The 57,671-nt window shown below is 37.5% G+C and carries 37 protein-coding genes (1 of these 37 only partly in view); 20 read left to right on the forward strand and 17 right to left on the reverse strand.

The window, feature by feature from the left end; translation table 11 throughout:
• Positions 1 to 475: 475 nt before the first annotated feature.
• Positions 476 to 2,878 carry a S8 family serine peptidase gene (locus B5D82_RS14835; protein ID WP_081152597.1) on the reverse strand — a complete coding sequence of 801 codons (2,403 nt, stop codon included), beginning with the start codon at positions 2,876 to 2,878 and terminating at the stop codon, positions 476 to 478.
• A 359-nt stretch (positions 2,879 to 3,237) separates the two neighbouring features.
• On the opposite strand from B5D82_RS14835, the gene B5D82_RS14840 reads away from it, so the two are divergent.
• From B5D82_RS14840 to B5D82_RS14850, 3 genes are all read left to right on the forward strand, one after another.
• Positions 3,238 to 5,070 (forward strand): S8 family serine peptidase, encoded by a 1,833-nt coding sequence (locus B5D82_RS14840; protein ID WP_081152598.1) that lies wholly within the window; start codon positions 3,238 to 3,240, stop codon positions 5,068 to 5,070.
• A 266-nt stretch (positions 5,071 to 5,336) separates the two neighbouring features.
• Entirely contained in the window at positions 5,337 to 7,028 is a 1,692-nt protein-coding gene (locus tag B5D82_RS14845; RefSeq protein ID WP_081152600.1) for a S8 family peptidase, read from the forward strand.
• A gap of 223 nt (positions 7,029 to 7,251) precedes the next feature.
• Positions 7,252 to 10,422 (forward strand): ligand-binding sensor domain-containing protein, encoded by a 3,171-nt coding sequence (locus B5D82_RS14850; RefSeq protein ID WP_081152601.1) that lies wholly within the window; start codon positions 7,252 to 7,254, stop codon positions 10,420 to 10,422.
• Here the strand turns inward: B5D82_RS14850 and B5D82_RS14855 are convergent.
• Together B5D82_RS14855 and B5D82_RS14860 are read right to left on the reverse strand one after the other, a co-directional pair.
• A complete protein-coding gene (locus B5D82_RS14855; protein ID WP_081152603.1) occupies positions 10,414 to 13,422 on the reverse strand; it encodes an ATP-binding protein in 3,009 nt (1,002 codons plus the stop codon). The genes B5D82_RS14850 and B5D82_RS14855 overlap by 9 nt on opposite strands.
• Before the next feature lie 196 nt (positions 13,423 to 13,618).
• Positions 13,619 to 14,125, reverse strand: a complete 507-nt coding sequence (locus B5D82_RS14860) for a M48 metallopeptidase family protein (RefSeq protein ID WP_081152604.1) — start codon at positions 14,123 to 14,125, stop codon at positions 13,619 to 13,621.
• Positions 14,126 to 14,355: 230 nt separating this feature from the next.
• Between B5D82_RS14860 and B5D82_RS14865 the strand changes: the two genes are divergently transcribed.
• On the forward strand, positions 14,356 to 16,278 hold the full coding sequence (locus B5D82_RS14865; RefSeq protein ID WP_081152606.1) for an alpha/beta hydrolase family protein: 1,923 nt from the start codon (positions 14,356 to 14,358) through the stop codon (positions 16,276 to 16,278).
• A gap of 81 nt (positions 16,279 to 16,359) precedes the next feature.
• Here B5D82_RS14865 and pgi read toward each other — a convergent pair whose 3' ends face one another.
• Together pgi and B5D82_RS14875 are read right to left on the reverse strand one after the other, a co-directional pair.
• Entirely contained in the window at positions 16,360 to 18,003 is a 1,644-nt protein-coding gene (pgi, locus tag B5D82_RS14870; RefSeq protein ID WP_081152608.1) for a glucose-6-phosphate isomerase, read from the reverse strand.
• A gap of 376 nt (positions 18,004 to 18,379) precedes the next feature.
• Positions 18,380 to 18,952, reverse strand: a complete 573-nt coding sequence (locus B5D82_RS14875) for a TetR/AcrR family transcriptional regulator (RefSeq protein ID WP_081152610.1) — start codon at positions 18,950 to 18,952, stop codon at positions 18,380 to 18,382.
• Between the two features lie 147 nt (positions 18,953 to 19,099).
• On the opposite strand from B5D82_RS14875, the gene B5D82_RS14880 reads away from it, so the two are divergent.
• Together B5D82_RS14880 and B5D82_RS14885 are read left to right on the forward strand one after the other, a co-directional pair.
• Complete coding sequence (locus B5D82_RS14880; protein ID WP_081152611.1) at positions 19,100 to 20,146, forward strand: efflux RND transporter periplasmic adaptor subunit; 1,047 nt, start codon at positions 19,100 to 19,102, stop codon at positions 20,144 to 20,146.
• A gap of 1 nt (position 20,147) precedes the next feature.
• On the forward strand, positions 20,148 to 23,189 hold the full coding sequence (locus B5D82_RS14885; protein ID WP_081152613.1) for an efflux RND transporter permease subunit: 3,042 nt from the start codon (positions 20,148 to 20,150) through the stop codon (positions 23,187 to 23,189).
• Between the two features lie 565 nt (positions 23,190 to 23,754).
• On the opposite strand, the gene B5D82_RS14895 is transcribed toward B5D82_RS14885, so the two are convergent.
• On the reverse strand, positions 23,755 to 25,752 hold the full coding sequence (locus B5D82_RS14895; protein ID WP_081152616.1) for a tetratricopeptide repeat-containing sulfotransferase family protein: 1,998 nt from the start codon (positions 25,750 to 25,752) through the stop codon (positions 23,755 to 23,757).
• A 123-nt stretch (positions 25,753 to 25,875) separates the two neighbouring features.
• A complete protein-coding gene (locus B5D82_RS14900) occupies positions 25,876 to 28,530 on the reverse strand; it encodes a TonB-dependent receptor (RefSeq protein ID WP_081152618.1) in 2,655 nt (884 codons plus the stop codon).
• A 253-nt stretch (positions 28,531 to 28,783) separates the two neighbouring features.
• Between B5D82_RS14900 and B5D82_RS14905 the strand changes: the two genes are divergently transcribed.
• Positions 28,784 to 30,748: a BCCT family transporter gene (locus B5D82_RS14905; RefSeq protein WP_081152619.1), complete on the forward strand. Its 1,965-nt coding sequence runs from the start codon at positions 28,784 to 28,786 to the stop codon at positions 30,746 to 30,748.
• Here the strand turns inward: B5D82_RS14905 and B5D82_RS14910 are convergent.
• Positions 30,745 to 31,248, reverse strand: coding sequence for a MarR family winged helix-turn-helix transcriptional regulator (locus B5D82_RS14910; RefSeq protein WP_081152621.1), 504 nt, complete (start codon positions 31,246 to 31,248; stop codon positions 30,745 to 30,747). The two genes, B5D82_RS14905 and B5D82_RS14910, sit on opposite strands and share 4 nt — an antisense overlap.
• A 209-nt stretch (positions 31,249 to 31,457) precedes the next feature.
• Here B5D82_RS14910 and B5D82_RS14915 point away from each other — a divergent pair, with 209 nt between their 5' ends.
• Positions 31,458 to 32,678 carry an Nramp family divalent metal transporter gene (locus B5D82_RS14915; RefSeq protein WP_081152623.1) on the forward strand — a complete coding sequence of 407 codons (1,221 nt, stop codon included), beginning with the start codon at positions 31,458 to 31,460 and terminating at the stop codon, positions 32,676 to 32,678.
• Positions 32,679 to 32,830: 152 nt separating this feature from the next.
• Here B5D82_RS14915 and B5D82_RS14920 read toward each other — a convergent pair whose 3' ends face one another.
• Complete coding sequence (locus B5D82_RS14920; RefSeq protein ID WP_081152625.1) at positions 32,831 to 33,481, reverse strand: DUF1707 SHOCT-like domain-containing protein; 651 nt, start codon at positions 33,479 to 33,481, stop codon at positions 32,831 to 32,833.
• A 293-nt stretch (positions 33,482 to 33,774) separates the two neighbouring features.
• Between B5D82_RS14920 and B5D82_RS14925 the strand changes: the two genes are divergently transcribed.
• Genes B5D82_RS14925 through B5D82_RS14935 form a run of 3 tightly spaced genes read left to right on the forward strand, consistent with a single transcriptional unit; the run spans position 33,775 to position 36,381 of the window.
• Positions 33,775 to 34,257, forward strand: coding sequence for a MarR family winged helix-turn-helix transcriptional regulator (locus tag B5D82_RS14925; protein WP_081152627.1), 483 nt, complete (start codon positions 33,775 to 33,777; stop codon positions 34,255 to 34,257).
• Positions 34,257 to 35,321 carry an HlyD family secretion protein gene (locus tag B5D82_RS14930; protein WP_081152629.1) on the forward strand — a complete coding sequence of 355 codons (1,065 nt, stop codon included), beginning with the start codon at positions 34,257 to 34,259 and terminating at the stop codon, positions 35,319 to 35,321. Before B5D82_RS14925 ends, B5D82_RS14930 begins: the two co-directional genes overlap by 1 nt.
• A gap of 10 nt (positions 35,322 to 35,331) precedes the next feature.
• Complete coding sequence (locus B5D82_RS14935; protein ID WP_081152631.1) at positions 35,332 to 36,381, forward strand: DUF2955 domain-containing protein; 1,050 nt, start codon at positions 35,332 to 35,334, stop codon at positions 36,379 to 36,381.
• Between the two features lie 805 nt (positions 36,382 to 37,186).
• Here B5D82_RS14935 and B5D82_RS20175 read toward each other — a convergent pair.
• Positions 37,187 to 38,017 carry a PEP-CTERM sorting domain-containing protein gene (locus B5D82_RS20175; protein ID WP_081152632.1) on the reverse strand — a complete coding sequence of 277 codons (831 nt, stop codon included), beginning with the start codon at positions 38,015 to 38,017 and terminating at the stop codon, positions 37,187 to 37,189.
• A gap of 820 nt (positions 38,018 to 38,837) precedes the next feature.
• Positions 38,838 to 40,682 carry a M2 family metallopeptidase gene (locus B5D82_RS14945; protein WP_081152634.1) on the reverse strand — a complete coding sequence of 615 codons (1,845 nt, stop codon included), beginning with the start codon at positions 40,680 to 40,682 and terminating at the stop codon, positions 38,838 to 38,840.
• A 624-nt stretch (positions 40,683 to 41,306) separates the two neighbouring features.
• Here B5D82_RS14945 and psrA point away from each other — a divergent pair.
• The 3 genes from psrA (at position 41,307) to B5D82_RS14960 (ending at position 44,631) form a co-directional block, all read left to right on the forward strand.
• Positions 41,307 to 41,942, forward strand: a complete 636-nt coding sequence (gene psrA / locus B5D82_RS14950) for a TetR family transcriptional repressor PsrA (protein WP_081152636.1) — start codon at positions 41,307 to 41,309, stop codon at positions 41,940 to 41,942.
• A 184-nt stretch (positions 41,943 to 42,126) separates the two neighbouring features.
• Positions 42,127 to 43,140, forward strand: a complete 1,014-nt coding sequence (gene nagZ / locus B5D82_RS14955) for a beta-N-acetylhexosaminidase (protein WP_081152637.1) — start codon at positions 42,127 to 42,129, stop codon at positions 43,138 to 43,140.
• A 114-nt stretch (positions 43,141 to 43,254) separates the two neighbouring features.
• On the forward strand, positions 43,255 to 44,631 hold the full coding sequence (locus B5D82_RS14960) for an SLC13 family permease (RefSeq protein WP_081152639.1): 1,377 nt from the start codon (positions 43,255 to 43,257) through the stop codon (positions 44,629 to 44,631).
• A 241-nt stretch (positions 44,632 to 44,872) separates the two neighbouring features.
• Here B5D82_RS14960 and dsbB read toward each other — a convergent pair whose 3' ends face one another.
• Entirely contained in the window at positions 44,873 to 45,391 is a 519-nt protein-coding gene (gene dsbB / locus B5D82_RS14965) for a disulfide bond formation protein DsbB (RefSeq protein ID WP_081152641.1), read from the reverse strand.
• Between the two features lie 138 nt (positions 45,392 to 45,529).
• On the reverse strand, positions 45,530 to 47,119 hold the full coding sequence (gene nhaB / locus B5D82_RS14970) for a sodium/proton antiporter NhaB (protein ID WP_081152643.1): 1,590 nt from the start codon (positions 47,117 to 47,119) through the stop codon (positions 45,530 to 45,532).
• 859 nt (positions 47,120 to 47,978) lie between these two features.
• Here nhaB and B5D82_RS14975 point away from each other — a divergent pair.
• The 3 genes from B5D82_RS14975 to B5D82_RS14985 all read left to right on the forward strand — a co-directional run bounded on the left by B5D82_RS14975 (position 47,979) and on the right by B5D82_RS14985 (position 50,569).
• Positions 47,979 to 48,881, forward strand: coding sequence for an HDOD domain-containing protein (locus B5D82_RS14975; protein WP_081152644.1), 903 nt, complete (start codon positions 47,979 to 47,981; stop codon positions 48,879 to 48,881).
• A 274-nt stretch (positions 48,882 to 49,155) separates the two neighbouring features.
• Positions 49,156 to 49,473 carry a hypothetical protein gene (locus tag B5D82_RS14980; RefSeq protein WP_081152646.1) on the forward strand — a complete coding sequence of 106 codons (318 nt, stop codon included), beginning with the start codon at positions 49,156 to 49,158 and terminating at the stop codon, positions 49,471 to 49,473.
• A gap of 223 nt (positions 49,474 to 49,696) precedes the next feature.
• Entirely contained in the window at positions 49,697 to 50,569 is an 873-nt protein-coding gene (locus tag B5D82_RS14985; protein ID WP_081152648.1) for a carboxylate/amino acid/amine transporter, read from the forward strand.
• 17 nt (positions 50,570 to 50,586) lie between these two features.
• On the opposite strand, the gene B5D82_RS14990 is transcribed toward B5D82_RS14985, so the two are convergent.
• Entirely contained in the window at positions 50,587 to 50,925 is a 339-nt protein-coding gene (locus B5D82_RS14990; RefSeq protein WP_081152650.1) for a zinc ribbon domain-containing protein YjdM, read from the reverse strand.
• Positions 50,926 to 51,258: 333 nt separating this feature from the next.
• On the opposite strand from B5D82_RS14990, the gene B5D82_RS14995 reads away from it, so the two are divergent.
• Positions 51,259 to 52,110, forward strand: coding sequence for a hypothetical protein (locus B5D82_RS14995; protein ID WP_081152651.1), 852 nt, complete (start codon positions 51,259 to 51,261; stop codon positions 52,108 to 52,110).
• 287 nt (positions 52,111 to 52,397) lie between these two features.
• Here the strand turns inward: B5D82_RS14995 and B5D82_RS15000 are convergent, their stop codons facing one another.
• Positions 52,398 to 53,450 carry an alcohol dehydrogenase family protein gene (locus B5D82_RS15000; protein WP_081152653.1) on the reverse strand — a complete coding sequence of 351 codons (1,053 nt, stop codon included), beginning with the start codon at positions 53,448 to 53,450 and terminating at the stop codon, positions 52,398 to 52,400.
• Positions 53,443 to 53,967 (reverse strand): TetR/AcrR family transcriptional regulator, encoded by a 525-nt coding sequence (locus B5D82_RS15005; RefSeq protein WP_081154535.1) that lies wholly within the window; start codon positions 53,965 to 53,967, stop codon positions 53,443 to 53,445. Before B5D82_RS15005 ends, B5D82_RS15000 begins: the two co-directional genes overlap by 8 nt.
• A 655-nt stretch (positions 53,968 to 54,622) precedes the next feature.
• Here B5D82_RS15005 and B5D82_RS15010 point away from each other — a divergent pair.
• Together B5D82_RS15010 and B5D82_RS15015 are read left to right on the forward strand one after the other, a co-directional pair.
• Positions 54,623 to 55,834: a dipeptidase gene (locus B5D82_RS15010; RefSeq protein ID WP_081152655.1), complete on the forward strand. Its 1,212-nt coding sequence runs from the start codon at positions 54,623 to 54,625 to the stop codon at positions 55,832 to 55,834.
• Positions 55,835 to 56,006: 172 nt separating this feature from the next.
• Entirely contained in the window at positions 56,007 to 56,528 is a 522-nt protein-coding gene (locus B5D82_RS15015) for a hypothetical protein (protein WP_081152657.1), read from the forward strand.
• A gap of 672 nt (positions 56,529 to 57,200) precedes the next feature.
• Here B5D82_RS15015 and B5D82_RS15020 read toward each other — a convergent pair.
• On the reverse strand, positions 57,201 to 57,671 hold the 3' portion of the coding sequence (locus tag B5D82_RS15020; RefSeq protein WP_081152658.1) for a substrate-binding periplasmic protein. 363 nt of this gene lie beyond the right edge of the window; the window shows 471 of its 834 coding nt (coding positions 364-834); the start codon falls outside the window, past its right edge; its stop codon occupies positions 57,201 to 57,203.

Genomic DNA, 57,671 nt, shown 5'->3' on the forward strand with positions numbered 1-57,671 from the left:
GCGTCCTACACCGAGGAAAGATAAGTCACTAATCCCAAAATCACAGGGAGTAAGCAAAGAGAAGTCAATGAGAGCTTAAATGAAATGAATATGCTTTCTTATATTTTACGTAAAAAATCACTCGTCACTGCTCGATGAAGCGCCTCTGGCAATATCGGTGGTAAAGAAAAAATAGCTATTAGCTTTGAGTTAATCTCAAAGCTATGCGTGTAGTGCTTGTTTTAACTTATAGCTGATAACTTATAGTTAATAGCTTTGAACTTAACACTTTACTGTCGGCTAAAGTCACACCTACAATTTAATTATTGCTTGAATAAAATTACACACTATAAACTTAGATGGAGTTCTGATTGGACAAGATAATTAAACTATAGCGCTTTTTATAAAGATAGGAGTAACAGATCAGGCTAAAAAAAGGGAAAGCACCTACGTACTCTCCCTAATTAAAACACTAGTTGGGACTAGTTAAAAGTTACTATGGATTGTAAGTTACATTTAAACTTACACCGCTGGCTGCAGAGTATCCGTAAATACCAATGTGCCATGTATCCGCGATAGGGTTAGTAAATGGACATGACTCTGTATTACCACTTTTATATGGACGACAGTCATAAGTTGAAGAGGTAGGTTTTGCACCGCGACGAATGTATAAATCTGCATCACCTGTACCACCACTCATATTAAAATCTAGTGTGGCCATGCCAGCAGGAACGTTGATCGTATAATAAGTCCACGCACCTTTAGCTACACTAACATCAGTTACAGAAGCACTTCCACCAGTCGCACCGCCGCCAGTAGTTGGTTCTGTGAAGCTTCCGGTTAAATTAACACCGGTAAATGCTGAATAACCTATGACCTTAACATGGTAAGTTCCTGCTTGTGCTGAAGCGATAGGACAAGACTCTACATTTCCACCTTTGTAAGGGCGACAATCATAGCTAGATGTTGTTGGAGCAGAACCGAATTTAACGTAAAGGTCGGCATCACCTGTGCCACCAGCCATATTAAAGTTTAGATCTGTTGCACCAGCTGGAACTACCATAGTAAAGCTCAGCTCTTGTGATGCTGAGCCTGTCAAGTTTGTTTTAGCTACACCGTTTGCAAGTTCGTTGCCACCGCCTGTTGGAGGTGGTGTAGTACCACCACAGCTTGCTGCTAAAGCGTCGGAAGCCGCTTTAGCTTGAACTAATCCGTAACCAGTTTTGTCATCACGACCCGCAACATCTAAGTCAACTGCTGTCGATTTCAAAGCATTACGAACTTCAGTTGCGCTACAGCTAGGGTTATTGCTCCAAACTATAGCAGCGACACCAGTAACATGTGGTGTTGCCATCGATGTACCGTTGTAATATGCGTAGTTTTGATTGCCAACTACATTTAAATTAGCTGATGTGCCTAACTGGCCCATAAGTTGTAAACCTAATGTACGGTTTATTGAAACTGTTGGGACAGTTACATCAGTATTAGCATCGACTAAAAAAGGATTTTGTAAACCAGGACGAGCGCTATTACTATATACAATAACACCTGATGCACCTGCATCAGCACAAGCTTTGGCTGGGTTTATTTCTGGATAGTTACTACCTTTTTGGTTGTCATTACGTTCTGCTAAACAAATATTACCTGAGACGTTTGAACAGCTGTAGCTACTACCTGAAAGAGTACAAGCTGATAAAACACCATTAGCTGAACTGTTTACATTGCTTACGGTGAAGCTACCAGCACTTTGAATGTAATGTGTTTGCGGTACAACTTCATCGTTACCATAAATTGTAGAACCTAGTGTGATATAACCTAAGCGGCCATCACCAGCAACGGTAGATAAAATAGCTTCACCTGGGGCTGAAATTTCAACTTGTGGTGTGTATTGAGAAAACTCTGCATGTTGACGGCCTTGATCAAGCGCACCAACGGCCATGACTGAGTCATAAGAAGCAGGGTAAGATAAAGTAGCATCACCATCATTACCTGATGCAGCAATTAATAACACACCAGCATCTGCAGCTGCTTGTAAAGAATTCTGTTCAGCCGTACTTGAGCCTGCTCCACCTAAACTCATATTAATCACTTTAGCGCCATTATTTACACAGGTATCAACAGCATCAACTAAATCACCAACATAACCCCAGCCGGCTTCGTTGAATACTTTAACAATGTGTAAATTCACATTAGTGTTCGGCATAATACCGACAACACCTTCTGAGTTATTAACTGCTGCGATAGTGCCGGCAACATGTGTACCGTGAGAGCCGCCATTTTGATACCAGTTACCTGTACCTGAGTTATTTGTGCCTGATGCATTGTTAGCATTTAAATCTGGATTTACACGCTCATAACCTGAATCAATAATACAAACCGTCATGTTTGCTGCATCATTATCAGTAAGCTGATCTGATTGTGTATCCTCAATACCCCATGGTTGATTTTGTGCCATTAAGTAACGCTTGAAATCTGGTTCTGCAAATTCTACATCTGCATGGTTATTAAGCTCCATGACCATAGTTTTAACATCATCAATGTTCTTTTGTTGGCCTAGAGAAATAACATGGCGACCATTTTTCAATTTCTTCAAATGTTTTAAGCTTTGACCTGCTTTTTTAGCTAAACCTTTGGGCAGGGTTTTCTCTGAAACTAAGCCGTTTAAAGCCTGTGCTTCAAAACCGTTTTTATATTTAACAATAATACGGTCTGTAAATTTGTGGTTTTTAACTTTTTGACTATTTTTCCATTGTCCAAATTTTACATTTTCCGCGGTCATAGTATTGTTTGTATTTACAGGTGTTAGCTGTAATTCAGCGGCTTGAGATGTTTGCGCGTTACTTGCTGCTAATATAGAAAGGGTTAATGCACTTAAACCTAAAATTTTGTTGTTTATCATTTTGGGGTAACTCCAATTTTTACGCTGAATGAAGCAAAGTAAGGCTACATCGGACGTATTGTTTTTATCGTTGGATGATTTGTCATCGTTATCAAGCTTCGCGTTTTTAACAGAAATTGAATAGTAAAAAAAAGACTGTTTTTAATAAAATAACGACAAGTAATTAATTTTATTTATATATTAACTTATTGTTTTATAGTGTATTTACTGTTTAATGTCGTTTTTTCATGAAAAAAAGTCGTATTTTTGCTAGGGGGTTTTTGAGTAGCTGTTAGTATCGAAGAACGTTCAAGGCAAAGCGCCCTGACATTAAACAATAATAATAAAAGTTCATTACAACAGAGATACCTGGAGCATCTATGAAAATTTCTAAATTTACAAATTCTATCCTTGCCATTGCGGTAACTACAGCATTTTCTGCGCAAGCAGCTGACGACAGATACATCATAAAAGTTGACGAAAGTAAAAAAGGAATTGTTAAAGCATTAGCTAAAAAGTTAAATGCTGAGTTAAAGATAGATGGTAAGGGATTCTTCGCCGCATCTTTTAAAGGTAAAACTTTAGCGGAAGTAAAAGGCTTAATGAACAACCCGCATATTCAAATGATTGAAGAAGATCAACGTCGCAGTGCCAGCTCGTTATATAACGATGATGTTGGCAACGCGATGACACAACAGTTAACGCCTTATGCGGTATATCAATCACAAGCAAACCAAGTCGTTTTTAATAATGCTTCTGGTATGAAAGTTTGTGTTATTGATTCTGGTCTAGACCGCTCAAATACTGACTTTATTTGGAACAATATTACGGGTGATAATGACTCTGGTACAGGTAACTGGGATGAACATGGTGGTCCTCACGGAACGCACGTAGCAGGTACTATTGGTGCCGCCGATAACAATATTGGTGTTGTGGGTATGGCGCCAGGCGTCGATATGCATATTATCAAAGTATTTAACGCCGCTGGTTGGGGATATTCTTCAGACTTAGCATTTGCAGCTGATAAATGTAGTGCTGCAGGTGCAAATATTATTAGTATGAGTTTGGGTGGTGGTGGTGCTAACAGCACTGAAGAGAATGCCTTTAAAGCCTTTACTGATGCTGGTGGTTTAGTTGTAGCTGCAGCAGGTAATGACGGTAATAATGTACGATCTTACCCCGCAGGTTATCCATCAGTAATGATGATTGGTGCTAATGATGCCGATAATAACATTGCAGACTTTTCTCAGTTCCCTAGCTGTACAGTCTCGACAGGGCGTGGCAAAAAAGTAACAACAACTACCGATGAAACCATTTGTGTTGAAGTAACGGCAGGTGGCGTAGATACGCTTTCAACTTATCCTGCAGGTTTAGCTACAAGTGCTTCTATGAGTGCAGATGGTACAGCATATGCGTCATCTTCAATGGAGAATACCGGTAATGCTAGTGGTAATACTTATTACATGGGTACCGCTGAAGCTACAGATAGTGGTGCGAACGGTAATGTCTGTGTTATTGATCGCGGCGTGATTTCATTTCACGATAAAGTGCAAAACTGTGAAAACTCAGGTGGTATTGGCGCTATTTTGATCAATAACGAAGCCGGTATGCTTTATGGTACATTGGGTGATATTAATGCAACAACAATTCCGGCTGTTGGCGCAACGCTTGAAGACCGTAGTGCTTTACTTGCTGCTACAACGGCTAACATATCAATTGGTGCTACTGATTACGGCTTTATGAGCGGTACTTCTATGGCAACTCCAGCTGTTTCGGGTATAGCAGCACTAGTATGGTCAAATCATAATGAGTGTACAGGTACTGAAATTCGTGAAGCTTTGAAAGCTACAGCTGAAGATAATGGCGCTGCTGGCCACGATGTTTACTTCGGTCACGGTATTGTTAAAGCGGCAACTGCCGATGCATATTTAACAGCAAATGGCTGTTCTGGTGGCGTAACACCACCACCTGCGGGCGGCGACATTAGTTTAATGGCTAACGGTTATTTCGCTAAAGGTAAGAACAAGGTCGATTTATCATGGTCGGGTGCATCAACTAGTAGTGTAGATATTTTCCGTAATGGTGCTTTAATAACAACGACTTCTAACGATGGTGCTTTCACAGATAGTTTTAGAACCTCAGGCACATTTACCTACAAGGTATGTGACCAAGGTACGACTAACTGTTCTACGGAAGCCTCCGTATCGTTTTAATTAGTTTAAATCAGTAATTAAAATATCCGGCTTTTTATGAAGCTGGATATTTTTGTTTACTCAGTTTAGTAAATAAAATGTAATTATATAGTTAAAAGATGTTAAGTGGTGTGGTAATGTTTGCTGGTCGCTTGAAGATATAGCGATTTTATAAAGTGATATTGACATGACTTTTGTCGTTGTTAGTTGATGTAAACATATGAAGTTATTCACCCTACTGTTTTTAAATAAAGTTTAAAAAGATGTAACGGGCAAAGGGGATTAAAATGTCGTTCACTTCGAACCAAAATAAGATAAAGCTTTTTTCAATCATGGCAGGCTTATTTACTTTAGCATTGCTAATAGGATTTAAATCAACAGCGAAAACTGATGATGCTGTTCAGTCATATATCATTAGTGCCAAGAATTTCACGTTACTTAAAAACAATCTAAAAGCATTAGGTGTACTGCCATCACATGAATTAAAAATAATTGATTCGGTAGCCGTAGATTTAACCAATGCACAACTTAACGAGTTGCAAAAAAAGCAACAAATTACCGTGTCTACCAATCATAAAGTTGAATTAAGTGGCCAAGCTTATGGTCAGCGCAGATGGCAACCTAAGTCAGTTGTTACTGAGCAAGTTGATGCGACTTACGTGCATCAAACAGGTAATTTTGGTGAAGGCGTTACCATTGGCTTTTTAGATACAGGCCTTGATCAATTACAGGGTTTAGCAACCGACTTACAAGGTCGTGATAAAGCTTGGGGCACATATGATGCCATTAATGATACGGTAAGTAATTATGGCGTCGAAGCAAGTGGGCATGGTACACACGTTGCTAGTATTGCGGTAAATAGTGACTATGATAGCAATGGTCAAATATACGGCGTTGCACCTAATGCTGCACATGTAGGTATAAAAGCTTTTGATGACGAAGGCAAGGCTACATATGCAGACGTTATTCGTGGCATAGGTTGGGCATTAGAAGTTAAAGATCAAATAAACTTACGTGTGCTTAATATGTCATTTAGCGGGCCCGTTCGTTCAAACTACTGGGAAGACCCGTTAAATAAAGCGGTAATGAAAGCTTGGCAAGCCGGTATTGTCGTTGTAGCTTCAGCAGGTAATAAAGGCCCTGATCCTATGTCTATTGGTGTACCAGGTAATGTACCTTATATTATTACCGTTGGTGCGATGACTGACGATTATACGTCATTCAATTATTCAGATGATAAAGTTGCGAGCTTTAGTGGTGCCGGACCGACTGCCGAAGGTTTTGTTAAACCTGATATTCTTGCACCTGGTGGACATATTTCGGGTCTAATGTCATTTGATTCGCAAATTGTTATCGACCATCCTGAATTTCATGATGGTGGCCGTTATTTTGAAATGTCAGGTACCTCACAAGCTGCTGCTGTAGTTTCTGGAGTCGTTGCTTTATTATTAACCGATAACCCTGCATTAACACCCGATCAAGTTAAATGTAAACTGTTAGCTAGTGCCTATAGCGCAAATAACGCAGATGGTAGTAAGCGATATAGTGTATTTCAGCAAGGTGCTGGTTTAATTAGTGCTTATTACGCTATTGCTAGTACTGAAGTAAATTGCGCAAATAATACCTTAGATATTGCTAAAGACTTAAATGATGAAGAACATTATTCAGGACCTGCCAATATTAACGATGATGGCAACTTTTATGTTGAAGGCTTAGGCGAAGAGTATGTATGGGACACAAACGATTCTAATTTTGTTGGCGACGGTATGCTTTGGAAAACTTCACTGTCAGCTTATAGTGCGTGGCAAGATACAGCAACAACAGATGGTATGTTGTGGAAGACAGACTTTGAAACAGATGGCATGTTGTGGAAAACAGGTTTTGGAACAGACGGTATGTTGTGGAAGACAAGTTTTGAAACTGACGGCATGTTATGGAAGACTACAATAGATATTAATAGTTGGGTCGAGCCACAATAATAAATTTTGATAAAAAGCCACTTGTAAAATAGTGGTTTTTTATATGTTGAATAAATTTTATGGGCTCTGAAAATTTCTGTATTTGCTTATCACTAACATCCAAGACCTATTTTATAACGCACAAAGTCAGTTTTATTCTAGTTTAAACACGAATCACTACAATAATTTTCAATATAGTTAAAGGTATTACTTCCCCAAGCTAATCACAGGTTAACGCTATCTAATGAGTAAGAAATTCTATCTCTGTTTTGCATTACTATTTTCTAACATATCTTTTGCCCAAGAAAGTAAGTTATTTAAAAGTTTTGCGATTGATAATCCTATGTCGTATAAGTTTGTCATGACTATCGCACAAGATAAAAATGGTTTTATGTGGTTTGGTGGGCAAGAGGGACTACATCGATATGATGGTCATCAGCTACTTAGCTTTTACAATAAGCCGTTAGTTGATAATTCATTAAGTTCAAATGTTATTAGTCGTATTATTATCGATTCTAAGCAGCAGCTTTGGATTGGCACCCGAGGGGGGGGAATTAATCTTTACCAGCCAGAATCTAACAGTTTTCGTCACTTAACGACTAAGACTAAACATGCACAAATTAGTAACGATGGCATAAATACCTTGTTTGAAGATAGTGAAGGTAAAATATGGATTGGAACAGAAAATGGCTTGAATATATTAACTATCACAGGTGATAGTTGGAATGTAGTTCAAGTTCAGCAAAAATTAGCTGAGAAACAGAGCTTATCCCATAATATTGTACACTCTATAATTGAAACTGATGAGCATGATATTTGGGTAGGTACAAATGGCGGTGGTATTTCGGTATTTGATACAAACGGTAACTTTAAACACACAATAAAATATGCCCCAAAAAAAGCTGATAGTTATGTTAATAAATATGTAAATGCACTTTTTAAGGATAAACAAGGAAATATTTGGGTTGGCACAGTTGATAAGGGATTACTAAAGTATTCGGCGAATAACAATATTGTGGCTCATTTTAAGTTTGATGTTAACAATGATAAATCAATTAGCAGTGACACCATACATAATGTATATCAAGATGCTGGTGATAATATTTGGATAGCAACGGATAATGGTTTATCAATTTATGATAATAAAACTGATCAATTTGAAAGATTCAATTATTCAGTAAGTAATCCTTATAGTGTAAGTAGTAATTACATTATGAATTTCTTTGAAGATCAAAATGGCTTAATGTGGATTGGCACAAATAATGGTTTAAACCGTTGGGATCCTACCATGACAACATTTCGCCAATATACAGCTAGAGAATACCCAACTCTTGATCGCCCCAATATTACAAGTTTTTCTCAAGCATCATCCCAAAGTATTTACTTTAGTGCTTACAACGGACGGATTTATCAATTATTAGCTAATAAAGATGAAGTTATAGAGCTAGATTTAGACGGTTTTTTTGAAAACTTACGAGTAATGACTTTATTTTATGATAATAACACTCTTTGGGTAGGTACAAGAGCCTCAGGTTTATATCACGTTAATTTAACCACAAAGTTAATTGAAACATATGCACATGATGAACTTGATTTTTCCTCAATATCTGCAAACAGTGTTACAGATATAATTAAAGATAATAAGGGCCAGTTATGGGTATCAACCTTTAACCAAGGTCTTAATAGGATGAATGATGATGGGAGTTTTACTCGCTATGTAAGTGATAAAAATAATCCTGAACTAGGACCAAATCATAACGCGATATTACACATTCTAGAAGATGAACAAGGCATTATATGGATAGCAACATACGGTGGTGGTCTGAGTCGCTTTGATCATAGAACTGAAAATTTTCAGCATATTATAAATGATGAAGCAGATCCAAATAGTCTTTCGAGTGACCTTTCTTGGTACCTGCTATTAGATAACGATAAGAACCTCTGGGTAAGCACACAAGCTGCAGGGCTCAACGTTTTGTCATATAAAGATCGAGTTGAAAATAATTACAGATTTAAACGTATCGACACTAATGATGGCATGAAAAGTCAGACTGTTTATGGCATGACGCAAGATAAGTTTAACGATATATGGCTCAGTTCCAATCAAGGCATAACGCGTTTTTCGGTCAAATCTAATATCTTTAAACACTTTGACCTAAGTCATGGTTTAGTGGATTTGGATTATAATCATGGCGCAATTTTTAATAGTCTAGACAATGTAATTTATTTTGGAGCAGGTAAAGGTGTTACAAGCATTCGGCCAGATAATAACCAAAATAAAATTAGTCCGATCCCCGTACGACTCACGAATGTCTTTAAATTGAATGAAGCCATGTACTTTTCCTCAGCATTAACTGATCTTAAAAGTTTAGAGCTAGACTATAACGATCAATTGATTTCATTTGAGTATGTAGGACTTAACTATGCCTATCCAGAGTCAACTAAATATAAGTATCGCCTGCTTGGCTTTGATCAAGAGTGGCTTGACGCAGGGAAGTCACGCAGAGCAACATATACCAATTTACCCGCAGGAAAGTTCCAACTACAAATAATAGCTGGTAATAGTGATAATGTATGGAGCGATCCAGGTCTATCATTAGATATTATTGTAAAACCAGCGCCATGGAATACGTGGTGGGCGTATATTTTATATACGTCAGCTGTCGCTTTAGCCTTACTGTATTATTCTCGATTTTTAAATCGAAAGCTGGTTATTGAACAGCAGCAAAAACTCTACCTAGAACAGCAAGTACATGAGAAAACAGAGAAGTTTACCTCTAAAAATTTAGAGTTAGCACAAGCCAATAAACAGTTAGAAAAAGCAGCTATTGTCGATAAAGTTACTGGCGTTAAAAGCCGGCGCTATTTAGATATATATATCGAACAAACCAGTCAATTAATGCATCAAATGCATCAAAACTTATTACCAGTACAGAGAGATATGTTACCACGTCTTTATATTTTGATGGTGCAATTGAAAAGCGATGAAGATGTGAGTAATAGCCAGCTGATTAACCTGACTGATTTACTGCACTATAGTCGCAATAACGATGATCTCGTTATTCGTTGGTCACACGATACCTTTGCGGTTATTGGCTATGAAAAAGGTAACAACGCTAATGAATTAGCAGCGCGTTTGTCGGGCAGATTGACCCGTGTGGTTGATAAAGCTACTTCGATAAATATGGCTTATTCCTTCTTTCCATTTAGTCGGGAAAATCCTTTAGATTTAACTTGGGATCAAATTAGTGTCTTAATTGAACAAGCACTTACATATACCGATGAAAATAAGCAGCTTTCATGGTTAGGCTTGTGTGGGCCAAAATCAAATACGTTTGATTATTTACAGTTAATGCAGCAAGGCAGCCTTACTAATTTAAAAGAGCAGGTTATTACTAAATCAGGTTTAGCTTGATGGGCGTTGCGTTTTTTGTTGTTGCTGATATTGTTTCGGTGTACAGCTAAACATTTCTTTAAAACAGCGACCAAAATAAGTCTGCGATGAAAAACCCACATCGAGTGCTATTCGGCCAATTTGAGAGCCATTTTGCAATAGCACTTTTGCTTTTTTTAAGCGGAACTCTTTAATGAAGTTATTGGGAGTTATACCAATTAAGGCTTTAATTTTTCGTTGTAACTGCCGTTCGCTCATGGCCATTCTTGCCGCCAATTGAACAATGTCTAAGTCAGTATCGGTATAGACTTCAGCGGTAATGGTCTCTAGTTTTTCTAAAAATTTATTATCAAGGGTGACATTGTCACCACTATCATGGGCCAATTCTGCAACGTGATCGAAGCTATTATTCTTCCGGTTCTGTTGTAGGTCTTTATTAAAGTTATTTAAGTAACTCTTTTGTAACTTTTCTCGGTTACTGATTAAATTATCAATACGGGTTAATAACTCCTGATGATTAAAAGGCTTACTGAGGTATTCGTCAGCCTGCAAGTTTAAACCGTGTAAGCGGCTATCTAAATCAGAACGTGCGGTTAATAATATCACCGGAATATGCGAGGTCAGTTCATGACTTTTAAGCTGTTTTAATACCGCAAATCCGTCTATGCCTGTTAACATAATATCGCAGACGATTACATCGGGAATATACTCTTGGGCAAGTGTTAAACCAAGCTCACCACTTCCTGCTAATAAACTATGATGTTGTTGCTCTATTACCTGCTTAATATGGCTTTGCATATCTAAGTTATCTTCAATAACTAAAACTACTTTTTGGCTATGGTTTCTAATGTCTTTATTTATATTGTGCGGTTCAATTAATAACGATGATACCTCGGTTTGAGAAATACTGGTTGGTGTTGATTTTTCTTCAGAGATAGCAGATGCACAAGGAATAATAAGTGAAAATTTACTGCCTTTATTGTATTCGCTAAAAACATTTATTTTCCAATGATGGGCTTTTACCAATTCATTAACCAAAGACAAGCCAATGCCTACACCAAAAACACCCTGATTTTTTTCGTCGTCAGCACGTTGAAAACGTTCAAAAATTTTACTTTGTGAAGCCGTATCTATACCTATGCCAGTATCAATAATATCAAGGGTAAAGTTATCACTGTCGCTATGGGCAATAACTTGAATGCTGCCACCTGCTGGTGTGTATTTAATAGCATTAGCTATTAAATTAAAAATGATTTTCTCAAACGCTTGAGCATCGCAATCTAGCCATATATGGTCAGGGATATCACAAGTTAAGGTCAAATTGTTTTGTGTTGCTAAGCGTGCAAAAGAATCTGCAGGCATCGACATAAGCGTATGCAGACGGTAGGTTGCCATGGTTAATTGCGGATTGTCAGATAAGCGAGACAACTCAAGCAACTGCTCAACCATACGGACCAGTCGTAAACCATTGCGCTTTGCCGTTTTGAGTTCTTTACCTTCATCTTCTGTTTGAGCTTTTACTAAGTAGCGATCTAAAATGCCATTGATAATAGTTAATGGTGTTCTAAATTCGTGTGAAATATTGGCAATAAATTTATCTTTTAAATCTAAGGCTTGTTGCTCGGCAAGCTTACGCGCAGTGAGGTTAATAAAAGTGATTACGACTAGAGGCTGTTCTTCTCTTTCTGCCCATTGTAATTCAGCTTGCACAGGGAATTGTGTTCCGTCTTTACGTGTTGCTGTGCACTCTATCGAAATACCGGCATCTTTACGTTGAAGGGTATAAACATTACTTTTGAAATCGAAAAAGTAATGCATTTGATCATCTGACGAAAAAAAGTCTTTGACACTTGTGGCAATAATTTCGCGTTCAAGACATTGAAAAAGTTGTACAGCGGCTGGGTTTGCTGAAAGTACTTTGCCCTCAGTGCTGGTAGTTAATATAGCGTTGCTAGAAGCATTAACTATAGCTTTGTCCTCACTATTAAGCATGGCGTTAGTTAATAATTGATTAAGCTTTACTAATTCTTGTTGTGCTGTGTTTTGGAATTTAATTTGTTGTTGATTTTTATGCCCTAAGTGATTTTTACGATAAATAATAGTGGTTAATAATGTCAGGGCTATACCCAGCCAAGTAGCAAGTAATATCGACTGTAAATATGAATTTATATTGTAATGCAGGTTTAATTCAATGCCGACTAAATGAATGATTATCGAACAAGATATCAATAATATTAGATAGAGTTCCGAGATAGAAGAAGGCATTAGTTCAGTAGGGGGCTCTGTAGACTTAACCGAGTTATTAGCGGCAATAATAAGTGCACAATATGGAATAAATACTAACAATGTCAGTAAATAAGCGGGTAATGATACTAGGAACCAATTATTGAGATAACCAATACTGTTCTCTAACAATAATGCGCCTGCAGCAATGGTAAGTACGCTGTAAATTCGACACCAAAACTGACTTTCGCATTGATAACTATTTGTCGCTAATCGAATAAAAATAAGTGCAGCTATAAGTAAGTGAAATAATTGTGATGAGGCAATTTTATCCTCACTATTATTTGCAAATTCTATGGGGAGTAAAACGAAATAACTAAAGCATATTAAAGTGAAAAATATGGCGGCAACTCGATTACTGATGTTTTTATTTGTTTTAGTCTCGTTACTTTGTGGATTAGTCTCTATCGCTAAAAGAATAAAGAAATAACTGCAAAGTTTGAAAAAATCTTGAATCAAAAGATCATTGCTGATGATAGCGAAGATAAAGAGTAAATTTGATATTAGTGCGGACAATAGGGCCAGAGTAATAAATTGCCAAAAAAGCTTTAATGCACGGTTTTTAATACGTAAATAGCTATTAATAACAAAGCCAACACTCAGGATTTGTAGCAGTAATAATGGACCTTGTTCAAGCCAAGTATTACTTATCGGAAACATATCATTTATTAAAAAGTATGGCAGTAAGGTCAGAACAACACTTAGTGTTAGTAATAACTTTCTATTTTTTATCTGCAAATCTAAAACCTAATGGTGAATGACAACACACAATTTTAATTTGAGTGTTTGGCATTTATTTAGCTATTGGCAGTATACATTATGTTAATGCTTTGTGAATCATCATTGGGGTATTTAGCCACACAAGGCTAATGTTGTTTTTAAACGGTAAATACTGCTAACTGTGAAAGTGTGAATTTTAGTATGAGCTTAGCGATTAGTAAATATTGCCATTACTTTCAAGCTCGGTGAGGTAAATACGGGTCATTAACTCTAATTGATGATAATTCGGTAACATATGTTGGCACAGCTGATAAAAAGCTTTGTTATGATCTTTCTCTTTCAAATGCGCGAGTTCATGTACCACGATCATATTCAATAGTGCTTCAGGGGCTTTCTTGAACATGCTACCAATTCGGATCTCATTTTTACTTTTAAGTTTATTGCCTTGTACGCGTGAAACATAAGTGTGCAAGCCTAGCGCGTTATTAATAATATGAATTTTATCATCGTATTTTACTTGGCTAAGTGGCGCAGATTTCCTTAGATATTGTTGCTTTATCAAGAGGGAATATTCACGTAATGCTTTATCGGTGGTTATTTCATGCGGTTCAGGAAATTGCGCTAATAAATAAGCCTTTAAGCTATCTTCCTTAACGAGCTTAGATACTTGCTGTTGAATATCTGGAGAATAATGAGATAAATATTTTAACGGTGTGGCCATTTGACTAATTATAGTTCTGTATTAAGGATTTACTATTAACCGATAGTTTACGCTATTTTAATTTCAACATTTAGTATTTTCTATCCTAAGTTTAAAAGATCACTTTAGACCATGAGTTTTTAAGGAATGAAGACTTTAATTGTACGATAATTATTCTATACTTGTTTTCGATTAAAAGTATTTGATAACTAAGAATAAAATAAAATAAAATTAATATTAAGGGAATAAATATGAAAAAGTTACCAAAACTGGCTAAATTTCTAGCACTATGTACGGGGCTGATATTACTACTTGCCTGTTCAAAACAAACGCCAATTGGTCAAATTGATGAGCCAGCAAAAGCAACGTCAACGTTCCAAACTTATAGTGCTGAAGAATTCTTTAAAACGCGATCCGTATTTGGCTCTTCGATTAATGCTGATGCTAGCGCAGTTTTAGTGAGTGACGATGAAAGTGGCATTTATAATGCCTATAAAGTGCCATTAGATGGCTCTGAGATAACACAATTAACAAACTCAACCAAAGAGTCAATATATGTAGTTGGTTGGTTTCCTGAAGATGATCGGTTTTTATACAGCGCAGATAAAGGCGGTAATGAGTTAAATCATCTCTTTGTACAAGCATTAGATGGCACAGAAAAAGATTTAACGCCGGGTGAAGGTTTAAAGGCATTTTTTGTTAGTTGGCATGAAAATAACGAACAGTTCTTTGTTGCCACAAATGAAAGAGATGCAAAATTTTTTGATCTCTATGTATATCAAGCAGCAGACTATTCCAGAAAACTAATTTATCAAAATAATTCGGGCTATTCACCGGAATCCGTTAGCCCTAATGGTCAATATATCGCGCTAAGCAAAAGTAACTCCAATGCCGATTCTAATTTATACCTAGTTGACTTAGCCAAAAAACAGCCGTTAACAGAGCTGATCAGTGCACATGAAGGAGATGTCGAGCATAGTGCTTACACATTTACACGCGATAATAGTGCACTTATTTATTCTACCAATGAATTCGGTGAATTTAATCAAGCTTGGTCCTACAATTTGGTCAGTAAAGAAAAGTCAGAAAATTTTGCCGTAAATTGGGATGTCAGTTTTACTTATTTTTCCAAAGATGGCCGCTATCAAGTACATGGTGTGAATGCTGACGCGCAAACAAAAATAGAAATTATCGACCTAAAAACCAAGAAAAATCTTGTTTTGCCTGATATGCCAAGTGGCGACTTGCGTGGTGTGAACTTTTCTAATGATGGTAAACAAATGGTGTTCTATATTAACTCAGATACATCTCCGTCAAACCTCTATGTTCATCAGTTAGGTAGTAACGCGATAAAGCGTTTAACCAATACTGGAAATCCCAATATTTTAGAAGAAAATTTAGTGGTGGGTGAAGTGGTACGCTTTAAAAGTTTTGATGGTTTAGAAATACCCGGTATTTTATATAAACCCAAACAAGCTGCAACACAGAAAGTTCCCGCTTTAGTTTGGATACATGGTGGTCCAGGAGGGCAAAGCCGTAAAGGTTATTCTGCTCTTATTCAGCACTTAGTGAATAATGGTTATGCTATTTTTAGAATTAATAACCGTGGTTCTAGCGGCTATGGCAAAACGTTTAATCATTTAGACGATAAAAAGCATGGCGATCATGATTTAAAAGATGTGGTTTATAATAAGTATTATCTACAAAGCTTGGACTGGGTGGATGCCGACAGAATTGGTGTCATCGGCGGTAGTTACGGTGGATACTTAACCATGGCAGCTATGACGTTCACAGATGAATTTGAAGTAGGCATCAATATTTTTGGCGTAACAAACTGGGTCAGAACACTAGAAAGCATTCCGCCATATTGGGAAGCATTTCGCCAGTCACTTTATGATGAATTGGGCGACCCTAGTACAGATAAAGAACGTTTACATAATATTTCACCGGTATTTTTTGGTCAAAATGTTAAAAAACCCGTGTTAGTCGTGCAGGGAAAGAATGACCCACGAGTATTGAAAATTGAGAGTGATGACATGGTAGAGTCTATTCGAAGCGGTGGCACTTATGTTGATTATTTAGTGTTTGACGATGAAGGACATGGTTTTAGTAAAAAGGCGAATCGAATTAGTGCCTCGAATAAATATTTAAGCTTTTTACAGGATCATTTATAAGCCACTTAGCTGAATATAGTATTCAATATAAAAAAATAGCGAACATTGTGTTCGCTATTTTTTGTTTACTTAGTAATAAACTTATTTGGTATAGCTTTGATAAAAGTTAATTAAGCCAGTAGTTGAGCTGTCATGTAGTTCGCTTATATTACCAGATGATAACTCTTCTTGAATATTGTTGGCTAAGCCTTTACCTAATTCCACTCCCCATTGATCAAAAGAACAAATTTGCAAAATAATGCCTTGAACAAATATCTTATGCTCGTACATGGCGATTAAGCTGCCTAATGAACGTGGTGATATACGCTTCATTAAAATGGTATTAGTAGGGCGATTACCTTTATGAACCTTATGCGGAGCGACTTTATCAATGTAGTCTTGTGTGCGGCCCTTAGCTTTTAAATCTGCTCGTACTTGAGCTTCGTCAACCCCTTGCATCAGTGCTTGGGTTTGGGCGAAAAAGTTAGCCATTAACGTTTCATGATGGCCTTGAACAGGGGTTACACTCTCTACTGAACCGATGAAGTCAGCCGGCACAACATTATTACTTTGATGCAAATATTGATAAAAAGCATGTTGGCCATTAATCCCTAGCTCGCCCCAAATTGACGGTACAGTGGGATATGAAATAGAATCGCCATCCCAAGAAACTGATTTACCATTACTTTCCATTTCGGCTTGTTGTAAATAAGCCGATAACATATGTAACGATTGATCGTAAGGCAAAATTGCTTGAGATTGCGCACCTAGAAAAGTACAGTTCCAAACACTTAACAATGCCAATATAACCGGTGCATTTTCCGCTAGTGGTGTATTACAAAAATGTTGATCAATTTCATGAGCACCTTCAAGTAATTCAATAAAACGCTCAAAACCTAAATCAATAGCAATCGGTAAGCCAATAGCAGACCAAAGCGAGAAACGACCGCCGACCCAATCCCACATATCAAAAATATTTTCTTCAGCAATACCAAATTCCGTGGCATTCTTTTTATTGGAAGATACTGCAACAAAGTGCTGAGCAATGGCTGATTGATCAAAAGATGAAGAAACCAACCATTTCATTGCTGTTCTAGCATTCGTCATGGTTTCTGTGGTGGTGAAAGTTTTGCTCGAAACAATAAACAAGACTTTTTCGGGGTTTAAAGGCCGAAGTACATTCGCTATTTGTGTACCATCAACATTGGAAACGTAATGAACATTAACGCTGTTGTCGCTGTACTGGTCTAAAGCTTCAGTGACCATTTGAGGGCCTAAATTAGAGCCGCCAACACCAATATTAACCACATCAGTAATGCGTTTCCCAGAATAACCACTCCATAAACCTTGGCGAACTTTCTCACTGAATGTTTTCATTTTATCTAGTGCTAATCGCACATCAATATTAATGTCTTTACCGTCGAGCATTATTGGCGTTTCGCTGCGATTTCTTAAAGCTGTATGTAATACGGCGCGATCTTCAGTGCTATTAATTCGCTCGCCGCTGAACATCTTTTCTCGCCAAGCTTCAACATCACACTCTTTAGCCAAGTTAAAGAGTAGTTCCATGGTTGATGCTGATATCAAGTTTTTGGAATAATCGAGGAGAAAGGGGGCAAGCTGAATGGAGAATTGTTCAAAACGTTTAGGGTTTTGTTTAAATAGTTCACTCATATGTTGTGATTTCATATCAAGCGCGTGATTCTCCAGCTTTTTCCAGCTAGGTAATGAGGTTCTGTCGTGCATTACTTCTCCAATGAGTATTGTAGTCTTTAAATATTGTGCCAATAAGAGCTTCACTTTAACTATACTATTTACTATATTTAGCTTAGTTGCTAATAATTAATTAGTATATTGAACTAGTGATTAGTTATTTAAATATCTTAATTTAAGTCATTGTATTTAAATGTTATATTTTTAAGTTTTATTGTTTTATATAACGTTTGTCGGATGTTTTATTACAACAGGGCGATCAAGAGAAAAATGAATATAGAAATTTTCAGATAGAGAAGATTACAACGATTGGCTGTTATTATAAATAAATGGCAGGATTTGATTTATTCGGAAAGCATTTCAAAAAATTGTTGTTAATTTTAAAATAGCATAAATTTTACATGGGGTGTTATAGCGTTGATGTTGATGCTTTAAATACCGCCATTAAGTTTTCTATAAAGGCAGTATTGTTTTGCTCAGATACCGATACAGTTATGCCAAATGGCGCATAGTGTAGCGTTTCAGCCAACTGTTCTGCTGTTAATCCTACTTTACGTAATGTTAATCGATTTGCAGCAATTTCTTTTTTAATTCTTGAACTAATGCTCGTTTTTATTAAACTTTCTTCTGCTTGAATAATATCTTTGCAAAATGCGTGGCCAGCGTGTATTAAATTTGATCTTACTAAACTACTCGAAACATCATTAAATAAACCTTCACATCGTTGAATAATAAGATCTTGGGTTTCTAGCCAAAAGTCTTTATCTGACTTACTGTAGATATTAATTAAGATATTATGTTCTTGAAAATGTTTCTCAACGACAGCTCTAAATAGCACCTCTTTTGACTTGAATTGCTTATGAATAGTGACACGAGATATGCCAGCATAACGACTGACCATCGATATATTTGAGGTATCGTAGCCGTGCTGAAAAAAACAATCCATAGCGGTATTTAATATTTTATCGGTAGTACTTGGCAAAACACGTGCTCTTAGTTATTAAATTATTAGCATATTAACGCGAGTAGTTGCATTAAACAACAGGTTTACATTAGTTGTTAATGTGTAAACCTGTGTTATGATTAACATACTTATTTTTGATAATTTTGCTTATATTTTGGGGTTAATGTGATTCGAATATTTTTACTCGCTGCAGTTTTTGTACTGCAAGCTTGCTCTGAGCCAACACCCGTCATAAAAGAGACTGCACCTGTAGTAGTCCAACTCACGGCTGCACGGCTGACAAACTTAGTTGATGAATATGAATTCCCCGCTACGGTATCAGTGGTTAAGAGTGTTGATCTCAAATTTGAAGTCTCAGGACGATTAATTTTTGAAAGTTTAATCGAAGGTAGTGAAGTTAAGAAAGGCCAAGTTTTAGCTAAGATAGATCCCAAGCCCTTCCAACGTAAAGTGGAAGAGAATCGCATTCGTCATGAAGATGCGCAACGCAACTTAAAGCGCATTAAAGATGTTTTTGAAAAAAATGTTGCGTCTCAACGAGATTACGATGAAGCAAAGTCTCAGTTTTCAATTACTAAAATCGCCTTAGAAAATGCCGAACAAGATTTAAGTTACTGTACAATTAGAGCACCATTTGACGCAGTCATTGGTGCTAGATATATTGAAAATGATAGTTTAATTCGCTCTGGTGATACACTAGCTAATTTACAAGATAGATCAGAGCTTTACTTTTCTTTTGAAGTACCAGAGCGCATCATGACCGCCAATGCTGGTAATCGTGATGTGATAGCGACTGCGCATATTATTGGTCAAAAAGATAAAGTATATGACATACATTATGTTGAACATAAAACCACTCCTGATCCTATCACTCAAACCTACGGCGTAACCTTTGCGCTTGATGGTAAGGTTGCTAAGTCTTTTTATCCTGGTTCGCGTGCCATTGTTAATATTATGCAAAAAAACAGTCGCGAACAGGTTTTAGTTATTCCATTAAGTGCATTGATGGGGAATAGCGACTCGGGCTTTAGTGTTTGGCGCTTTAATCAATCAGAAAATATGCTTTCCCTGGTCAAGGTTAACGTTTCTAAATTAGAGGGAGAATATGCTTTAGTTTCTTCTGGATTAAATAGTGGAGATAAAGTGGTTTCGGCAGCGGTTAGCCAAATGCGTGAGGGCCTTATAGTCAGAGAATATAAGGCGACTTATTAATATGGATATAGCACGCTATTCGTTAACTAAGCCGATTAATATTTGGCTGATGTCGATATGTTTTATTATTGGTGGCATTGTCGCCATGGGCAATATTGGGCGTTTAGAAGATCCTGCATTTACTATAAAGCAAGCGGTTATTTTTACCTATTACCCGGGTGCAAGCGCGGAAAAAGTTGAAAAGGAAGTTACTGAGCAAGTTGAAATTGCGCTACAACAAATGTGGCAATTAGATATTCTGAAATCCGTTAGTAAACCAGGGTTTTCTCGAATAACCATGGAAATACAACCTCATATTGATGGACCGTTATTACCTCAAATTTGGGATGAGTTACGCAAACGCCTCCGTGATATTGAACATGACTTGCCACTTGGCGCGAGTGCTCCGGTTGTTATTGACGATTTTGGTGATGTTTATGGTATTTATTATGCGTTATCTGCACCTGATTTTAGCGCGAACCAAATGCGTGAGTTTTCCCGCATTATTCGCCGAGAAGTGTTAGCTGTTGACGGTGTTGCCAAGGTAAAAGTGGGTGGTATTTTAGAAGAAGAAATTGTTGCGACAATTGATAGTTATCAAATTTCAGGTTTAGGGCTTTCTTTCCCTGATCTTCAACAAGTGTTAGCAAGTAATTTAAAGCCTTTTAGTGGCGGACGGTTATACGTGGGTGACAAACAGATCAGGATCCCTATCGAAAGTTCAACCAATAAAATAGAAGAAATTGAGAATTTATCTATTTTTGTACCAGGTAAAAATGCTTCTATAAAAATAAAAGATATTGCTAAATTGAGTCTCCAACCTGTTGAGATCCCAAGCGGCTTAAAACGCTTCAATGGTGAAAGTGCTATAACTCTCGCCATATCAGCTCAAAATGATATTAACATCGTCGATGTAGGTCATGAAATTGATGCAAAATTAGCTGAAGTGTTAGCTAAATTACCTACGGGTATTAATGTGTCGACGATTTATAACCAAGCCAAAATTGTAGATGAATCAGTCGACGGGTTTATTTTAAACCTTGAAGTATCGGTAGCGGTGGTAACGTTGGCACTTTGTTTATTTATGGGCTGGCGATCAGGTGTCGTGGTTGGTGGCACATTATTAATTACGGTCTTAGGTACAGTATTAATAATGTGGCTTTATGATCTACAGCTAGAGCGTATTTCCTTAGGCGCTATGGTGATTGCGATGGGCATGTTAGTTGATAATGCCATTGTAGTTGCAGAAGGTATGATGTTACGTATGGAGAAAGGCAAGTCGGCTATGGAGTCTGCTAGCTTTATTGTTAAGCGTACTCAATGGCCATTGCTCGGTGCAACGGTTATCGGAATCGCTGCATTTTCGGGTATTGGTTTGTCAGATGATGCCACCGGTGAATTCTTATTTTCACTGTTTGCCGTTGTACTTATTTCTTTAATGCTCAGCTGGATACTTGCCGTAACGTTAACACCATTACTTGGCAAATATTTTTATAAAGTTGGCAATAAAGAAGGGGCTGAAGAGTCGCATTCGTTATTTCATAAAGCTTACTTAGTTGTTTTGCGTAATGCTTTACATTGGCGTGGTGTAACCTTGGCAATATTGGTTGTTATTACCATAAGTGCTTACGCGAGCTTTGGTTTAATTAAGCAGGGCTTTTTCCCTCTGTCAAATACACCCGTGTTTTTTGTCCATTACTGGGGGCCACAAGACTCAGATATTCGGGCTACCGAAAAATATATGAAAGCGGGTGAAAAGTTAATTCTTGAAACCGAAGGTATTGAATCATTAGCAACTTTTATTGGTGAAAGTTCAGAGCGTTTTACCTTGGTATTCGCACCTGAATTACCCAATGAAAGCTATGGGCTATTTTTAGTGCGCGCTAAGAATGCAGATGAAATACCGCGTTTGGCTCAGGAAATATCAGATAAGCTAAAAAAATCAAACCCTAAAGTTAATTTTTACGCTGAAATCATGCAGTTTGGTCCGGGTGCTGGCGCGAAAATACAAGCGAGATTTTCTGGTGAAGACCCCGCAATTTTAAGACAGTTGGCAGAACAAGCCAAAGCGATATATTTTGAAGATGGAAAAATTCGCGATATTCGAGATGACTGGCGAGATAAAGGCATCGTTTTAGCGCCTGAATATGATGATATTACTGCAGGCATTGCCGGCGTTTCAAGAAGTGACTTCAGTCAAGCAATTAAGTTTTATACTGATGGCCTGCAAATAGGTCAACTGCAGGACGGTGATTACCTTTATCCGATTATTGCGCGAAATAGCAATACGAATCCAGATCAATTGGTCGGCTTAGAAAACAGTTTAGTGTGGAGTAGTAGCCAACGTACTTATGTTTCATTTAGGCAAGTTAGTGGCAAAATGAACTATTCAAGCGAAGAACTGTTAATTAATCGCCGTGATCGCGTGCGAACGATTACCATTAAAGCGGAAGCCGGATATGGTGAAACCACTGGTGAAGCGTTTAATCGTACACAAGCTAAAATTGCTGATATTACCTTGCCTGAGGGTTATAAACTTGAATGGGGTGGTGAATATGAATCATCACGCAAGGCGCAAGCTGCTTTAGGAAAAGGACTACCCTTGGGCTTCTTAGTTATGTTTATTATTAGCGTGTTACTTTTTGGTAAGGCAAGACAACCAATAATTATTTGGCTAATTGTACCAATGGCAGTCGTAGGTGTTGTTGCAGGCTTATTGATAGCCGATTTACCTTTTGGTTTTATGTCGCTACTTGGCTTTTTAAGTCTGTTTGGTATGTTAATTAAGAATGCCATTGTCTTGCTAGAAGAAATCGACTTACAAATACAGGAAGGTAAAGAAAAAGCACTAGCGATTGTTGAAGCCAGTTTGAGCCGTTTAAGGCCAGTTTCATTGGCCGCCATCACTACTATTTTAGGTGTTATGCCACTAATATTAGACCCTTTCTTTGCTGATATGTCGGTTACTATTATGGGCGGTTTAGCGTTTGCCACCATATTGACCATGATAGCGGTGCCAGTGCTTTATAGTGTGCTCTATAAGATTAAGGTAGAGAAAGATTAGTTTGATGTTTTAAAGCTAAAATTTCCTTCATAATATGTGTACTAAAAACGAGCAATTAATTGCTCGTTTTTTTGTTCAGTGTGTCTATAACTATTGTTTGATGCGTTAAAAAAGTGACTTGAGTAGGAGTATTTCCTGCAACCATTGATTGTATCGCGTCACGATTGCGATTACGCAATTTACCAATCGAACAACGTATATAAGTAGCGATGTTAAACCAGCCTATTAACCAGCCCATTTTAGCATTGAAATACTTCTCTTTTAACTGCTTCTTTATATTAAAAAAACGCTTTGTGGTATTAGTTATTGTTAAAATTAGCCTAGACTATATAGTCGGAACAACAGTTAATTGTATGATTTAAAGCGTCTGCTGAAGTATGAAAATCTAGATAACAATCAATGTTTTGGTTGCTAATATAAATGCAACTAGGCATTTAAAGTCAGCATTATTTACTGCCAGTGTTGAATGTTAAACACTGGCATAGGTAATCGAATTGAGTGGACAACTGATGTATTCTCGGTGCTGTTGTGCAAGCTCGGTGATACTTTCTTTATCTATACTCAGTTAGTCGATATTTAGCACTTTTTTCAATGGCCCTAAATACGGCTCAAAGTGTCGCCATTGTTCAGTGGCACTTTTATAAATCGGTTGACGAACTTGCTCCGAACTTGGTGTTTTAATATTACGCTTGGTTTTATGAAAATCGACACATGATTGTTCAAACTCCAAGCCTACAAAATCAAGCATTCTTCGCACTTGTGTTTCTAAATCATCAACGACATCTTCATGGTTCACGGTTAATACAAAGCCGGGTAACACCTCATTCCAATGGGCCATTAATTTAAGGTACGCTTGATAGTAACGGCCGATGTCTTCTAGGTTATAGCTAAAGTCTTGTCCTTCAGCAAACAGCTGCTTAAAACCACTGAAACAACAAGCCATAGGCGAGCGTCTGGCGTCAATAATTTTCGCATTCGGTAGTATTAATCTGATCAGGCCAATGTGGAGAAAGTTATTCGGCATTTTGTCGATAAATAAAGGCGCTTTTTCTCGGTAGACTTGCGTTTCATCAATAAATTGTTGACCAAAACGCTTGAAATAATCGGGGTTAATTTCAGCTAAGTTTTTAGGGTATTGCGCTTCTTCATCACTTTGACTTTTACTTCGACCACGCAGCCTTGATGCCAAGCCTAGGATATTGTGTAGTTCCATCGTGCCGTCTACTTGGCTATGCGAGGCCAGTATTTGCTCAAGTAGCGTTGAGCCTGCTCGTGGTAAACCCACAATAAATATAGGGTCGGGTACGTTAAGGCCCAAACTGCCACGGATTTCAAATAACTCACGCGTACAATATTTTATTTGCTCTGCAATTTGTTGCTCTATTTTGTTGATGTTAAAACCGCTATGCGCATGCTGTAATTCATTACCTTGTTGGTAGGCTTTAAAGGCTTGATCGTAATCTTTTCTGTCTTCAAAAGCCTTACCGGTAGCGAAGTGTAATTGAATTTTATCTGTTAGTGCTAAGTCTATATTATCTTGTTGTGCTTGCATTTGAGCAATTTCGCTATCGCTAAAGCGATAGGTTTTCGTATTAGCTAAACTCCAAAAGGCATCACCGTAAGCTGGACTTAACTGATAAGCTTTTTGGTAAGCAGTAATAGCTTTTTCAATTTCACCTTTGGTTTTTAACGCATGGCCTAACTGTAAATGAAAACCTGGCACTTGATCGTTTTCTGTAACGACTTGCTGAAACAAGTTTATGGCTTGTTCTATTTCACCTAAGCCTGTTAAGGCGCTCGCTTTAGCTATTTTAAAGCTAAGATTGTCAGGCTGCGCGATAAGTAATTTTTCGACTTGCTGTGCTGCTACTTTGTATTTACCCAAGCGGATAAGTAAATTGAGATATAGCGAACGGGCATGGATATGAGCGGGTTCTAGTTCAAGTGCACTGGCCAGTAAAAATTCAGCATCGTCATATATTTTTAGTTCTATGCCTATTTCAGCAAGCATACACATACCATCAACGTGGCGTTTATTATTCTGTAAAAAATGTCGACAAATTTGTTCTGCTTTTAATAGTTTACCTTCATACATTAATTCAGTAACAGCGAGTAAAGCAGGGGGAAGTTTTTTTAGTTTTTCAAGGTGATTTGCCGCTTTTTGTATATTGTCTTGTTGCTTTTCGTCACGGTATAGATGAATCAACGCTTGCCAACTGGCGACTAAACTCGGATTAAGTTTTACGGCAGTTTCAAATGACTTCTTAGCCAGTGTTGGCTCATCTAATGCTAAATTGATAAAACCTTGCTCTTGGTTAGCACGGCTATGCTTATGATCAAGTTTAAGTAATTCATTGATACTGGTTAATGCCAGCGAAAATCTTTTGGCATAACGTTGGGCTACGGCAATTAAATACCAAAGCTCAACTTGGTGTTGTGGATCTGAGGTTTGTGTTTGTAGCTGTTTACTCTGATTTATGGCGTCATCGAATTTTGTCGTTTGGATCAATTTTTGAATCGATTTTAATTGGCTTTCAATTGAAGGGGGTGATGTTTTGTCCAATGACTTAGCTCCATGGCAGGTATATCATAAATTTTCGGTTACTTTAACAATAAAAAACCGCTTGATATACGTATCAAGCGGTTTTAATTTCGATCTAATTAACTTTTAGACTTCAGTTAAGACTTAATAAAAGTCGTATGAAAATCTAAAGCCAATGGTACGAGGTCTGTTAGACACAACTTTTGGCGTATACTGTTGAGTATCAACATATAATATTGCACTTTCATCCGTTAAGTTGTCGATGAAAAACTCTGCTTTCCATTCGTCGTTTGTCACACCGAAACTTATGTTAGCCAGAATGTAACTATCTTGAATATAACGACCACCTGCAAAGGTTTCGCCATTAGTGTCTTGATAATTAACACCAGAATAAACGTCAGATTCTTTTTCAATACTTAAACCAGAGCCGGTGCCATAAATTAAATTAGTAGCATCTTCGATCATATAAGCATCCATCACCATGCCAGCCAGTCTTTCGCCGGTATAACTAATTGAGCCGTTTACATAGCCTGTCATATCTCCCGAAATAGGGTAGAAGTACTGTGCTTGTAAGTTACCTGAAAATTTAGCTGAATAAGGTAATCTACTGCCTTCTGGAGGCGCAATGCCGTCAAGTTGTGCATTGATTGACGTTAATTCAGTATCAATTAAGCTAAAGGCACCTGATATGATCAAGTTATCCGTTGCTACCCAACTAAAGTCACCGTCAATCCCTTTAATTTCAGCATCGCCCACGTTATCAGTAAATACTAAGAAGCTGATATTAGTTGGGTCATAGCGCGAAGTTTGTAAATCAGATATTTTTGAATAATAAGCGGTCGCATTGAAACGTAATGACTGATCAAACAACGTTGATTTAAAACCAAGCTCTACGTTATCTAAACTATCCGTTGTTGAATAAACCGGAATACGGAAACCTTCAAAAGCGCCTTCTTGGTTTGCAGCAGAACCACCACCAACACGGTTAGTGACCGGCGGTCTAAAACCTTCTGAGTATGATGCAAACACCATAACATCGTCATTCACTTGCCAATCAATTGAAGTTTTGATGATAGTGTCATCAACGGTTAGCTTACCATTACTATCAAGTAAGTCAGTTTCTAATTGTCCACTCGCGATAGCCGCTTGTATAGCCGCAGCTTCGTCAGCACCAAAAAACTCAGTTAAAGCTGCATCACTACCATCACCAAATGCGCGCAATCTTCCGCTGACATCAGCTGTTGTAGTTGAGCCTTTATAAATATCATCAATTTGATACCAACGGGCACCAAAGCTTGCGGTTACCGTATCGGTAATATCGTACTCGAACTGTCCAAACACAGCGATTTGATCAATGGTATGTGTTACATCGTTAACGAAGCTCACTTCAGAAGAGAAAGGACCGCCATTACTGTTTATTCCTTCACTGCCAGCTAACTCTCTTGCTAAGTTAGGGAAAAGCTCAGTATTCGCTATTTTAAATTGCCCAACAGTTGATAAGTCTTGGGTATCATAAAATACACCAGCCGTAACGCGCCAGCGGTTTTCAGCTGCAGTATTCATGCGTAATTCGTGCGTTGTGCGCGAGCTACTGGTTTCTTCTTTGTAAAATTTAGTTGGGTCAAAACACTCTTGTGCGTCAGGTGCACTGGCATAGTTACAAACGTAATAAGCAGAGAATTGACCACCATTGGTATAACCGGTGTAATCAATTGTTGAGTTGATATCACGGTCTAAATAACCACCAGTATAAACGACAGTAAGGTGTTCAAGACGACCTTCTAATGTCCAAGTGGTTAAACCAAAATCATCATTGTTGTTTTCAGGCGTAAAACGGTTGGTTGAAGTTTCACCGTCAAGGTTAGGATCGTAAGAAAACACACCTTCAGTATCAAGCGACTGCTGTGTGTGCTGAACAAGAAGATCCCACTCATTGTTAATGATGTAAGACAAGCCAAAACGTGCACCAGAATAATCAGCAGTGTTAAAGTCATCTTCGACTAAGGCGTCATTTTGCGGTATCTGAACTGGTGTGTTTTCAGGATCTGCTAATTTAGAGAAACCAGCGGAAATTCTATCAATAACGACAGCACTACCGGTATAACCGCCATTGCTAGGGTCGTTCTGAATATTATCAATCCAACCACCTTGATGGTCATTATAAGCTGCAACACGTATAGCAAGATTATCCGTTAAAGACATATTAAAATATGCTTCAACCGAGTTACTCATATCGCCGCCTTTAGTGAAGCTAGTGCTGGTATCAAAACCTGCAGCAAAACCATCGTGTGTCGGCTTGTTAGTAATTAAGCGTACAGTACCAGATTGTGAGCTAGCACCAAAAAGTGTGCCTTGTGGCCCCGGAAGTACTTCTATACGTTCAACATCTGTAGCGTAAATATCTAAATTACGACCTTGCATTGAAACAGGTTGTTCGTCTAAGTAAAACGCAACAGAAGGTTGTAATGCTTGAACAGATGAAACCGAAATGTTGGTTTGCGTAGTTGCCGCGCCACGAATATATATTTCATTTTGCCCAGGACCTGTGCCCTGAAAAACAACGTTAGGTAAAAACTCTACGTATTGGTCAAAATTAGAAACGCCAAGCTTTTCTAAGCTATCACCGGTGAGAGCAGTAACCGTAACTGGAACTTCTTGAATTGATTCAGAGCGTTTGGTAGCGGTAACTTCAATAGTTTCAATTGAGGCTTTTGGTTTTTGTTTTATTTCTTCGGCGTTTATAGAGCCAGACGCAGCTAACGCAGCTAGCACGGCGCAGTGCAGTTTAGTAAATTTCATATTATTTTCCCTGGATGTTTTCTTGTTGAGCGTTCAAATATGCTTAGAGCACTAATTATAAAATTCATTAGAGTTCTAACTATTATCCGCCTTTGGCAGTATGATAACAAAATATACGATTTTTTTCAAAAAACATAAAAAATCATACTTTATGGTAAAATCTTGCTAGAAGGGCGATTGTTTACATATGTGACTATTTACACCTTGATTAACAATATATAATATCAATACAAATTAAATTAAGGGGCAGGCTTTGTCATTATCCGCCGAGAGTCATTTAAATAAGAAAGTATTCGTTAGCGCATCCGCTATTATTATTGCGCTTTTACTTTATACCGCAGCATTACCTAAGCAGGCTCAAAGCTTGTTTACTCTTATTCAGTCAAGCATTATCGATAATGGCAGTTGGTTTTATGTGCTCACCGTTGCCTTTATATTCTTTTTTGTTATTTTTTTAGGATTCTCTCGTTACGGGGATATTCGTTTAGGGCCTGACCATGCGACCCCCGATTATTCTATGCTGACTTGGCTTTCTATGTTGTTTGCAGCAGGAATGGGCATAGGGTTAATGTTTTTTGGTGTCGCAGAGCCTCTGATGCACTATTTGTCGCCACCCACTGCAGACGTTGGAACGGTTGCTGCAGTTCAAGAAGCGATGAAAATGACATTTTTTCACTGGGGACTGCACGCTTGGGCTATCTATGCCATTGTTGCCTTAGTGCTAGCCTATTTCAGTTATCGCCATAATCTACCTTTAACCTTGCGCTCTGCATTATACCCACTGATTGGCGAAAGAATTTATAAATGGCCTGGACATTTAGTTGATGTTTTTGCTGTAGTGAGTACCGTTTTTGGTGTGGCTACCTCATTAGGGTTAGGCGCGTCACAGGTTAATGCAGGTTTCGGTTATTTGTTTGGTATTGATGTTTCCACGACTAACCAAATTATTATCATGACCGGCATAATAGGCCTAGCAATAATATCTGTTGCCACGGGTTTGGATAAAGGCATTAAAATATTATCTGAAACCAACATGATGCTAGCTGTAATCTTATTAGTGTTGGTTTTTGTCCTAGGTCCAACGGTATTTTTATTACAAGCATACTTACAAAATATTGGCGATTATTTAGCTGATATAGTACACAACACCTTTAATTTATTTGCCTATAAGAAGACCGGCTGGATAGGTGGTTGGACAATATTTTATTGGGGCTGGTGGCTTGCTTGGGCACCTTTTGTTGGTTTGTTCATTGCTAGAATCTCTCGTGGCAGAACCATTAGAGAGTTCATTGTTGGTGTTATGCTAATACCGACCGTATTTACTTTATTTTGGATGACTATTTTTGGTAATAGTGCCATTGATTTAGTGCATAACCAAGGCATTGTAGAATTAGGTGAAATGGTCAGTAAAGACTCGTCAGTGGCATTGTTTGTTTTTCTAGAAAACTTCCCACTATCGACATTACTTTCCTTTTTTAGTGTACTAATGATTGTGATATTTTTTGTCACATCTTGTGATTCTGGCGCGATGGTCGTTGATATGCTCTGTTCGCATGGTAGTAATAACACCCCGTTATGGCAGCGTGTTTATTGGGCTGTAGGTATAGGCTTGGTTGCTGCAATATTATTATTAGCGGGCGGACTTAATGCCTTGCAAACTATGACGATTGCCAGTGCACTGCCTTTTTCTATTGTGCTTTTACTTGCCATTGTGGGCTTGATTAAAGCGCTGAGGATTGAAGCTTTTAAACAGGAAAGTCAGCTAATATCAGCAGTGCCTTATGCTAGTAATACAAATAATACGAGTAACGACAGTTGGCAGTCACGACTACAAAATATTGTTGATTATCCCAATAAAACTAATGTTAATAAATTTATCAGCCTCACTGTTGTACCTGCGTTTGAATCTGTGGCTGAAGAATTACAGAAAAACCAAATCAATGTGGTTGTTTCGTATGACAATGATTTGAGTTTAGTTGTTGACCATGGTGAAGAACAAGAATTTGTTTATCGGGTGCTAGCACGAAAGCATTCACAACCAGATTTTGTCGTGGAAATAGATGAGGATGAAGATGAACAAAGTTACTATCGAGCAGAAGTTCATTTAGGTGAAGGTGGGCAAGATTATGACATTATGGGCTGGTCAAAAACGGCAGTGATCAATAATATTATTGATCAATACCATAAGCATTTACATTTTTTGCATTTGCTACGTTAACCTTTAGTAGCGTCAGTTTTATTTATACTACTGGCGCTCATTGCATGTAATTCTAATAAAGGTGCGGCATCTATTTCATCCGCATCCATCATTTCTGATAATCGCTCCATTGAAGAGAGTAATTGAGATTGCTCCCAAGTCGCAAGGTTAGAAAATTTCTCAATGAAATGTTCTTGCAATGCTTGCGGAGCTTTCGCTAAAATTGCCTTTCCGTCATCGGTTAAATATAAACCTACTTTACGTTTGTCTTGCGTATACCGTACTCTTGAAATAAGACCTTTATTTTCTAACCGATCAATAATATTAGTTACTGTCGCAGGGCTTAAATTAACTTTTTTCGCGACTTGACTAGAATTTATCCCAAACTCTTTATCAATTTCTAACATTATTAATAATTGTGGGCTGGTTAAACCAGAGGTCTTACTTAAGTGTTTTGAATGTAAATCAATTGCGCGGATAACCTTTCTTAAGGCAATTAATAATTCCTGATGTTTTTCCATAACAGTAGACTTTTAACGTTGAATTGCCGTAGTTTAATCAAAATTAGAAGTAGCGACTAGAGGAATTATTAAAATAAGCGTGATTAAGCTAATTCATTTAATATTACATCAGCTAGTTAACTAACCTTAGTGTCTTTCGAATAATGGATAGCTCAGGTGAGAGTAGAGTGATTACCTAAATTACAATAATAAAACCAAGGTATTTAAATATGAAATTTCCAAAAATAGGACCGGCCTTTCTTGTTACAGCAGCATTTATAGGTCCAGGGACAATAATTACAGCTTCAATGGCAGGGGCAAATTATGGCTTAGCGCTGGTATGGGCTTTAATGTTTGCAATGTTTGCCACGTTAATTTTACAAGAAATGGCAGCAAGGCTTGGTATCATTAGTCAACAAGGTTTAGGGGAAAATATACGGCAGGCAATAAAACAACCGGTTATTAAAGCGTGTGTTGTTGTGCTCGTTGTCAGTGCTATTGTTATAGGTAATGGTGCCTACCAAAGTGGTAACATTTCAGGCGCTAGTTTAGGTTTAGTTAGTGTGGCAGAGCAGCTTGGTTGGACAGTTACTTTTGCTGAAACTTTATTTCCGATGCTTATTGGAATTTGTGCTTTTGTTTTACTTATTACCGGAAGTTATAAGATAATTGAACGAGCTTTAGTTGTATTAGTGGGCTTGATGAGCGTTGCATTTATTGTGACATTTTTTTTAAGCCAACCTCAATGGCACGAATTGATCTCCAGTTTTGTTGCATTTAAATTACCTACAGGCGCAACATTGACGGTTATTGCACTCATTGGCACTACAGTAGTACCTTATAATTTATTTTTACATGCCTCTACCGCTAGTACAAAGTGGCAGTCAGTTAAAGACATACCGACTGCAAGAAAGGACCTATTTGTATCTATTCCGCTCGGCGCTTTGATCTCAGTCGCTATACTTTCTACTGCTGCTTCTGCATTTTTTGGCAAGCAAATAAGCTTACAAAGTGCTGCCGATATTGCACCTGCGCTACAGCCGCTATTTGGTGAGTCAGCTAGCATATTTCTTGGCATTGGACTCTTTGCAGCGGGAATTTCATCTTCAATAACAGCACCTTTAGCTGCTGCTTTTGCGCTAAGTGGTATTTTAAATTTAGACAAAAACCTTAATGCACTCGGTTTTCGATTAACCTGGATGGTAATTTTAATTATTGGTGTTGTCGTTAGTAGCGTTGGTTTTAAACCAGTCGCTGTTATTTGGTTTGCTCAAGTAGCCAACGGGATCCTTTTACCATTGGTCAGTATTTTTTTATTATGGATTATGAATACAAAGGTTCTAGGTGAGCACCGTAATAATTTATGGCAGAACATTGCAGGTGCTGGGGTTATTTTAATCACGTTGTTATTAGGTGCGCGTAGTTTAATGTCAGCGTTTGGTTTGTTGTAGTTATTCATCACAAACTACTCCAAACGATGAAAGCTAAATATTCAGTTGGGCTTTCATCGTTTGGAAGGAAAATAACCGCTTCTTAACGTATTTTTCTTGCTAAATTTCTTATATTTAATTGGCTAAGATAACGGTAATTTTATCATCACATATTATTTTTCGACGTCAAAAGCGCCTTTTAAATTATTAGCAAAGGCGATAAATTTCTCTTTAATGGTTCTTTTAATTTCAACATTTAATGACCCTAATACCACTCTACCTTCGATGGTAATAATAGGGGCTTGCTTTGTTGCCATGGAAGGGGCTTTATTTTCTATACTGCTAATAATGCCATAAGACTTACAAACCACATTAACATTATCAGGCACATAAATTTTATTACTGCCTAAAATACAATTTAATTTAATCGTCACGTGTTGATGCTGAAAAATAGCGTCGGTAAAGTCGAGTACTGCTTCGCCTAAAATACTATTTATCGTGATGGTTTTCGGTACATTCCATTGGCCGCTGCGCTCTATATTGCCTAAAATGCTTTTTAAGCTTAAATTTTCATCAATGTCTGCGTTACTGTAACTTGGGGTAAACTGATGGGCTTTATTAGCATTATATTTAGTGTCTGCTTTTAAGGTTAAATCAGCAACGAGATCGATAATTTCTTGGTGAGTGTGACTACTCATCGCTTGATCAAGCCGGCGCTCGAAAGCTTCTGCAGAAATAACGCCGTGACTATAGTTAAATATTAACTGATCTATCGTTTCTTCTCGTACTTGTTCAATGGGTCGATCTTCAAGAATTACTGACATGTGACACTCCGTTGCTGGTATTTTTGTTTTGTAATAATGTCTATGTAGTCATTATAAGCAAAGATAAAGCCAAACTTTTAAATCATTAAAATACAATCAGTTAAGATATTTGATTGTTTAAGCTGGTGTGAAAACTGCCATTATTTGGTAAGGATGGTTGATTATTGGCCAACCTTAGGCCATTTTAACACCAAGTTAATTATGTCGTTGCTCTGTTTTTATATTTACTTAGCGTGCTAACTAATGTTAAAGTTGTGTATATTAGTTAGCATGCTAAGTAGTTTGAGGTAGTAATGACCACACAAGTTCCGTTTTATGAATCCCTTGATTTAACACTTTGCGGCAATATGGGACGTGTACATCGTTTATGTCGAGATGTAGTGACAATTGCTGTTGAACCCCTTGGTTTAACGCAATCGCGTTGGACCGCTTTAATACATATAAATATGCATAAAGAAGGCGTTACACAGTTTGAATTGGCACAAAGTTTAGGTATACAAATGCCTTCACTCACACGCACAATAAAGCAATTAGAAGCGCAGTTGCTCATTACTCGGTGTGTAGATGAGCATGATAAACGTAGTAAAAATATTTACTTTACCGAGCAAGGTCGTAAAACTTTGCATATATTGAACAAGAAAATTACCGATATTAAAAATCAACTCTATAGTGGTTTCACCGGTGAGCAATTGGACATGATGGCCCATGGCTTAATTAAAATGGAAAAAAATGCCCAAAATTGTATTGAAGATCACATTAAGAATAAGGCAAGTTAATGACACCAGATGAAAAATTTTCGCGCTATGTAAGAGTTTCCCTTGTCGGGTTTGTTTTCGTATTCATTTACTATTTAATAGCTGATATTTATTTACCCGTAACGCCACAAGCTCGCGTTTATCATCCTGTAGTACAAATATCACCACAAATTAATGGTCGAGTAACTAAAGTGTTAGTTAGCAATAACCAACAAGTAAAAGCTGGCGATGTATTATTTAACATAGACCAAGGCCCATATAACTTAGCATTTGAGCAAGCGCAGCTATTGCTTGATGATGCCACGCTGCAAAATAAACGTCTCGATACTAATGTTAAAGTGATTGAGGCGAACATAAGCGCCGCAAAAGCTAAGCAGCATGAACAAAAACTGTTAAAAAATAGAGGTGAAAAACTCTATGAAAATAACTCAATATCGGAGCAAGCGCTTGAAAGTATTCGAGCTAATTTCGAGGCAAGTAAAGCAAATGAAGCTGCATTAACGGCGCAATTAGCTGAAGCTGTTTTAGCACGTGGTGAATCAGGTGAACAAAACCTAGCGGTTCGACATGCAGCTAATAAACTCGCCCAAGCTGAGCTTAATTTATCTTACACGCACGTTCGCTCACTGAGTGATGGTGTTGTGACTAATTTACAACTACTCGAGGGTGAATATGCTTTAGCAGGTAAACCTTTACTAGCCATTGTGGCAAAAAAAGCTGATTTAGTGGCTGACTTTAGAGAAAAGTCATTACTTAATATGAAGCTTGGCAGCTTAGCCAGAGTAGTTTTTGACAGTCGTCCAGGTGAAGTGTACAACGCAAAAATTGTAACTTTTGAAGCAGGGGTCAGCAATGGGCAATTAAGCGCCAACGGCATGTTAAGTACAACTGAAACTAGTAATCGTTGGGTACGTGATGCACAGCGCCAACGTATTCACTTGAAACTAATAGACGATGAAGAAATGATCACCAAGATGCCAAGTGGCGCGCGTGCAACGGTGCAGTTATTACCTGAGTCAAGTATTGGTCAGTGGTTTGGTGCGGCACAAATTAGGTTTATTAGTTGGTTACATTACATTTATTAATGAGGTAATTATGAGTAAAACTATCAGCTCCTCGCCACAAATAGATGCTAATGGCCTACGCCAAGCACTGCGGATTGCGGGTGGTTGCACTATTGGTTTTACGTTAAGTAAGCTGATGAATTGGCCAAATGGTATATTTTTTACTATTTATCCTATGCTGTTGTTAGGGATGGTACCGACGTTAAACCGAAGCGTTATAAGACAGTTTTTTGCTTCTGCAGGGTTTAGTGCGTTTATGGTGCTGATAATACAGGGTTTATTTTCCCACTTACCCGTAGTAATGACTTTATGTGCCTTTAGTGCTTTTTGCTTTTTATTCCATAAAATGAGTGATGGCAGTGCATTTTTATTTGGTGCGCTAGGCGTTGTTAGCTTATCTATACAGTTGCATTTTTCCAGCTACGTTGATCAAAGTAGTAGTATTTATCCTATTATTTTAAGTAATGGTTTAGCTATTTTTATGACCGTGGTTATTGCTGCGGTCATGCATGGCGTATTTCCTGATGTAGCGACGAGAACTGTGCGCACCATGCCTACTAAAGGCAAAGAAAGTATTCGTCATGAAGTATTACTCTGTTCGACTGTTGCTACGCTTTCGTTTGTTGTTTTTCAGCTCCTCGATTTAAAGGACTCTATTTCAGCGCAAGCCGCATCGGTATTAATTTTATTTTCACTTTGCTGGAAAGCGGCTGGAGTGGCTGGTTGGCAACGTGCAATTGGGACATTAATTGGTTGTAATGCCGCGCTTTTATCGCAATTGTTTTTATACAATCACAGCGACTTTTTATTATTTCCAGTTTGTATTTTATGGATTTTATCCTTTATTTTTTCTCGCTTTCATATTTTGGGAGGCGGTGCACCTGGTATTGGTTTTGGGGTGTTAACTACATTTGGCATTTTGTTTGGGCAATCTTTAGGGCCAGGACAAGACTTAATTTACAGCGCGTTATACCGTTTTACATCGGTCTCTGTGGCAATTGTTTTGAGCTTGTGTGCGGTGTATATAATGCATCATTTGCTTAATCATTTTAGCGTTACTCGCCATCACACATATAATTAAACTCGTTCTCAGTTGCTGAAATTTTAAAGGCCAATAGTTGCCAATTTTTACTTAAAGTAGGAGTAACAGTCTCACTTATCGAGGGCGATATACATCAATCATTTATAGAATATAAGAAAGCATTGATATAGGGTTGGTTGTCATTGGAGCATTTGGACACTCAAAGCTAAGACAATTTTCCGCTGGAAGTAATACGATGAAAATGCTGGATAATATTACAATAACACTGATGGTTTACGTTAGTTAATCTGTATGAAATATTTTTAATGCATAATGTTTAGTTTGAAAAAATCATTACTTGTAAAACTGTAAAACTGTAAAACTGTAAAACTGTAAAACTGTAAAACTAAATTTACATACTTTATCTTTTATTTTTTATTTTGTAAATTACATTAAATATAAAAAATCATCTAGTTGTGTCAGCTTTTTTTACACTTTAATTTAGTTATTTGCTTATATTTCACAATTATCCTATTTAACCTCCACCTAAAAAGAAGAATGATCCACTATTGTTTAAAGTCTGTACTTATTGGGCTGTGTTAAAATGAATGATAAATAAGCAAATATGATTTTATAGTTACTAGCAAGGTTGAGTTTATATAGCTTTAGTCACTAAGTGATTATAAAAATTAATATTGCAAGTGATTTGATAAATATTTTTGATTGCCATGAAGGATTAGAATAAAAAAAAGCATCAGCCTAATAGGTCGATGCTTTTGTATTTAAACAACAATGTAATTACAAATGACCACGTCAAAGTGGAATTGACTATTCAGTCGCCTTTCATAATGATGACTTTAGCTGTTTAAAACAGTTTCTTAAATCGACGTGATGCTAAACCCATAATACCCAGGGCAAATATAGCAAGTGTAGATGGTTCTGGAACAGTTATTCCTGGGTTTAGGATAGAGCCTCCGCTTGTACCAATAATCACCGCAACGCCTGAATTATCAGTAGCAAAAACAGATAACCCTCCTACATTAGCAAAGCGATTATGACGTGGTCCACCGGTTAAATCGGCGTTAGACAGTCCTGGAAAAGCTGCTGTGCCTGCTGCTGTTAAATTTGCTCCATTTCCGCCTCCACTAACGATAGACAAAGTAGGCAATAATGTGTTTACCCAAGCATAACCATTAGCTTGACTAAACAGTCCGCCGCCGAGGCCAAGGAAGTTGTCAATTATTGTCGCATTCGTGCTAAATAGAGCTCTTTCGCTTGCTGATGAGCCGCCGGAAACATGTTGGCCAGAGTCCATCATCATAATACCGGTATTGTTTATATTAACGGCACCGTTACCAGCAAAGTAGTCTGCTATTGCAGCGTCGGTATCAATATTAGTAAAGGACCAACCGTTACCCACTAATGAAGATAAGTTAAATGCTGAGGTAGCGGCATTTAAAGCTGAACTAGAGCTACCTAAATTAACAACATTTAAGTGTCCATTGGTAAGTGAAGCAGCAGTGCTTAGGTTTTCCAGCACACGTTGCATAAATAACCACCCAGATAGATTCGCGCCACCACTTGCAGACCCATGATCATCAGCATCTGTACCTGATAATATAATGGGACCTGCTGTTGCTGTAAAATTTATGCTAAGTAGCAAAACTGATAACAATGATATATTTTTAAGTTTCATATGCTTATTCCTTTATAGTTAATTTTAAAAAAGGGAGGAATACTACATACCAGTTATTACAACGTACAAATATTAAGAATAAGGTAAATTTAAAAAATTCTATATTCAGTACTAAACACAGTATTAAAAATTAAATAATCATTCCATTGAATCCTTTTCATATTAACATTAAGCATTAATTAGGCCTAAATTGAAAACGTATTATTAATTAAGGTGTTATGATATGACAAGGAGTGGTCGATCTTATATCTGTAAAAAAAACGGACACTTTTAATGCAGTTTTAGGTGGAATAAACAACATGAAAAGATTTGCTTATTTTAATTTAAAATTTTGTATTTTGAACTGTACCAAGCCGTATATGATAAAAGAGAATAAAGCTTGATAACACTGAAATAAAATAACTACTTTGAGCTTTAACTTAAATGGAGGTATGACATTAATGAAAATTATTATATTGATTTTAATATGCTGTGAATATCATTTTTTATTCTAATACCAACTTCACTAACGAGATGTTCGACTTAATATGAAGCGCAAATGGCCAAATATAAGGTATTTTTTAATAACTAATTGTTATGGAAAATTTTCTACTACCTTCCATGAAGCGATAATGATTAAATATATAATACAGTAGTAGGATGTTTTAAGCAGTAGAAATGATCCTATAGTTAGTGATGTTGGTCTAACAAAGCGTGCCATAAAAAAACTGCAATAAGCAATGCCTATTTTACCAGGATTTCAGCTAAACTTATTTTAAATCAACATTATAATAAAGCCGCTAAATCATAAGATTTAACGGCTTTAATTGTTAGCTAAGCGTTAAAAACCACATTGTTTCCCTTGGTTCTTATCTTTCAGCCAGGTGTGTAATGGGGCGAAATAATCAACAATGGCGGTTGCATCCATTTGCTCGTTACCCGTTAACACTTTGTAAGCTTGTTGCCATGGTTGGCTTGAGCCCATTTCGAGTACTTTATTCAATGCGGTTCCAGCATCTTTATTGTTATAAATTGAACAACGATGAATAGGATCGGTGTTACCTGAAATTTCACATAAAGCACGATGAAATTCAAATTGCTGTATATGTGCTAAGAAGTAGCGTGAATAAGGTACGCCTCCGGGAACGTGATATTTCGCACCGGGGTCAAAAGCATTTATATCACGTTCGATAGGGGCGCTTACGCCTTGGTATTTTTCACGTAATTCCCACCAAGCCGTATTATAGTTTTCTGGCGTAACTTCACCGGAATATACCTTCCAACGCCATTGATCAACCATTAAGCCAAACGGCATAAAAGCAACTTTATCCAATGCCATTTTCATTAGTAAACCAATGTCTTTCGACTCATCAGGAATGGTGTCAATTAAGCCAATTTCTTTTAAGTATTTTGGTGTAACTGAAAGGGCTATAGTATCACCAATGGCCTCGTGGAAGCCGTCGTTAGCACTGTTTTGGTAATATACCGGCTGGTTTTGGTACGCACGTTGATAAAAGTTATGACCTAGTTCGTGATGTATAACCGAGAAATCTTCACCAGTTTTTTGGATACACATTTTAATACGAATATCATCTTTAGCATCAAGGTCCCAGGCTGAAGCATGACACACGACATCTCGGTCGGCGGGCTTAGTAAATAACGAGCGCTGCCAAAATGTTTCTGGTAATGCTTCAAAGCCAAGTGAGGTAAAAAAGCTTTCAGCGCCTTTGACCATTTTAATTTCATCGTAATTATTAGCGGCAAGTTGTTTCGTTACGTCATAGCCAGGATCGGCATTCTCTGGTGCGACTAAGTCATAAATATTACCCCACGATTGTGCCCACATATTACCGAGTAAATGAGCGGGTATTGGTTGGTTTTGTGGTACGTTATCTTCGCCGTATTTTTTGCCTAATTCAGTACGTACATAACAATGTAAATCATCGTATAAAGGTTTAACTTGTCCCCATAAACGGTCAAGTTCTTTTGCAAACTCATCTGCGGACATATCGTAATTGGAGCGCCACATTGCGCCTAAATCTGCATAGCCTAAACCTTGTGCACCTTCATTACCCAGTTCTACTTGGCGCATATATAATGGTTTCATCTCAGGGCTGATAGTTCGCCAACCTTGCCACATTTCTAATAACTCATCGTAATCACGTGAGGTGGCCATTGTCGCGGTCATTTGCCCTAAACTTAAAGTTTCGCCTGACTTAGCTGTGTAATTTCCTTTGCCATACATACTATTTAATTCAGCACCAATTTTAGCTAATTCTGCAGATTTAGCAGAATCTTGTGGTGCGGGCATCACTAAACTTTGTTTTAAAATATTGAGTTTGCGACGTTGATCTGTATTCACATCAACAGAATCAAACTTAGCGGCTTGCATGGCAAATCTTACACCCGCTTCAGTTGACTTTTGATCGGCCGCTGCGGCAAGTGCAGAGGTGTCTTCAGTAATAAAGTTTGAATTTATCCACGCCGCACGGCTGCCTTCAGTGTTAAGTTGCACTAGCTCTTTTTCGGTAGCGGCTAAAAATTTTTCTGCATCTTGTACCGTTAATACTTTGCTGGCCGGGCTTGCTGCTTTAGTATCATTAATGTTTGTGTTGTCACCATTACAAGCACTTAAGCTTGCTGCTACTAGGATAGCTGCCGTGGTTAATTTAAATGTTGGTTTCATAAGTATCCGTTTTTTTGTTATTAGTGCTTATTTTACGCCTTAGTCACTTATACAATTTTAAGTAATCAACTTGGTATAATATAAGGTTTTGGCTAGTGTAGATTGAGAAGAGTATATTGGCAATAGTATTACTATGTAGGCTTTGTTACTGTGGTAATAAATGGCAGCGACGTTGAATTTTTGACAAAAAAAAGCTCAGCGAAAGGGATGCTGAGCCATTATATAAAATATACTAGGGAAAGTATGAAATTTGCGTTTCACAAAGCTCTTCATGCAACGCCAGAATATAATAGCTATACTTGGTGTTTTTAACTGTACTTTTTCTGTAATAGTTTGTAATCGGAGGAGGCTTGGAAATATTAAAGCCCTAAGTCGAGTGCTAATAGATTAGGCTTAGAAGCTAAAGATATCTATCTAGCTATAGTTAGTCATCATATTGTTGCTTGGTTTACTGATTTTAACCAGTAACAGAATGTAATATAGTCTGTCTAACGGGTACTTTTATCGTATTTATTTTCCTTTTATATCTCGATGTTTTTAATCCGAGTTGCGTTATTTAAAACGCTTGTTTAAACTGCCTGTATTAATTTCTTTAATAAACTAGATTTATGGCGCTATTTACTTATGAGTACTAAGAATAAAATATTAGATGCAGCAGAGAGCTTGTTTGCAGATAAAGGTTTTAATGGCACCTCTCTACGTGAAATAACGAGTCAGGCAGAAGTTAACTTAGCCGCGGTTAATTATCACTTTGGTTCGAAAAAAGAATTAATTAAAGCCGTTATGTCGCGTTATATGAATGAGTTATCACCGCGTTTAGAACTGGCCTTAACTCAAGTTTGTGAGCAAGATTCACCGAGCTTAATTGAGGTGTTCTCTGCTTTCATTGACCCGCTGTTATCCTTAAACGAAATTAAAAATAATGGTACGAGTAACTTTTTACAGCTTTTAGGGAGAGGCTATACCGATAGCCAAGGCTTTTTACGTTGGTTTTTAACCACCCAATATCCAGGTGTTATTGATAACTTTGTGATAGCGGTACAAAAAGCCTATCCAGAGCTAAGTGCAGAAGAAATGTTTTGGCGTTTGCATTTTACTATGGGCACCGTCGTGTTCACTATGTCATCAAGCGACGCATTAATCGATATTGCGAAAAGTGATTTCGACCGTGAATTACAAATTTCAGATGTTATCCGTAATGTTATTCCTTATGTTGCTGCCGGCGTTGGTGCTCCTATGCCTGCGAACACTAGAAGTTAAATCGTTATAGGCTAAAACCTATGATCAATGGTACGCGATGCGCTAAGGGTGTTTCTATATTATTTAATTATGCCTAAAGATATTCCAATACTTAGGCTTATATCTCAGATAATGAGTTAAGCATCTTTGTTTATCGATGTTATTTAGGTAGAGTAGCAACATCTTAAACTTTTAAAGTGTTGTTATGGGTCCTGTTATGCTTGATGTGCACGGCACATCATTGTCTCAAGAAGATAAAGAAATTCTTCAACATCCTCTGGTCGGTGGATTAATCTTTTTTACTCGCAATTATCAATCACCAGAACAAATTGCCGATTTAAGTCAGCAAATTCGAATCGCGGCCAAGAAACCTATTTTAATCGCGGTTGATCATGAAGGCGGTCGAGTACAACGCTTTCGAGATGGCTTTTCGTTGCTCCCTGCGATGGGGAAATTATGGAAAATGTCAGAACAAAATCTTACATTAGCTAAAGAACTAGCCAAACAAAGTGCGATATTAATGGCATTAGAAGTGCAAGCGGTCGGCATTGATATTAGTTTTGCGCCAGTACTTGATATTAATAACATAAGCGATGTTATTGGTGATCGAGGCTTTCATCAACAGCCTGATCATGTCACAGAATTAGCTGAAGCTTTTATTGATGGTTTGCATCAAGTTGGTATGAAAGCAACCGGAAAACATTTTCCGGGTCATGGCAGTGTTAAAGCTGACTCTCATATTGATTTACCGATAGATACCCGCTCAAAAGCCGATATTTTTCAACAAGATTTAGTGCCATTTCAGCAACTTATTTCCAGAGGGAAAGTTGATGCGTTGATGCCTGCACATGTTATATTTCCTGATGTTGACAGCCAAGCAGTTGGTTTCTCTCACTATTGGTTGCAAAATATTTTACGTGACCAACTAGGGTTCAATGGCGTAATTTTTAGTGATGATTTATCGATGCAAGGCGCAGCAAGTGTTGGTGGTTATATTGAACGTGCTGAAGCTGCGCAAGCCGCAGGTTGCGATATGTTATTGTTATGTAATAACCGAGATGGTTGTGTAGATGTGCTCGATAATGCCAATATTTCAATTTCGTCAGTTGGCGCACAGCGGCTTAACATGTTATTAACAAAAGCAGATAGTAAGTGGTCATCATTGAAAAATAATTCAACATGGCAACACGCTAGCCAGTCTTTGAATAAGTACCGATAGTTTTTAATGGCTAGCGTAATTTTCACAGATTAAAAAGCGAAAATTCAATAATAAAAAGTTAATATCGAGCAATACCACTTAGATTCAAATAATAATAAAAATATTGGATAAATTATGAAATTAACTCGACAGTCATTTATTCCATTAGCACCTGTAATCGCCATATGCTTTTACTTTATCTTACAAGCCCTTGGCCTGGAGAGTAAAGCGTCTATTGCAGCTGCTATTACGCTATTAACCGTAATTTGGTGGGTTACTGAAGCTCTGCCTATTCCTGCTACATCATTAGTTCCTTTTGCCTTATTGCCACTTTTTGGTGTTGTTGATCATAAAACGGTCGCATCCTCCTTAGGTAGCCACGTAATATTATTGTTAATGGGAGCATTTATGCTGTCAAAAGCCATAGAAAAAAGTGGTGCGCACGAGCGTTTAGCTGTTTATATGGTGAGAATGGTTGGCGTAGATAGTGGCAGGCGCATGGTGCTAGGTTTTATGATAGCAAGTGCATTTTTAAGTATGTGGATCTCTAACACCGCAACAACCCTAATTATGCTCCCTATAGCGTTAGCTATTCTTAAACATATTGACAATCAGAAGCTTAAAGTAGCTTTAATTCTAGGTATTGCTTATGCCGCCAATGTAGGCGGCGTAGGTACGCCGATTGGGACTCCGCCGAATGTGATTTTTATGGGTATTTATGAAGAACAAACTGGCATTGAATATGGCTTTTTAGAATGGATGAAAATTGGTGTACCTATTGTCGTTCTCGCTGTGCCAATTATGGCCTTTTGGCTAACCAGAAACGTTAAGCTTGAACAAGATATACATTTACCCGTTTTAGGGCCGTGGCGTGCGGAAGAGACTCGAACATTATGGGTGTTTGGTTTAACTGCGCTCGCATGGATAACACGTTCAGAACCCTTTGGTGGTTGGAGCGGAGTTTTCGGTGTTGAAATAGCCGGCGATAGCACCATCGCATTACTTGCGGTTGTGCTGATGTTCATAGTACCCAACGGTAAAGGCTCTCGACTTCTGGATTGGGACAGCGCTAAAACTATTCCATGGGGCATGTTATTGTTATTTGCTGGTGGTATCGCATTAGCTAAAGGTTTTGTAGCCTCAGGATTAAGTGATTTATTGGGGCAATGGCTTGCAACATTTGCAAATTTACCTGCAATTATCATGATTTTGACTATTTGTTTAGTGGTTACTTACTTAACCGAAATAACCAGTAACACCGCTACGGCGACTTTGTTAATGCCTATTTTAGCTGCTGCGGCTATTGCCTCAGGATATGATCCTAAAGTATTAATGGTGCCTGCGGCAATATGTGCGAGTTGTGCCTTTATGCTACCCGTAGCAACTGCACCAAATGCTATAGCGTACGGAACCGGTGAAATCGAAATTCAGGATATGGTCAGAGAAGGGGCTGTACTTAGCTTTATTATTGCGTGTTTAGTGGGTATTACTTGTTATCTGCTATTGCTATAATCGTAACTTGAAAAAAGCCATACCACTAACATATCGCTATACTGCTTCTCCTTTGTAGTTGCAGGTTAAGTCGACGCAGAGCCCTATTAGGTTAAGCGGAAGTTTGGTAACGAGTAAGTAAGGTTTAAATTTACAATATAAAAGTGGAGAGATAACTAATACCATGAAGTATTAGTTATCTCTCAGTTATCTCTCAGTTATCTCTTAGTAATCACTCAGTAATCTTTCAGTTAGCATCAGATTAAACCATTTTTTCTTTGAGCAAACGCGCCAATAAAACGATAGCGAACACAGCGCTATAGACACCAAATATAACCAACATTACTTGTGGCATACTAAAACCAAGAAATTGCCACATAATATCTCCACAATCACCAGTGGCTTCAAATAAGGCGGGTAACCATTGATGTAAAGGTGCCCAAGTGGGGAAATTTGGCTCAAATTCACAACTAAATAAAAACGACAGGGTTGTAGATTGCATATCAACATGTTCTAAAGCAATGATAAAGCCCCATATAGCGCCTGTGGCCCATAAAGCGAAAGCGACAATACGCATCACTACGTTTTGGCATCCAAAGGCTCCAATAACACCGGCTAGAAAAATCCCCCATACTGCTGTGCGTTGATAAATACACATAATGCAGGGCTCAAGCCCCATAAAATATTGAAAGTACAATGCGATTAATTCAAAACATAGGGCACTAACAGCGAGCAGTTGCCACGCTCGTTGATTTAAAGATAATTGACTTAAACAGTTCACGAAATATTACCTACGACAGGGTTGTTGTTAATCCGAATGGGATGATTTTTACGAGTTTACGCATGCTAACAATAATCAAAAAGCGCCACAAGGGCGCTTTTGTTAGATTTTATATCAGCTTATAGCTTGAGCAAATGGCTAGTGTCCACCAGGCGCTTTAGTTGCTGCATTAGCATCATGGTGCTGTATCAAGTCTATCTCATAAAAATATTCAGTGTATTTACTTAATTGCCCAGTTGATATAGCGAGTAAACCGACAATAGTTAATACGATTGTATACGGGAAAGCCATGATAACCATGCGACCATAAGACAAACGAATTAACGGTGCTAATGCTGACGTTAATAAGAACAAGAACGCAGCTTGACCATTGGGGGTTGCCACACTTGGTAAGTTAGTACCTGTGTTAATTGCAACGGCTAATAAGTCAAATTGGTCTCGGGTAATTTGCCCAGCAGATAACGCTTTGGTAATTTCTGTAATATAAACTGTACCAACGAAAACGTTATCGCTAACCATAGATAATAAGCCGTTTGCTAGGTAGAACATAACGAGCTGCATATTACCTTCAAACGTTAACACCCAAGTAATAACGGGTGTAAATAAGCCTTGGTCTACAATCACGGCTACAACAGCGAAAAATACAGCTAATAAAGCGGTGAAAGGCAACGCTTCTTCAAAGGCATGGCCAATTTGATGCTCTTCAGTTACACCGGTAAAAGCAGTTGCTAGAATAATAACGGATAAACCAATAATACCGACCGGCGCTAAATGCAATGCCAGACCAACAATTAACCAAACGGCTATAGCACCTTGGATAACAAGCTTGGCATTATCAAGTTTATTGCGTTTTTCACTTTCGGCAATATCATATTCATTTAAAACTTTATAAACATTTTCTGGAAGCGCGACACCATAGCCAAACCATTTCACTTTTTCTAATAGGAAACACGTAAACAAACCAGCAAAAAATACGGGAATAGTGACAGGTGACATACGAATAGCGAACTCTAGAAACTCCCAACCGGCTTGTTGACCAATAACTAAGTTTTGAGGTTCACCAACGATAGTACATACACCACCTAACGCCGTACCAACACCAGCATGCATCATTAAATTACGTAAGTAGCCACGAAACTGTTCTAAGTCTGCACGTGAATATTCAGCTAATTCGTTGTCACTGGTGTGGTCGTGCTCAATCAGTACATCTTTGCCTGAAGCAACTTTGTGGTAAACAGAGTAAAAACCAATAGCAACACTGATGATAACTGCGATTACTGTTAAGGCATCTAAAAAGGCAGATAAGAATGCACCAGAGAAACAGAATAGTAGCGAAACCATGACCTTGGAACGTACTTTAGTGACTATTTTAGTAAACAAAAACAGTAATAAGCTCTTCATAAAGTAAATGCCGGCCACCATGAAGATTAATAATAAAATCACTTCAAAGTTTAAAATCATTTCATGCATTACTTGCCCAGGGCTAGTCATTCCTATGGCAACAGCCTCAATAGCCAATAAGCCACCCGGTTGTAACGGATAACACTTTAGCGCCATGGCTAAAGTAAATATAAATTCAATAACCAATGCCCAACCTGCGATATAGGGATCTACAACGAAAAATAATACGGGGTTGATTATTAAAAATGTAATTATTGCGAGTTTGTACCATTCTGGCGAATTGCCTAGAAAGTTTTTATAAAACGCATTCATGAATGATTGCTGCATATTGAACCTTTTGAAAAATTAAGATCTTGAGTTAGAGTGATTTTACTGTTTTTTATAATTATTTTTTATAAATTTAATACGCTTAAGAGTTTAAGCGTAAATGTAACTATTGTAAATAAGTCACCGTAAGCTGTTTTTAGTATAGTTTACCTAAGAAATTAAATGTAATTAGTTATTATAAATCAATGGCATAAAAAACACTAAGTAATCGGATATAACAAGATTTATTACTTTTTAGCCACTTTAAGTGTAGATAAAGCTTAGTTTATTTAAATGTAGTCGATTATTTACCATTCTACTTCTAACTAGCTACACTTAATTTGTGCAATTAATTATTTCGAACTTTGGAAAAATAATAACAGTTTTATTCATTATTTGGTCTATTTTTATACAGGAAATACGGTCAAATAAAAGTAATTTATTTAACCACTTTTTGTTCAGGACAATAATAAATCAGGAAATTAGTGATAGGATAATTGGAGCGAAAGGGGGGATTGATAGTATTGTTTATAAATCATTTAAATTTATCCATATTGTTTTATTGGCACTTACGTTTTATTGGCACTTACGTTTTATTGGCACTTACGTTTTAGAGCGACCTCATTAATTATTTGATCTACTTCAGTGCAGTAATTGGCTTTTTTAGGTAGGAGTAATAATCAGAGAGTCAGTGAGGTTGATATTACTAGTGGCATTGGCTTACTTGCATGCGACGGCTAAATTATGGGTAAGCTTCAAGTACCTGCCGTTTGGCCCAAATACACAGGTTTAAACTATAATTTACTTACTTTAATTTTATTGTAGTTGGTGTATTGTAGATATAATCGCAGCAATTGTTGAATTAAAGGGAGATATTCAAATGCTAACAAACAATTTAACGGCTTTTTATGACGTTATGTTTGGCGATGTTAATTCTGAAGCGCCAATGCATAAGCTTGAAATTAATACATTACAAAAAGTAAAAGTAATATTAAATAACCCCACAATGCTCGGTCAGCAAATTCCAGCACTCCCTGCTATGTTAGTACGTTTACTAAATATAATTCAAGATCCTGATTCAGACGTATCGAGTTTTGTTGAAATTATAAAACAAGACCCATCCTTCGCAATGGAAGTGTTAAAAAAAGCGAATTCTGCAACTTATCATCGAGGAGATAAAGAAATACTGTCGCTGAGTCGAGCTGTTTCGTTTATAGGTTTAGCAGGCCTTTTACGAATTGCTACTACGCTTTTAATGGCGAGAGTTATTCCTTGCAAACCCATTTATTACAAAATGTTTGGTAAACAAATTTGGCTTCACTCTGTGCAGTGCGCAACACTCTGCGAATTATTAGCTGATAATAATGATGAAAATGGTTTTGACGGTTATTTCTTAGGTCTGATTCATGATTTAGGAAAAATCATCATATTTGATTGCCTTTCTAATGCTTTAGCTGAAGAATTAACCAGCTTACCAGGGACAAAAGTATTTAAAGAGTTGATGACTGAAATGTCTGTCGATATCAGTTATTTAATCGCTGTAGAGTGGAACCTACCGAATGTTTATTCTGAAGGTTTACGGCAACAAAAAACTGCTAACCGTTCAGCTTTAGCTGAGTTGCTATATAAAGCAGATAAATTAAGTGAAGTATATTTGCTGATGACAAAGGGGATTATTTCTGAAGAAGAGTGTGAAAATATTCTAACTACGTATTCCGTTGATAAAGACCTTTGGCATGAATTTACTGATATAGCGGTTAAAATTGAAGAGAATATGTCTTGAGCTAAGCAAAGTTAACTTTATTTAATACTAGCTTTGGTAGAGTAAAACCCAAGTAAATACCTTACTTTATTACTCAAATTTCATGTGAAAAGTTATAAATTACTTTTAAATTTTTGTTTAGTAAACTTAAAGTAAAGTAACTAAAGTTTATTATTAAACACATGAAATTTACTTTCACTGCTCGCTGCTGAAAATACAAAATATTAATTGATGTACTGAGGCTCTTAAGTACTATATCTTAAGCGAATTAGTATTTTATGATTGATAATAACGTATGACCCTAAGAACAAATTTCAGACATTTTCTCGATGAAGAAGGTAAGGTTCTTGCGCTTACTGAACAAGCCAAAATAGTTTTCAAATTTTTATCTAAGATTGTGTTATCAGTTTCTGAAAATATTGAACACCCCCTCATTCAACTTGATGTAAAATGCAACACTCGAGCAACGGCACTGACTTGTGAAGGAAGCATTGAAGCAACTTGCAGTGCATTTGATACCATTGACTGGCATTGCGATTCCTGTGAAGCATCGGGCACAATCTCAAATTGGTATGGCAGCCAATGGGATAGGCAAGCGCGAATACTTCACTAGTTTAAATCATACATACTAAACACTTGTATGTAGCAACGCTTAAATGGCCAGTATATTTAGCTTTTGGGTGTCTTTTTACTCTGTGACGATAATAGCTCTCTTTAAGCAAGCAAAACCTTGAACAAAAGCGAGTTCAACACTTTATTATTTTTACAAACAGATATACCTAAATTAGAGAAGTCGGTAGACTTACCGCTATTTTATCGCTGTGGAACTTATTTTTATGCCCATCCTTATTGGCGTCACATTAATGTGGGCGTTTTCTTTTAGTTTGATCGGTGTTTATCTTGCTGGACAAGTTGACGCTTGGTTTTCAGTATTAATGCGAGTGGCCCTTGCAACGGTAATTTTTTTGCCGTTTTTAAAACTTCGTCAAATTGAAGCGAAAGTTGCCTTACAATTAATGGTATGTGGGGCTTTTCAGCTTGGCATTATGTATGGTTTTTACTATCAATCTTTTTTATACCTTTCGGTGCCTGAAGTTTTACTGTTTACCGTCATGACCCCTATTTACATTACATTGCTAAATGACTTACTTGAACGTCGACTTAATATTGGCTTTATTATTAGCTCGTTATTGGCCGTCATTGGTGCTGTTACCATTCGCTATCAAGGTATAGATGAAGGGTTTTTAAAGGGATTTTTGATTGTACAAGGGGCGAATTTATGCTTTGCGGCAGGGCAGGTAGTTTACAAACGCACCATGGCAAAAGAGCGTACAGACTTACCACAACGGACAGTATTTGGTTGGTTTTTTATTGGTGCCTTGGCTGTTGTTATTCCATGCTATCTTATGCTTGGTAATCCAGAAAAACTGCCAACAACACCTCTTCAGTGGTCTATTTTGACTTATTTAGGCATTGTCGCTTCTGGCCTTGGTTACTTTGCCTGGAACAAGGGTGCAACACAGGTAAGCGTTGGCACTCTGGCTGTTGCCAATAACTTGCTAATCCCCGCAGGTATTGTGGTAAATGTTGTGTTTTGGAACCGCGATGCTGATATTTTTCGCCTTGCACTAGGTGGTGGAATAATCTTGCTAGCGCTTGTGGTGAACGATAAATTTACTCAAAAAATCCAACAAACTAAAATAGCTTAACTCTGACTATTTAGTCATCAAGCTCTTTTAACAAATTTTGCCGTAACCATCATTTCACCGACTCCGTCTACTTTACAGTCGAGTTGGTGATCTTTACCTTCCACTATTCGCTTAATAATAGCTTTAGTCCCGACTTTAATGACCTGAGAACTAGCTTTAATTTTAAGGTCTTTAATCATGGTGATTTTATCTCCTTCATTTAGCTGCGTTCCGTTTGAGTCTTTTACTGTAAATAAGGCCGCTTCGTCGAAAGTTTCTGACGGATTCCATTCATATGCGCACTCTGGGCAAATCAGCAGGCTTTGATCTTGATAAATAAATTCAGAATTACATTTAGGGCATGGCGGCAGCGACATGAGTTTCTACTTTATTAATTTTAATTGCATCATATTGTAAAGGCTGCACTTTACATTATCGAGATAATTAATATTAAAAATACCGACATATTTGCTAAACCCCATCAGATAAAAATGACAGATGAGACATTTACACTTATCTTTCGAAATTATTAATACCTACTCTCGCCAAATTCAAGAGAATCAGCAGGAGTTATTTCTAGTTTTGAGGTATCCTTTTTTAAAGTAACTCAGGTAAAAATTTTATGTAGTGTATTAGCGCTCAAGAATTTTTAAATACTGAATGCATTCATTATTTCACAGCTTAAACTTCGCCCCACAAAGGACCATTTAATGTCAGTAACTCATAAATCTATAAAAGCTGTAATTTTCACCTTATTCAGTGCTTTTTTAACCACAGGATGTAGATCAAATGAACCGTTCGTGTCATCACAGTGGTTAGCTATCGATAATTTCGAACAAACCTCGTTACAAGGCTGGACTAAAGCAGACACACAAAATGACACGAAACCTTTTATTAAAAACCCACAAGTAACTGAGTTAAGGGAAGAAGCTTCATCATCTAACAATCAGTACATGATAAAAAAACCAGCGAAAGATGGTTTAGTCGGAAACCGTAAAGCCTTAACCTATAAAGCTTTGCCAGCCACGGTTAATGTTGGTGAAATCTACACTTTCTATACACGTATTAATGTTGAATACTTCCCCAATAACCATGCCTTTGGTATTAGTAACCAAGACCCAAAAAGTATTGAAAAACTAGGTTATGATGCTTTTGAGCCAACCCTTCGTGTTACAGATAAAGCAGAATCAAGTGGTTTGAAAAACGATGGTGCCCTAATGGTTAAGGTTGATAACGGTTATAGCAATGTACAAAACTTTGCAAAACATCGTTCAGCTAAGCCATTAGAAGTAGGGCGTTGGTATGATATTTGGTATGTGGTAAATAATAATACGCTGACTCAAGGTGGGCAAAATTATGATGTTTACGTTAAAGGCGGTGAGTTCGATGAACAAACGTTAGTTTTTAAAAACGCACAGTTTAGAAAGAAACGTGAATTACCATTAATTTACTTCTTAGCAAATTCTAATACGGGTTCTCATAAAAAACCTTACGGTAACGGCGGTTTAAAATATGATGATTTATATATGGTAAAAGGTGTTAATTTAACCACACCACTCTAGTGGCCACATTTTTATCACAGTGAGGAGGCAAACTGTAGCCCTTTAGGTTTGAAGCGTTTATTAAGCGAGTCAGGTTAATCTCGATTTAATAGGTTGTTCACATTTTGTATGAAATAAATCGGGATAGAGTCAGGTCTTACCTAATGCAGACACTGGTGAACCTAGTTAACACATAACATTATATGGTGAATGCTAAAAAATCCTTCTGGCTCTTTGCACACAATTCGATTATATCGAGTGTTGAGTACAAAGAAGCTCGCTTTACAACGTTGGCCTAACTATCCAAGTTAATCCATCACAGTTAGCACAATTTTGCCGACATGTTGTTTTTCCTGGAATACTTTCTGTGCTGTGTATATGTCTTTTAAAGGAAACGTTAGTGCAACAACAGGGATGATTTTTTTCTGTTCAATACAGTTGATCAAATTTTGAAATACTCCTGGCTCAAGCACGGTACAACCATAAAAACTTAAATCTTTTAAATACAGTGTTCTCACATCTAACTCAACCAAAGCGCCACCAATTGCACCAGACACAGCGTATCGGCCTTTTGATTTTAATACTTCCAAAAACTGTGGCCATTGAATACCAGCAACAAGGTCAATGACTACGTCAACGCTATTCTCACCGAGTATTTCAACTAAATTATCGTCTCTGAAAACGACTTCATCAGCACCTAAATTCATAAGTTGATGTTTTTTTGCAGGGCTGGTCACGGCAATAACATGTGCCCCCCGAGCTTTGGCTAATTGAATTGCCGCAGAGCCTACACCACCTGACCCACCAGTGATTAATACTTTGTCTTTATTGGTAACTTTTGTACGAGTAAGCATATTTTCTGCTGTCGAATAGGAGCATGGAAAGGTAGCAAGCTCAATGTCAGACAATTCGCTTTTTATAGGATATGCATGACAAGCTGAAACAACGGTGAATTCTGCGAATCCGCCATCACATTCAGAACCAAAGTACCAAGGCGGGTCAAGCTCCTGACCGTTAGCCACCCGTAAACAGGGTTCAATCAATACTCGCTCGCCGATACGCTCCTTATTTACACCATCGCCGACCGAAACAACAATGCCACAAACATCCGCCCCTTGAACACGTGGAAAAACCAGTGCATTACCCGACCAACTTGCGTCTTTACCGTTATTATCACTTTTTGAATACCACGCAGTTCTCGTGTTAATGTCAGTATTGTTAACGCCTGCGGCTGCGACACGTATTAGGACTTCGTTATGGCTTGGTATTGGCACTGAAATATCATCACGATACTGAAGCATTTCAGCACCGCCATGACCTGTTAGCTGAACACCTTTCATAGTTTCTGGTATTTTAAACATGGCTTTGTGCACTCCATAGTTGCTTGATAATTTTTTGCGCGGATGTTACCGATGCTTTCCCCATTATGGGCCAAACACTTGATACACTTTCATGAAGTAAAAAAAGCTCTGTCGACAGATCTTCTCTCTGGCTCAATTGCTTTAACAGGTCATGAACTTCTTCTTTATGCCGTCGAACAGTCTCTTTCATACCTATATCTTCAGGAAAAGCAGCAATGGCGTTTAGAGACAAACAACCGTTAGGTGCAAACTCAGCCATCCATTGATTAAGTTTCTCAAAAATGTGCAGAACACTATCAATACCTGTTGAGTGTGATTCGCTCAACAAGAATGCAATATATTTTTTATGACGATATTCCAAAGCTGCAATGATCATCGCTTCTTTGGATGGATAGTGTTTGTAAAGCGTTCGCAAGCTAACGTTGCAAGCGGATTTTAATTGGGCGACACTTGGTTGCGCAAAGCCATATTTGCTAAAAGCTTCTTCTAGGTTAGCTGCAATTTTTTCTCTAAGCATATTAATTACTCGGTGTAGAGTGTTCATTCTACCACCAGGGTAGAGCAAGCATTCTACCCTGTCAAAAAATAGCTCATCTTTATGGGATTTTAGGTTGAAATTAGCTGCTTATATTAAGTAACAGTCATGATAAACATAAGAAATTGTGTCGTAACTTAATCAATGGCCGCGAAGTGTCTATATTAACTTCCTCTTAATATGAAAATAGAGAAAGTATGATGATTAGCGATCTTAAGTAGGTTTATTGTCACAGTGAACAATAAATTTGAATCAGGATACGTTTCTGGGCATAAGGACTTTTCTAAAAATCTAATGTTTTGCGGTGATAATCCACCGTTATCATTACGCGTCAGTAATTATAATAATCAAACCCGATTAATCTTGCCGAGACTGGCTCCGGAGTCAGCCAAGTATTTCGCTCATCAACACTTTAAATCAAAGCCGCAGTTATTTAACAATGCAGACATCATATTTCTTATTAGGCATACTTACTTTAATGAACAATAAATCACACCGACCATGTTGTATGCTAACTTCAATAATAAAGTAAGTCGTTTACTCGACAAACTATCGAAATAGGATAAAAGTTACGCTGATAAGTTAAAAATTAGATGAAGTGTTTTTCGATATTAAAAGGAAAAAGGAAAAATGAATAATGAATAAGCAACTATCGATAACGATCGTTATAGCTTTGTTACTTAATACTGCAAGCACATTAGCGAACTCAACAACCCTGACAGCTAAGCAGTTGGCAAAAAAAGCCATCATTGTTGATACACACATTGATGCACCTAGCAAGTTACTTGCTGAGTGGGGTGATCTTGGCTCTACTTCACCTAGTCGTGAATTTGATTACCCTAGTGCTTATTCAGGCGGCCTTAATGTAGCTTTTATGTCAATTTACACTTCAGCTAGTGATGATCAGCAAGGCAAAGCAAAACAAATTGCCCATACACAGATTGATAGTATTGAAGCATTAATTGCACGTCATCCTAATAAATTTGGACTTTTAAGTTCACCAAAAGATATCGAACGTTTAAAAACAGAAAACCGTGTTTTGTTAGCACTTGGTATGGAGAATGGCGCTCCAATTGAGGATGACATTAATCAAGTGGGTAAATTTTTTAAACGTGGGGTCCGTTATATTACATTAGCTCACAGCGCTAGCAATCGAATTAGCGATTCTTCTTATGATCCCAGACGTCAATGGAACGGATTAAGCCCTTTTGGTAAGAAGGTTGTGAGTGAAATGAACCGGCTAGGGATGATAGTAGACGTGTCGCATTTATCCGATAAAGCTGTAAAAGATGTGCTGTTATTGAGCAAAGTACCGGTAATTGCGAGCCACTCTGCTTTTAGACATTTCACTCCCGGATTTGAACGCAATATTAGTGATGAACTTGCACGGGCTATTGCGGCTAAGGGTGGGGTGATACAAATATCCTTTGGCATACCTTTTATTAATCGAAAATCAGCAGATGACCTTCAAGCTTTTTTCAAAGAAAAAGCGGCAATAGCCAAGCAAAACCAAGCAGCTATTGTTTCAGGCACAGAATTAATAGATGAACAATCGTTTGATAAAAATTGGTGGGATAAACATCCTATGCCAGTGACACCCATTGATGCTGTGCTTAATCAATTTGACTATGCTATAAAACTTGTAGGCATTGATCATGTTGGTATTGGTTCAGATTTTGATGGCGTACAAGGAGCACTACCAGAAGGCCTAAAATCTGTTGCCGATTACCCTAATTTAATTGTAGGCTTACAAACCCGTGGTTATAGCGATGAACAAATAACTAAACTTCTAGGAGGAAATTTCTTACGAGTTTGGACTGAGATTGAATCTGGAGCTGAAAAAAGTTAGCTTTGTTAAAAATTCACATGGAGCGGGATACATGACAACAAAAGCCGATTGAATTTCAGCGTGACTGGCTCCTTCGCCATCATAACTGCCGATAATCTTAGCATTGTTAACGGCCACGTAGGCTACAGAACTACCAAGTATGGAATTTTTTAAATTAATAATAAGGACATTTATGAAATATAGTTTATTAACCATTTGTATATTAGTGCTAAGCGCTTGTGGGGGCGGTAGCAATAAAAAAACGCCTGACAGCAATGGCTTGCCAGATGATACAACGAGCTTTACCTTACAAAACATCAGGTTTGATGCAAAAGATTTTTATGAAGGAGAGCAGATTACGGTTACAGAAGGTACTAGCTTTGAAGTTCAGTGGGTATCACCCACCTCAGCACCCTACAGAATAGGTTTGTATTTATCGACTAACGGTGAAATACATTCTGACATAAATAATATAGTAGAGCTTAAATGTGGTAGCGCTTCTTTCTCACTTTGCCCTAACGCAACAGGTGAAGTTCAATGTGAAATTGATGACAACAAGCTATCTTGCTCTGTCGGAAGTGATTTTGTAGGTAGTGAGGGCTTTCAGGATAAAGACCTATTAAACTTAAGGTTTATCATAAGAGGTTGTGATGCCCTTAATAGCTGTGATGTAAAAACGTTTAATTTGTCGGTACAGAGTAATCTAGGCGATTAACAATAGCTTTATAGTTACAAAAATATTTGTTGGAAATTAACGCTTATTAAAGGTTTTACCCAAGCTTGCTATGAACTCACAGCTTAAAGCAGGCGTACAAGAGGTATGTTGTTATATGCAGTTTAAGCTTCTATCTTACTTCAGGACGATAAAGCACTTAACTCATACCTACTTTACGTACCTGTGAATACCTGTGGGGTCAGGTTCGTTGAAATGTCAGCAATGTTGTTTACCTCATTAGCGTCTGATATTTTGAATTCACTTAAGTCTTATTTGTCGGTTCACTTGTCGTTAGATAATCCTAAGCTAATGTCTCCGTATCAAAGTGATCGTTAGGCAGGTTGATTTTTATTCGTAAATTTAGACCGCTTTGTGGCAATAGTTAGCGTGCATAGTAATAATCGTTACGACCGCATTGTCGGATAAAACGACAAAAATCATTCGGTCGGTTTGAAGCTCAAAGCCGTCGGTGGTATTTAGTACCTGAACGCTAACATTTGCCACACTGCGGTCAAGCATAACCCTAAAAATGATATAAATTACATGTCAGCTTTGAGATTCTAAAACTGACAACAGTAATGATTTCATGTTTTTGTAGCATATTGAAAGACAAGGTCATAATCATTGATAAATTTAATGCCCCTTAAAACAGACCTAACACCAAAACAGTATCTAATTGATTTTACTTTTAATCAGTGGATTCTTGAGTTCAAAACTTATTCTGTCAGCTAGATGTAGGCGGCTATATAAATGACCGAAGTGTTGGTCAAACATAGCCTTTAAAGTGCCATTTTTAATGATCAGTTCCAGCCCTGTATTTAGGTGTTTCGCGAGTTCAGGATTGTTGGGATTTACATAAAAAACTACAGGAAAGTTATAACGGAGCATTAATGTCGGCGCTATAGTTAAATCCAATTTTTCCAAATCAGCTTGTTGATATACTTGTTCAATTTCATTGGCTCCCAGAGCTAAATAATCAAAGTCATTATTCACTAAATGTTGAAAAATAGTTTCAAAATTACCGATCTCAACAGTGTTATATTGATTTGCTTTAAATAAAGTAACATCTGCCCAGCCAGTAGGAATTCCTGAACGCATTTTTTTCATCTCATCGGTCTGCTTTATTGCATCAAAACGTGCTGA

The organism is Cognaticolwellia beringensis, assembly GCF_002076895.1.
Lineage (GTDB): Bacteria > Pseudomonadota > Gammaproteobacteria > Enterobacterales > Alteromonadaceae > Cognaticolwellia > Cognaticolwellia beringensis.

Bases quoted from the DNA above. Each gene is read 5' to 3' on its own strand.
- B5D82_RS14860 (WP_081152604.1), bottom strand. From the start codon at position 14,125: ATGGCCACACCGTTAAAATATTTATCTCATTATTCTCCAGATATTCAA.
- B5D82_RS14885 (WP_081152613.1), top strand. From the start codon at position 20,148: ATGGATATAGCACGCTATTCGTTAACTAAGCCGATTAATATTTGGCTG.
- B5D82_RS14960 (WP_081152639.1), top strand. From the start codon at position 43,255: ATGAAATTAACTCGACAGTCATTTATTCCATTAGCACCTGTAATCGCC.
- B5D82_RS14995 (WP_081152651.1), top strand. From the start codon at position 51,259: ATGTCAGTAACTCATAAATCTATAAAAGCTGTAATTTTCACCTTATTC.
- B5D82_RS15005 (WP_081154535.1), bottom strand. From the start codon at position 53,967: ATGCTTAGAGAAAAAATTGCAGCTAACCTAGAAGAAGCTTTTAGCAAA.
- B5D82_RS14910 (WP_081152621.1), bottom strand. From the start codon at position 31,248: ATGGAAAAACATCAGGAATTATTAATTGCCTTAAGAAAGGTTATCCGC.
- B5D82_RS20175 (WP_081152632.1), bottom strand. From the start codon at position 38,017: ATGAAACTTAAAAATATATCATTGTTATCAGTTTTGCTACTTAGCATA.
- B5D82_RS15000 (WP_081152653.1), bottom strand. From the start codon at position 53,450: ATGTTTAAAATACCAGAAACTATGAAAGGTGTTCAGCTAACAGGTCAT.
- B5D82_RS14985 (WP_081152648.1), top strand. From the start codon at position 49,697: ATGCCCATCCTTATTGGCGTCACATTAATGTGGGCGTTTTCTTTTAGT.
- nagZ (WP_081152637.1), top strand. From the start codon at position 42,127: ATGGGTCCTGTTATGCTTGATGTGCACGGCACATCATTGTCTCAAGAA.
- pgi (WP_081152608.1), bottom strand. From the start codon at position 18,003: ATGCACGACAGAACCTCATTACCTAGCTGGAAAAAGCTGGAGAATCAC.
- B5D82_RS14915 (WP_081152623.1), top strand. From the start codon at position 31,458: ATGAAATTTCCAAAAATAGGACCGGCCTTTCTTGTTACAGCAGCATTT.
- B5D82_RS14945 (WP_081152634.1), bottom strand. From the start codon at position 40,682: ATGAAACCAACATTTAAATTAACCACGGCAGCTATCCTAGTAGCAGCA.
- B5D82_RS14865 (WP_081152606.1), top strand. From the start codon at position 14,356: ATGAAAAAGTTACCAAAACTGGCTAAATTTCTAGCACTATGTACGGGG.
- B5D82_RS14920 (WP_081152625.1), bottom strand. From the start codon at position 33,481: ATGTCAGTAATTCTTGAAGATCGACCCATTGAACAAGTACGAGAAGAA.
- B5D82_RS14975 (WP_081152644.1), top strand. From the start codon at position 47,979: ATGCTAACAAACAATTTAACGGCTTTTTATGACGTTATGTTTGGCGAT.
- B5D82_RS14840 (WP_081152598.1), top strand. From the start codon at position 3,238: ATGAAAATTTCTAAATTTACAAATTCTATCCTTGCCATTGCGGTAACT.
- B5D82_RS14845 (WP_081152600.1), top strand. From the start codon at position 5,337: ATGTCGTTCACTTCGAACCAAAATAAGATAAAGCTTTTTTCAATCATG.
- B5D82_RS14990 (WP_081152650.1), bottom strand. From the start codon at position 50,925: ATGTCGCTGCCGCCATGCCCTAAATGTAATTCTGAATTTATTTATCAA.
- B5D82_RS14850 (WP_081152601.1), top strand. From the start codon at position 7,252: ATGAGTAAGAAATTCTATCTCTGTTTTGCATTACTATTTTCTAACATA.
- B5D82_RS14925 (WP_081152627.1), top strand. From the start codon at position 33,775: ATGACCACACAAGTTCCGTTTTATGAATCCCTTGATTTAACACTTTGC.
- B5D82_RS14980 (WP_081152646.1), top strand. From the start codon at position 49,156: ATGACCCTAAGAACAAATTTCAGACATTTTCTCGATGAAGAAGGTAAG.
- B5D82_RS14930 (WP_081152629.1), top strand. From the start codon at position 34,257: ATGACACCAGATGAAAAATTTTCGCGCTATGTAAGAGTTTCCCTTGTC.
- B5D82_RS14935 (WP_081152631.1), top strand. From the start codon at position 35,332: ATGAGTAAAACTATCAGCTCCTCGCCACAAATAGATGCTAATGGCCTA.
- B5D82_RS14900 (WP_081152618.1), bottom strand. From the start codon at position 28,530: ATGAAATTTACTAAACTGCACTGCGCCGTGCTAGCTGCGTTAGCTGCG.
- B5D82_RS15015 (WP_081152657.1), top strand. From the start codon at position 56,007: ATGAAATATAGTTTATTAACCATTTGTATATTAGTGCTAAGCGCTTGT.
- psrA (WP_081152636.1), top strand. From the start codon at position 41,307: ATGAGTACTAAGAATAAAATATTAGATGCAGCAGAGAGCTTGTTTGCA.
- B5D82_RS14835 (WP_081152597.1), bottom strand. From the start codon at position 2,878: ATGATAAACAACAAAATTTTAGGTTTAAGTGCATTAACCCTTTCTATA.
- nhaB (WP_081152643.1), bottom strand. From the start codon at position 47,119: ATGCAGCAATCATTCATGAATGCGTTTTATAAAAACTTTCTAGGCAAT.
- B5D82_RS15010 (WP_081152655.1), top strand. From the start codon at position 54,623: ATGAATAAGCAACTATCGATAACGATCGTTATAGCTTTGTTACTTAAT.